We start from the raw sequence: 56,994 nt of genomic DNA, 5'->3' as shown, positions 1-56,994 counted from the left end.
TTATCCAGTCCGAGGATGATCCGTTTGTGTTCAAACACAGCATCCCCGAAGCCAGCGAACTGTCCGCCTGCACCGAACTTGAGCTGCACACCAAGGGCGGCCATGTGGGTTTCGTTGAGGGGTCGCCGAGAACGCCCAGGTACTACCTGGAACGACGCATTCCACAGTGGTTGGCCAGCCTCAAGCCTGAGTCTGCGTAATGAATGTGGAGCAAGGTGAGTCCATCCACTTTTGGCAAACGGCGCCGTTGAACGGCGTCGAATTGCTCACCGCGCGCTACATCGAACACCGCTTTGTGCCCCATGTGCATGATGGTTTTGTGATTGGCATGATCATGGACGGCGCCCAGCGTTATCGCTATCGCGGTGCAGAGCACCTGGCTAGCACCGGCACACTGGTGTTGATCAACCCGGACGAAGTGCATAACGGCCACAAAGGCCATGATGCCGGTTGGCGCTACCGTGCGTTCTACCCGGACAACGAACAGATCCAAAGCCTGCTGGAAGAATTGAACCTGCCCGGCACCCACCTGCCCACCTTCAACGACACCCTGCTGCACGACCCGGAGCTGTTCCATGGGTTGCAGCAACTGCATCATTTGCTGGAAGGCCCGGAGTCGGCGCTGCATCAGCAAACGCTCTGGCGGCAAATGATGCTTGCCCTGCTCAACCGCCATGCCCGCCTGCCGATGCCCGGCAAGCCGGGCGTGGAACACCGGGCGGTGCGCCAGGCCAAAGAGCTGCTGCAATCGCGGCTGGCCGAACCGCCCTCGCTGGAAGAACTGGCGGCAGCGGTTAACTTGTCGCCGTTCCACTTTGCCCGCGTGTTCCAGCGCGCCACCGGCATGCCGCCCCACACCTGGCTGATGCAACAACGCATCGCCCATGCCCGCGGCTTGTTGCAACAAGGCTGCTTACCGCTGCAAGTCGCTACACAACTGGGTTTTGCCGACCAAAGCCATTTGAGCCGCCAGTTCAAAAAAGTCTATGGCGTCGGTCCGGCGGCCTACCGTGCGGCCAGTGCCCAGCACGCACAAAGCCTGTAGACGGTGGTGTTGCGGCCCGCATCGCTACATCAAAACCGTGTAGGACCGAGCTTGCCCGCGAGCTTTTAAAGATCAAAAGATCGCGAGCAAGCTCGCTCCTACGGAGTGTTGGCTGCACGTTTGGCGGCGGTCTACGGCCCGCATCGCTGCATCAAAACCGTGTAGGAGCGAGCTTGTCTCGCGAGCTTTTAAAGATCAAAAGATCGCGAGGCAAGCTCGCTCCTACGGGTCAATCCCCGGTTGCGATACCTCGCGCCGGGTCGTTGATCCATTCGCTCCATGAGCCCGCGTACAACTTGCCCAGCGGGTAGCCCGCCAGTCCCAGTGCAAACAGGTTGTGACACGCCGTCACGCCCGAGCCGCAATACGCCACCAGTTCATCCGGCGAGCGGCCCGCCAGTTGTTCGGTAAATCGCTGTTTAAGTTGCTCGGCAGGCAAGAAGCGCCCGCTGCTGTCGAGGTTTTCATTAAACGCCGCACATTGCGCACCAGGGATATGCCCGGCAATCGGGTCAATCGGCTCAACCTCACCGCGAAAACGTGGCTTGGCGCGGGCGTCGATCAAGGTCAACCCCGGCTGGCCCAAGCGCGCTTGCAATTGCTCAGCGCTCAACACCAAGTGGCTATCCGGCTGACCATCAAAGGTGCCAGGCACAACATGGGGCTCGTCCGTGGTCAGTTTAAAACCCGCCGCATGCCAGGCCTTCAACCCGCCATCGAGAATAAACACGCCATCGCGCTTGCCCAGCCACGCCAGCAACCACCACGCACGGGCCGCAAACGCACCGGGGCCGTCGTCATACAGCACCACATCGCTGTCCTGATTGATGCCCCACGCCCGCAGTTGCTCAAGCAAGACCGACGGTTCTGGCAACGGATGGCGCCCCGTGACGCCTTTGATCACCGGGCCACTGAGGTGGCGCTCAAGGTCGGCATATTGCGCACCGGCAATATGGCCTTCGACATAGCTGCTGTGCCCGTAGTCCGGGTCTTCCAGGGCAAAACGGCAATCCAGAATGACCAGGCCGGGGTGCGCCTGACGTTCGTTCAGGGCTTGAGGGCTGATCAGTTGCGCAACGGGCATGGCGAACTCCTGAGGGGGATGGGAACAGCGCTACTGTACGACCAATGTCTTTTGCAATGGAACGTAATATTCCTTGAGCAGTTCATCAACCGCAGCACGGTACGGCGGCGTTACATAGCCCGATTCCAGTATCAGCAGTTGGTAGATTCCGCGGGTCAGCGCCTCTTCGGACAGGTGGGTGGCGTTCTCACGCGTGGTGCACAAAAAACCCACCCAGGACGTCAGGATGATCCAGGCATTGAGCGTCAGCGATTCGATTTGCTGGGGCGTCATGTCGAGAATGCCCGCCTGCACAAACCCCGAATAAATGGCTTGCCCCTGAGCCAAGCATTGCGTGGAAAAGCACCGGTAACGCACGGCCAGTTCAGAGTCGCTGAGCAGCAGGTGTTCAATGTCACGGTACAAAAAGCGGTAACGCCACATGGCATTGAGCAGGTGCTTCAAGTAGTCGCGTTTGTCGCTGACGTCAGGCAAACGACCCTCGGGCGGGCGCAGAAAGTCCAGCACCAGCACCTCGTACTCGCTAAACAGCACCGAGATGATCGCCTGCTTGTTGGGGAAGTGGTAATACAAATTACCCGGCGAAATCTCCATGTGAGCCGCAATGTGGTTGGTACTGACATTGCGTTCACCCAGTTGGTTAAACAACTCCAGACTGTTATTGATGATGCGCTGGCTGGTTTTTAATCGTGCGGCCATGGATTGGTCTTCGATGAATATCGAAAAACATCTTAAAGCCTAACCACCGTGGCTCAAACAGCCCGAGTGGCAGACCCCCAATTGACAACATAGAGCGCAGGCTCTAAAAACATCTTTGCGCTTACGAGCACCCCAACCATCCGCAGGGAGCGAACGATGTCTACCGACAGTGCCCACCGACACAGTTCCTCAACCTCAATGGATGATCTCCATAATATTATCGGTCTGCAACGAAAGGCCTACTCGGATCACCCTTGCCCACCAATAGCACAGCGACAGCAATGGTTGAAGAGCCTGCGAGTATTGCTGAGCCGTGAGCGTGAGGTGTTGATCGACGCCATCAGCCAGGACTTCAGCCACCGCAGCACCGACGAAACCTTGTTTGCCGAGTTGATGCCCAGCCTGCAGGGCATTGACTACACCCTCAAACACCTAAAACGCTGGATGAAACCGTCACGGCGCCACGTGGGCGTGATGTTCCAGCCCGCCAGCGCCAAGGTGGTGTATCAGCCCGTGGGCGTGGTGGGTGTAATCGTGCCGTGGAACTACCCGCTGTATTTGGCCATGGGGCCTTTGATCGGCGCCTTGGCGGCGGGCAACCGAGTGATGCTCAAACTCAGTGAGTACACGCCCGCCACCGGCCGTTTGCTCAAAGACCTGCTGGGGCGGATTTTCCCCGAAGACATGGTCGCCGTGGTGTTGGGCGACGCCGAAGTGGCGATGGGGTTTTCCGGACTGGCCTTCGATCACCTGCTGTTCACCGGCTCGACCCATGTCGGCAAGCAGGTGATGCGTGCCGCCGCCGATAACCTGACCCCGGTGACGCTGGAGTTGGGCGGCAAATCCCCTGCGATCGTTTCGGCTGGGGTGCCGCTCAAAGACGCCGCCCGGCGCATCGCCTGGGGCAAAACCCTGAACGCCGGGCAAACCTGTATCGCGCCCGACTATGTGCTGGTGCCGCACGAGCGGGTCGACGGGTTTATCGAGGCTTACCGCCAGGCCGTACTCGATTTTTATCCAACGCTGGCCGACAACCCGGACTACACCGCCATCATCAGCGAGCGCCAATTGGCGCGGCTTGAACACCTGCAAACAGACGCCTGCGAAAAAGGCGCCCGGCTGATGCCGCTCTATGCCCAAGGCCAGGGCCGGCGCATGCCCCACGCGTTGCTGCTGGATGTGAACGACCAGATGCAGGTCATGCAGGACGAGATCTTCGGCCCGCTGCTGCCTGTTGTCGCCTACAGCACGCTCGATGAAGCGCTTGCCTACATCAACTCAAGACCTCGCCCGCTCGCGCTCTATTACTTCGGATACAACAAGGCCGAACAACAGCGCGTCCTCCAAGACACTCACTCGGGCGGCGTCTGCATTAACGACACGCTGCTGCACGTGGCCATCGACGACCTGCCGTTCGGCGGCATCGGCCACAGCGGCATGGGGCGTTACCACGGCCACGAAGGTTTCCTGACGTTCAGCCACGCCAAAGGGGTGTTGAGCAAACAGCGCTGGAACAGTTCACTGGCGATTTACCCGCCGTATGGCCGGTCGCTGGTGCGCCTGATTCAAAAGCTGTTTATTCGATAGCCTCAAACGGCGAGACCAAGCCATGCCGGAATTTATGGATGAACCGACGCTCCTGTCCCGCCGTGGTGTTTTAAAAGTCGGCCTTTGTGCCTCGGCTTTTCTGGCCACTGCCGGGCTGGGCGCCAGCCTCAGCGGCTGCTCGGCCACTTTCAGCGCCCGGGGTTTTAGGGTGCTGCGCAGTACCGACCTGGTGTTTTTGCAGGCGCTGGTGCCGGTGATGCTGGCGGGCAGCATTTCGCACACATCCCTGCCGGGGGCAACAGACGCCACCTTGCACACGTTGGACAACAACCTGGCCCACCTCTCGCCAGAGCTGCTCAAGCTGACCTTGCAGTTATTTGACGTGCTGGCCATGCCGGTCACTCGCGGCCCGCTCACGGGGCTTTGGAGCAGTTGGGAGAAAACCACCCCCGATCAAATCCGCTACTTCCTGCACCGCTGGCAAAACAGCAGCTTGAGTCTGTTGCGCATGGGCCATGCCTCGCTGCTGCAACTGGTGATGATGAGCGGCTACGAAAAGCCCGAGTTGTGGCCCCATTGCGGGTACCCCGGCCCGCCGACGGTTTGACTCACACAATAATAATTTTTCATGAGACGTCCTTATGCCTGTACCCGATCTATTTCGCGAGGGCCTGGCCCGCGGATGGAAAACCCATAACGGCTCAACCCTCGACAACGACCTGACGCTGGAAGCCGACATCGCCATCATTGGCAGCGGCGCCGGGGGTGGCACGACGGCAGAAATCCTCAGCAACGCGGGCTTTAAAGTGCTGCTGATCGAAGAAGGCCCGCTCAAGACCAGCAGCGATTTCAAGCTGCTCGAAGGCGAGGCCTACACCAACCTGTATCAGGAGGGCGTCGGGCGCATGAGCAAAGACGGCGCCATCAGCATCCTGCAAGGCCGCGCGGTGGGCGGGACTACCTTGGTCAACTGGACCTCCAGTTTTCGCACCCCGGCGCCGACGCTGGAGCACTGGGCCCGCGAGCACGCGGTCAGCGGCCACAGTGAAGAGGCCATGGCGCCCTGGTTTGCGCAGATGGAGCAACGACTCGGCGTGGCCCCGTGGTTGGTCCCGCCCAACGCCAACAACGAGGTGATCCGCACCGGCTGTGAAAAGCTCGGCTACCACTGGCATGTAATCCCGCGCAATGTGCGCGGCTGCTGGAACCTGGGGTATTGCGGCATGGGCTGCCCGACCAATGCCAAGCAGTCGATGCTGGTGACGACCATCCCCGCGACCCTCGAAAACGGCGGCGAGCTGCTGTACCTGGCCCGCGCCCAGCGCTTGTTGATCACAGGCGATCACATCACCGGCCTGGAATGCCAGGCCATGGACAGGCGCAGCGTGGCGCCCACAGGCTGCACCATTACGGTCAAGGCGCGGCATTACGTGCTGGCCGGCGGCGGTATCAACAGCCCCGGCCTGCTGCTGCGCTCAGAGGCGCCCGACCCGTACAGGCGAGTGGGCAAGCGCACGTTTCTGCACCTGGTCAACTTCTCGGCTGCGCAGTTTCCGACAGCGATCAATCCGTTTTATGGCGCACCGCAGTCGATTTACACGGACCACTTTCAGTGGCAAGACGGCGCCACCGGCCCCATGGGTTACAAGCTCGAAGTCCCGCCCTTGCACCCGGCGCTGGCCGCCACCTTGTTTGGCGGCTACGGCGAAACCAACGCCGAACACATGGCGCAATTGCCCAACACCCACATGATGCTGGCCCTGATGCGCGACGGTTTTCACCCCGACAGCCCCGGCGGCAACGTTGAATTACGCAGTGACGGCAGCCCCGTGCTCGATTACAGCGTCACGCCCTATAGCTGGGACGGGCTCAGGCGGGCGTTCCACAGCATGGCCGAGATCCAGTTTGCCGCCGGGGCCAGCGCCGTGATGCCGTTGCACAGCGATGCGCGCTACCTCAAAACCCAGGGCGAAACCCGCGAGCACATCAATAACCTGAGCCTTGAACTGTACCGAACGCGCCTGGCCAGCGCCCATGTGATGGGCGGCTGCGCCATGGGGGAGAACCCGCACATGGCGGTCACCGACAGCCTTGGCCGCCATCATCAGTTACGCAATCTGTCGATCCATGATGGCTCTTTGTTCCCCACCAGCATCGGTGCCAACCCACAATTGTCGGTGTACGCACTCACCGCCAAACTCGCCACAGAGCTGGCCCAACGACTTAAAAATCCGTGAAAAAGGAGTTAACTGGCGGCGTCTATAGTGCTTTCTTCTTAAATTGGCGACTTGGCCGACCGGGAATGCTGCGATACCATCCGACTCCCCAACGGATTCCCGCCAGGACGACGCGATGAACCGAGTGTTGTACCCAGGTACATTTGACCCCATTACCAAGGGCCATGGCGATCTGGTCGAGCGTGCCTCGCGCCTGTTCGATCACGTGATCATTGCGGTCGCGGCCAGCCCCAAAAAAAACCCGCTTTTCCCTCTGGAACAGCGCGTTGAGCTGGCGCGTGAGGTCACCAAGCACCTGCCCAATGTCGAGGTAGTCGGCTTCTCGACGCTGCTTGCGCACTTCGCCAAAGAGCAGAACGCCAATGTGTTTCTGCGTGGCCTGCGTGCCGTGTCGGACTTCGAATACGAGTTTCAGCTGGCGAACATGAATCGCCAATTGGCCCCCGACGTCGAAAGCCTGTTTCTGACGCCGTCCGAGCGCTATTCGTTTATATCGTCGACGTTAGTCCGTGAAATCGCGGCTTTGGGCGGCGATATCAGCAAGTTTGTCCACCCGGCTGTGGCTGACGCCCTGACCGAGCGGTTTCGCAAGAAGTAACCGCTGAAGCGGCGCCCGCGTGCACTGCGGGCGCCAATGCGGCACAATTGCCGCATTCGATTTTAGTTGCCCGGGCAAACTGCCCCGGCCGGAGTACCCATGTCCCTGATCATCACCGACGATTGCATTAACTGCGACGTCTGCGAACCCGAGTGTCCGAACGCTGCTATTTCCCAGGGTGAAGAGATCTACGTGATCGACCCGAACCTGTGCACCCAGTGCGTAGGCCACTACGACGAGCCGCAGTGCCAGCAGGTGTGCCCGGTTGACTGCATCCCGCTGGATGAAGCCCACCCGGAAACCGAAGAACAGCTGATGGAAAAATACCGGCTGATCACGGGTAAGGCGTAAGGCTTACCTCTGTAGGAGCGAGCTTGCCTCGCGATCTTTTAAACCATCAAAAGATCGCGAGACAAGCTCGCTCCTACAGGGTTTGGGGTTACTTCTGGCAGCGCGGGCAGAACACGCTGGCTCGCTGGCCCAGTTTGACCTCGCGCAGTTCGGTGCCGCAGACCTTGCACGCCTCATAGGCACGGCCGTACACGAACAGCTCCTGCTGGAAGTAACCCGGCTGGCCGTCACCGCCGATAAAGTCGCGCAGCGTGGTGCCGCCCCGCTCTATCGCCGCCGCCAGAATCCGCTTGATCTCAATCGCCAGCTTTAAATAACGCGCCCGCGAAATGCTCCCGGCCTCGCGGCGCGGGTCAATGCCTGCGGCAAACAACGCTTCTGTCGCATAGATATTGCCCACGCCTACCACCACGGCGTTGTCCATGATGAAGGGCTTGACCGCCATCGAACGCTTGCGTGACAGCTGGAACAACCGCTCGCCATCAAACAGGTCGGTCAACGGCTCCGGCCCCAGCTTGATCAGCAGTTCGTGGTTCAGCGGGTCAAGGCTCCAGAGCATCGCGCCAAAGCGTCGCGGGTCGGTGTAGCGCAAGGCCAGCCCCGACTCCAGTTCAATGTCGACGTGCTCATGCTTGAGCGCCGGCAGGCCCGCTTCGACCAGACGCAAATTGCCCGACATGCCCAAGTGGCTGATCAACGTTCCGACTTCGGCGTTGATCAGCAAATACTTGGCGCGGCGCTCAACCTGCACGATTTTCTGCCCGGACAAACGCACATCCAGGTCTTCGGGGATCGGCCAGCGCAGACGCCGGTCACGCACAATGACCCGGCTGACCCGCTGCCCTTCAAGGTGCGGGGCAATGCCCCGGCGGGTGGTTTCGACTTCTGGTAATTCAGGCATCTAGTCAGCCCCTAACTCGCGGATACTTTCTTTAACGTTCTCGAAGTCATACTCGGACAAACCAATGTAGTCCAGCACCAGATGGCTGATGCTGTTCCATTCATGGTCTTCACGCTGGTTGCCGAGGACTTTGGACGACGCACAGATATGCTCGGCCATTTTCAGCACCGCCAGCAGGTTTTTCAGCGGGCCGTTGCGCGAGGACTCGTCGCTGAAAATAGCCAGCGCATTGTGGTGGTTGGCAATCGCCTCGGTCAGGTGCCCCGGCAAGCGCCAGGATTTGGCCGTGTAGTAGCCGACCACCGCATGGTTGGTGTTGAAGTGGCGGTTTTCCGTGTCCACCACGCGACGGCCAGGGCCTGCATTGGCGTAGCCCTGTTCCAGCACGTGCATGTAATCGGGGAAGCGCTTGAGCATCAGCGGGATGCCGCAATCGTGAAACAAGCCCAGCGCATAGGCTTCATCGGGCGCCGACATGCCGGTGCGCTTGGCCAGGCTGAGGCTGGTCATGGCAACGTCCTGGGCGGTGTCCCAGAAACGGTTGAGGGTGACGATGGTGTCGTCACCCATCTCGCCCTTGATCGACTGCGCATTGATCAGGTTGATGACTGTGCGGCTGCCCAGCAGCGTGACTGCGCGACGAATCGAAGCGATTTTGTTGGTCAGGCCGTAGTACGGCGAGTTGACGATTTTAAGCAGCGCACCCGACAAGCCAGGGTCCTGAGCGATCAAGCGCGCAATCACCTCAAGGTCCGGGTCCGGCATGTACTGCTCCATCTGCAAATCCACCATGATTTGCGGTTGAGGCGGCACGCTGATGCCTTGCAAAGCCTGACTGATCTGTTGCGATGAAAGCTCTGGGGGCATGTCTGCACACTCTGGAATAGGCGGCGATTCTAGCGGAATTTTCTGCGCGAATGGGCGCGCGATCCGACGCAATACCGCGAATCAGCCAAGCTTGCAGGCAGCGTCTAAGGCTATAATCGCGCCCTTTTCAATACCCGGAGCGACTTCATGTCCCTGCCAAGCCTGCGCCTTAAAGCCAATGCCGATCGACGCCTGCGCGCCGGCCACTTGTGGGTCTACAGCAACGAAATTGATGTAGCCACCACCCCGCTTAACGGCTTTAAAGCCGGTGACCAAGCGCTGCTCGAAACCGCAGGTGGCAAGCCGCTGGGCATCGTGGCCATGAGCCCGAACAACCTGATCTGCGCGCGCGTGCTGTCGCGTGACATCAAGCTGCCCTTGGACAAGTCGCTGCTGGTTCACCGCCTCAACATGGCCCTGTCCCTGCGTGACCGTCTGTTCGACAAGCCTTACTACCGTCTGGTGTACGGCGATTCCGACATGCTGCCAGGCCTGGTGGTTGACCGTTTCGGCGACATTCTGGTGGTGCAGCTGGCCTCTGCCACCATGGAACGCCACAAAGACGACGTGGTTGCAGCGCTGGTTCAAGTGCTCAAGCCACGCGGCATCCTGTTCAAGAACGACTCGGCAGCCCGCGATGCAGAAGGCCTTGAGCGTTACGTCGAAACCGTCTTCGGTCTGGTACCGGAGTGGGTGGCCCTGGAAGAAAACGGCGTCAAGTTCGAAGCACCGGTCATGGAAGGCCAGAAAACAGGCTGGTTCTACGACCACCGCATGAACCGCGCGCGTTTGGCCCCGTACGTCAAAGGCAAAAAAGTCCTCGACCTGTTCAGCTACATCGGTGGGTGGGGCGTACAGGCAGCGGCGTTCGGCGCCAGCGAAGTGATCTGTGTCGATGCCTCGGGGTTCGCCCTGGACGGCGTTGATCGCAATGCCGCGCTGAACGGCGTGGCCGACAAAGTCACCAGCATGGAAGGCGACGTATTCGAAGCCCTGCGCGAGCTCAAAGCCAACGAAGAGCGCTTTGACGTGATCGTGGCTGACCCGCCTGCCTTCATCAAACGCAAAAAAGACCTGAAAAACGGTGAAGCGGCTTACCGCCGTCTCAACGAGCAAGCCATGCGTTTGCTCAACAAAGACGGGATTCTGGTCAGCGCTTCGTGCTCGATGCACTTGCCGGAAGACGATCTGCAAAACATCCTGCTGACCAGCGCCCGCCATCTGGACCGCAACATCCAGATGCTCGAACGCGGCGGTCAGGGCCCGGACCACCCGGTGCACCCGGCGATTGTCGAAACGCGCTACATCAAGAGCATCACCTGCCGCTTGCTGCCTAACACCTAAACCCCCTTGTGGGAGCGGGCTTGCTCGCGATTGGCACGACACGGTTTAACTGAAAACCGCATCGCCTGCATCGCGAGCAAGCCCGCTCCCACGGGTTTAGCATCAGGGCTTATCCACCCGCGGGCTCAGCACCGCACCGCCGATCTGCAACGACTGGTAACGCGGTTTCACCACCTGGACTTCCCCTTCGCGAATCTTCTTGATCAATTCAAGCGGGTTATCGTCCATTTCATACAACCCGGCACGCAGCCACTTGCCCTGGGCATTGCGCTTGAAAAAGTACAGCGGGCCCGGCCATTCCTGCTTGGGCAACTGCAGCACTTCAAGCTGCCCGTCCTGATCCAGATCGACAGCCCACATCGCACACCCCGGATACCGGCACAGATGGCCAGCCATGCCCAGCGCATCGAACTGCTCGCTGCCTTCCACGCCAGGGCCGATCCACTCCAGTAACCGATCGTTCTGCGCCGCCCCGGCCCGGCCGATCTCGACCTCCTTGAGCCGCTTCAGCAGCACCGCCCGCGCAGGCTCGGTCAGCACCTCACCGCGCTCGACTTGCCCCAGCAACGTTTCATACGCCTGCATGCCCGGCGCGCCCAGGCGAAAGCGCAAGGTGTCGGCATCAAAGGTCTCAACCGGGGTTTTACCGTTGAGCACGCGCTGCACCTGGTTATGCGCACTGAACTTCAACGGGCTGAACCACGGCGTGTGAATGCCCAGCAACAGCACCACGCACGCCAGCGCGATCCACGGGTTGCTGACCCGCAAACTGCCCAACCAACCCGACTTCGAGGCAAACACGGCCCATACCGCCGCCACACAATGGGCGAACACCACCAGCACCAGCAACATCGCCAGCACACGGCTTGGGGTCAGGCCATATTGCTCAATACGTAACCAACTCGAATACCCGGCCAGCACCACCAGCACCGGCAAACACAGCAGGCACAGATCCACCATGCGCACGAGCCACAGCGGGTAGCCGCTGCTTTGATGACCGTCCTGGAACACGCCGTTGAGCAAGAACAGGTTGGCCGCCACCAGGCACACCATGATCGGCGTCGAATAGCCGGTGTCCCAAATGGGCGCCAGACCGCTGAACGGCAAGGTAAACGTGAACACAATGGCGATCATTGAACTGAGCGGCAGCAAAAAGCGGCACAGCGTGAGCAAGATGCCACGCAACAGACCAATCACCCGGTCGTTATCACGGCCCATTTGCAGCCCCAGGGCAAACACCACGGCCGAGCTGACACAGACAAAACCATCGGTAAAAAACAGTTTGTTCAGCGCCACGATGCCGAGCATTTTGAACAGGCTGCCCCACAACAGCAGCAACGCCCAAAACACCGCATTCAGCAGCAAGCCCAGCAGCACGATAAACACCGTGTCCCAGGCATGCCGGAACAAATCTTCATAGCGCGGCATGCGCCCTTCACGGGTCGGCCAACTCAAGATAAACGCCGTACAAATGTAGGCAATGACCACGGCAAAGCAGGACCAGCTACCGCTCATCCAATGGCTGTAAAGCCAGGTTTCGCTGTACTTCCAGAACACCCAGGCACTGATCGCCGTCATCACCCCGGTCAAGCCCAGCACCAGCCAGACGGCGCCTCGCTGGCGCACGTTGTCGCCCAGCAGCAACAGGTTGATCCCGCCCACCAGCACGGCGGTCACCAGCGCGTATTTGATGCCCGGCTCGGCAATGTCACTGGCCAGCCACAGTAAAAGCCCTTGCACCAGGCCAATGGCCAGGCTGGCCTTGACGGATCGTTTGAGGGTTAGCATTCAGAATCCCTGCTGAAAAAACAGCCATCACTCTATCGCCTGAGCATTGCACAGTCGCTTATTTGTGCTTGCACCCGACGGGTTGCCCCATTCCCTCCCACCGCCAGCCGTGTAGAATCGACGCATTCATCGCCAATCATCCCCGGCGGGTTTATGAGCTCAAGCCCAAGCGTGCGGCGATCCCGCAGCGTTCACGGCAACTAGTGGATACGTGGTCATTTTCTGTGTGATCCCCTAGCGATTAGAAGCTCACTTCCCTGTTTGTTACCTGATTAGCCGCCCGGAGTTGTTCCATGCCTGACTATCGTTCCAAGACCTCCACCCACGGCCGCAACATGGCCGGCGCCCGCGCTTTGTGGCGCGCCACGGGGATGAAAGATGCCGACTTCAAAAAGCCGATCATCGCCATTGCCAACTCCTTTACCCAGTTCGTACCCGGCCACGTCCACCTCAAGGACATGGGCCAACTGGTGGCCCGCGAGATCGAGCGGGCTGGCGGCGTTGCCAAAGAATTCAACACCATTGCCGTAGACGACGGCATCGCCATGGGCCACGACGGCATGCTGTATTCGCTGCCGAGCCGCGAGATCATCGCCGACGCCGTCGAGTACATGGTCAACGCCCACTGCGCCGACGCCATTGTGTGTATTTCCAACTGCGACAAAATCACCCCTGGCATGCTGATGGCCGCACTGCGCCTCAACATCCCGGTGATTTTCGTGTCGGGCGGGCCAATGGAAGCGGGCAAAACCAAGCTCGCCAGCCACGGCCTCGACCTGGTCGATGCCATGGTCATCGCCGCCGACTCCAGCGCTTCTGACGAGAAGGTTGCCGAGTACGAGCGCAGCGCCTGCCCAACCTGCGGTTCGTGCTCCGGCATGTTCACCGCCAACTCCATGAACTGCCTGACCGAAGCCCTGGGCCTGGCCTTGCCGGGCAACGGTTCGACCCTGGCGACCCACAGCGACCGCGAGCAACTATTCCTGCAGGCAGGTCGCACCATCGTCGACCTGTGCCGCCAGTACTACGTCGAAAACGACGAATCGGTATTGCCGCGCAACATCGCCAACTTCAAGGCGTTCGAAAACGCCATGACGCTGGACATCGCCATGGGCGGCTCGACCAACACCATCCTGCACTTGCTGGCCGCGGCCCAAGAGGCCGAGATCGACTTCGACCTCAAAGACATCGACCGCCTGTCGCGCCATGTGCCGCAGCTGTGCAAAGTGGCGCCGAACATCCAGAAGTACCACATGGAAGACGTGCACCGCGCTGGCGGCATTTTCTCCATCCTCGGCTCGCTGGCCCGTGGCGGCTTGCTGCACACCGACTTGCCGACCGTACACAGCGCGACCATGGCGGATGCCATCGCCAAGTGGGACATCACCCAGACCGACGACGAAGCCGTGCACACGTTCTTCCGTGCAGGCCCTGCCGGTATCCCGACGCAGACCGCGTTCAGCCAGTCAACCCGCTGGGACACCCTGGACGACGACCGTGAAAACGGCTGCATCCGCAGTGTCGAGCACGCCTACTCGCAAGAAGGTGGCCTGGCCGTGCTGTACGGCAACATCGCGCTGGACGGTTGCGTGGTGAAAACCGCCGGTGTTGACGAGTCGATCCACGTGTTCGAAGGCAACGCCAAGATCTTTGAAAGCCAGGACAGCGCCGTGCGCGGCATTCTGGCTGATGAAGTGAAGGCCGGTGACATCGTGATCATCCGTTACGAAGGCCCTAAAGGCGGCCCGGGCATGCAAGAGATGCTGTACCCGACGTCGTACCTGAAATCCAAAGGCCTGGGCAAAGCCTGCGCCTTGCTGACCGACGGCCGTTTCTCGGGCGGCACCTCGGGTCTGTCCATCGGCCACGCTTCGCCAGAAGCCGCCGCCGGTGGTGCGATTGGTCTGGTACAAGATGGCGACAAAGTGCTGATCGACATTCCGAACCGCTCGATCAACCTGTTGGTCAGCGACGAAGAGCTGGCGGCACGCCGTGTTGAGCAGGACAAAAAAGGCTGGAAGCCGGTTGAAGTGCGCCCACGCAAAGTCACCACCGCCCTCAAGGCCTACGCCTTGCTGGCCACAAGCGCCGACAAGGGCGCGGTGCGTGATAAGGCGCTGTTGGACAAATTGGTGCCATAAGCCAACGCGTTACACAAAAATCCCGGCCATGTGCCGGGATTTTTGTTTGATACATCTGCGTTTACTGAATTTCGTCTGGTTTGACGATCACCCAGTTTTTGTCCGCCGTCACTGGCAGGCCGGCTTTGGCCTGGGCCGCGGCGTTTTTGGCAATCATGCCTTGCAACTGCGCCATGTATTTGTCTTTGCGGTTTATCCACAGGTGGATCCCGCCTTTGTCCACGTCAACGCTGTGGAACAACATGTAACCGTCACTCGATGGCGTATCGCCGCCCACCAGCACCGGCTTTTTCCATTGGTCGATGTAGGTCAGGATCGCCGCCTGTTTGCCTGCCATCCAGGTGGCCGGGGTCCAGAGGTAAGGCGTGAGTTCCAGGCCCATGTTGGCTTCTTCGTTGTACGTGCCCGCGCTGATCTGTTTACGCGCCGTGGTCAGCTCGCCGGTGTCGCGGTTTTTCAGCAGGGTGCTGACACCAATGACGTTCTGCGGTTTGACGTTGTAGCCGTACTTGGGATCGGCCGCGACCATGCGCACCAGCTCTTCTGAAGCGGCGGTCATGACATACACGTCGATGCCGTTTTCCATCAGCTTGTTGAACAGTTCAACCTGACCGGCAAACACCTTGGGCGGCTGGATTTCAGCGGTCTTGACCGTGTCGCCTTCGTAGTAAGACACCGGGATCGGCTGGCCGGACGCCATTAACTCATCCACATAGCCTTTGAGCTGTTGCAGGGTGAAGCCCGAAAACACCTGCGCCACCCACGGGTAGCAGACCATGTCGTCGATTTCGCACAAACGGTAGTAGTAGCTGAACAGGCTTTCCTGATGCTCGGCCGTGTCTTTGAACGGGATCAGCTTGAGCGACGGGTCCAGGCTGTCACGGGTGATCAGGCCGAGGTTTTCCATGTACGGCAACAACGCTTCTTCAAGGTCGTTGCGGTAGCTGGTGTTGTCCATGTCAAAGACCGCGAAGTTTCCCTTGTTCGCGTTGGCCGCAATCATGGCGTTCAGTTGCTTCGCCTGATCGGCCGGCCAGTGTTCCAATTCAGTTGCCAACACCTGCCCGGCCAAGCCCAAACACAGGGTTGCAGCTATCAACTTCGCCGTCAGCCTCATCGACTATGCTCCTTAAGAAAGGCGACGACGCTAGCAAACCTCTGTGACAGTTTTAGCGTGGATGCGACCTCGACCGTCTTGATAACGTCATGCGCTTATTCCAAAAGTGAAGGTAGTCATTCCAGAACGATATATTTCGAGCTATATCAACCTGTTAGCATTTCCGGTTCGAAAATTTTATCGCTTGAAGACGTCACCTGCGTCGTCCCCCTCTCCCCCGGAGCCCTCATGAATGTCCCGCTGATTCTCAATCTGCTGGTGTTCCTCGCGTTGCTGTTCGGCTTGTCGCTGACCCGCCACACCGCGTGGAGCCTGGCTAAAAAAGTCCTGCTGGCGCTGGTTATCGGCGTGCTTTTTGGCTTGGGCTTGCACCTGGTCTACGGCACGGACAGCCAAACCCTGAAAACCTCCATCGGCTGGTTCGAACTGGTCGGCAGTGGCTACGTGCAACTGCTGCAGATGATCGTCATCCCGCTGGTCTTTGCCTCGATCCTGAGTGCCGTGGCGCGCCTGCATAACGCCTCGTCGCTGGGCAAGATCAGTTTCCTGACCATCGGCACGTTGCTGTTTACCACCATGATCGCGGCCCTGGTGGGCATCGGCCTGACCAACCTGTTCGGCCTCACCGCCGATGGCCTGGTCGCGGGCGCTGCCGAAATAAGCCGCCTGCACGTGATCCAGAGCGACTACGCCGGCAAGGTCTCGGACCTCAACGTGCCGCAGTTGCTGCTGTCGTTTATCCCGCAGAACCCGTTCGCTGACCTGGCCCGCGCCAAGCCGACGTCGATCATCAGCGTAGTGATCTTCGCTGCCTTCCTTGGCATTGCCGCCCTGCAACTGTTCAAGGACGAGCCGGAAAAAGGCAGCAAAGTGCTGAACGCCATCGACACCCTGCAAGCTTGGGTGATGCGTCTGGTGCGTCTGGTGATGAAACTGACCCCGTACGGCGTGTTGGCGCTGATGACCAAAGTGGTCGCCACCTCCAACCTGCAAGACATCCTCAAGCTGGGCAGCTTTGTGGTGGTGTCGTACATCGGCCTGGCGCTGATGTTCGTGATTCACGGGGTGATTTTGTCGGTGTCGGGCGTTAACCCGCTGCGCTTCTTCCGCAAAGTCTGGCCGGTGCTGACCTTCGCCTTTACCAGCCGTTCGAGCGCGGCGAGCATCCCGCTGAGCATCGAAGCGCAAACCCGCCGTTTGGGCATTCCGGCTTCGATTGCCAGCTTTGCTGCCTCGTTTGGCGCGACCATCGGGCAAAACGGCTGTGCCGGTCTGTACCCGGCCATGCTCGCGGTGATGGTTGCCCCCACGGTCGGCATCAACCCGCTGGACCCGGTATGGATCGCTTCGTTGGTGGCCATTGTGACCATCAGTTCGGTGGGCGTTGCGGGCGTGGGCGGCGGTGCAACCTTCGCGGCCCTGATCGTGCTGCCGGCCATGGGCTTGCCGGTGTCATTGGTGGCGTTGCTGATCTCGGTCGAACCGTTGATCGACATGGGCCGCACGGCACTGAACGTCAGCGGTTCGATGGTCGCAGGCACAGTCACCAGCCAGGCGTTACACCAGACCGACAAGGCCATTCTGGCCGAAGACGATCATGGTGATCTGGCGCATACGTAACGTAGGAATCTGTGTAGGAGCGAGCTTGCTCGCGATCTTTTGATCTTTAAAAGATCGCGAGCAAGCTCGCTCCTACAGGGGATGTGTCAGCCTTACAGCCTTTCCCACACCTCAAAGCTGAACGCCGGTTTGCCCTCTGCGGCGTCATGCTTGTCTTCTGACACCAACGTCCACTGCGCCTGATCGAACTCAGGAAACCACGCATCCCCTTGCGGGCTCAAATCCACACGCGTCAGGTACAACCGGTCGGCATCCGCCAGCCCCTGGGTGTACAACTGCGCGCCGCCAATCAGCATCAGTTCGCTCACGCCCTGCTCAATGGCCCAGGCTTCGGCGCGCTCGACGGCGGCCTCCAGCGAGGCAAACACTTCGGCACCTTCGAGCTGCAAACCGGTCTGACGACTCACCACCAGGTTCAAGCGCCCCGGCAGCGGGCGGCCCAACGAATCCCAGGTTTTACGACCCATGATGATCGGCTTGCCCAAGGTGGTGGCCTTGAAATATTTGAAGTCCGCCGGCAAATGCCACGGCATGCTGTTGTCGACGCCGATCACGCGGTTTTCACCGAGGGCCGCGATCAGGCTGAGGGGGAGTGATTTTTTCATGCTGCCGAGGATACCAGAGCCGCCCGCGCTGTCAGTACCCCGCCTGACTAACCGGCATTCAGCGGTTATGCTCATGACTCACTTGAATGGAATGTCGCGTGACTGAACTTTCCCCGTTGCAACGTCTTTGGCTGACCGAAACCGTGCGCCTGCGCGAAGAACACGCAGGCCCGCTGGATGATCTGGAAGCCAACCGCCGCGCCCGCAGCAGCGCCGGTGATTTGAGCACACGCCTGCAAAACCGTGCGCTGTGGCTGGCCGAACGCGATGGCCTGGTCACGGCCATGCGCCATTGGCTGCAAGGCTCGCGCCTGGCGCTGCTAGGCCTCGCCGTGCTGGCCGTCATCAGCGGCGGCGGGCTGGCCTTTGCCGCGCTGGGCAATGGGCAAACCCCGGTCAATGTGTTTTGGGCACTCGGCAGCCTGCTCGGCATCAACCTGATCCTGCTGATCAGCTGGCTGCTGGGCCTGCTCTTTGCCGGTGAACACAGCGCCAGCCTCGGGCATTTGTGGCTGTGGCTCAGCGACAAATTTGCCCGCGACGCCAAGGCCGCGCAGTTGGCCCCGGCGTTGCTGCTGGTGCTGCAACGGCAAAAACTCAATCGCTGGGCGCTGGGCACCTTGGTTAATGGTTTGTGGCTGCTGGCAATGCTCAGCGCGCTGACGCTCATGCTCTTGCTGATGGCCACGCGCCGTTACGGCTTTGTCTGGGAAACCACCATTTTGAGCGCCGATGTGTTTGTCAGCGCCACCCGCGCTTTGGGCGTGGTGCCCGGCTGGCTGGGGTTTAGCGGGCCGACCGAAGCGATGATCCGCGCCAGCACCGACACCGCCTACAGCAGCGAAGCCGTGCGTCAGGCCTGGGCCGTGTGGCTGGTGGGCGTAGTCGTGGTCTACGGCGTGTTGCCGCGCCTGTTGCTCGCGGCCTTCTGCCGCTGGCGCTGGATCCGGGGGCGCAACGCGCTGCAACTGGACCTCAACCTGCCCGGCTACAGCCAACTGCGCGAACGCCTGATGCCGAGCAGTGAGCGCCTTGGGGTCAACGACGTGGCCCCCGAGCAGTTGCATAACGTGCACGCCGGGCAGACCGACCTGGACACCGAGGGCGCGCTGATCGTCGCCATCGAGCTGGACGACCAGCACCCGTGGCCGCCCAAACTGCCGAATACGGTCAAAGACGCGGGCATCCTCGACAGCCGCGAATCCCGGCAAAAACTGCTGGAGCAAATGACCCGTTTTCCGCCTGCACGGCTGGCGATTGCCTGCGACCCACGGCGCTCGCCCGACCGGGGCAGCCTTGCGCTGATCGGTGAGCTGGCGCGCAGCGCAGCGTCCACGCGCATCTGGCTGCTGCAAGCACCGCCCGGCCAGGCGCTGGACGCCGACCGCCTGAGCGACTGGCACCACGCCCTGGAAAAACTCGGGCTGCCGTTTGCCACCAGCGCGCCCATCAACTGGCTGGAGACAGGCCATGACTAAGCCACTGACGCTGGCCGTGGTCGGCCACACCAATGTCGGCAAAACCTCGTTGCTGCGTACCCTCACCCGCGATGTCGGCTTTGGCGAAGTGTCCCATCGCCCCAGCACCACCCGGCACGTGGAAGGGGCTAGGTTGTCGGTGGACGGCGAACCGCTGTTGGAGTTGTACGACACGCCGGGGCTGGAAGACGCCATCGCCCTGCTCGACTATCTGGAACGCCTCGACCGCCCCGGCGAACGTCTTGACGGCCCGGCGCGGGTCGCACGTTTTCTCGACGGCAGCGAAGCGCGCCAGCGGTTTGAACAAGAAGCCAAAGTGCTGCGCCAGTTGCTGGCCTCGGACGCCGGACTGTATGTGATCGACGCCCGCGAGCCGGTGCTGGCCAAATACCGCGACGAACTCAGCGTGCTGGCCAGTTGCGGCAAGCCGCTGTTGCCAGTGCTCAACTTTGTCAGCAGCCCGCAGCACCGCGAGCCTGAATGGCGCGACGCCTTGGCCCGGCTCGGCCTGCATGCGTTGGTGCGTTTTGACAGCGTGGCCCCGCCGGAAGACGGCGAGCGGCGCCTGTATGAAAGCCTCGCCTTGCTGCTGGAGCATTCACGCGGCGCGCTGCAACGCTTGATCACTGATCAAGAGGCCCAACGCGAAGCACGCAAACACAGTGCCCTGCGCCTGATCGCGGAACTGTTGATTGACTGCGCCGCGTGCCGACGTAGCGTGGCGAGCGAAAAAACCGTCGAGCAACAGGCCATCAATCAACTGCGCGAAGCAGTTCGCCAACGTGAACAACGCTGCGTCGAGGCGCTGCTCAAGCTGTACGGTTTTCGCCCCCAGGACGCGGCAGCCAGCGACTTGCCGTTGCTGGACGGACGCTGGGGCGACGACTTGTTTAACCCCGAAACCCTCAAGCAATTGGGGGTGCGCGTGGGCAGCGGAATCGCCGCCGGCGCCGCTGCCGGGGCGGGTGTGGACTTGATGGTCGGCGGCCTGACCTTGGGCGCAGCAGCACTGGCCGGGGCGATCGCCGGGGGCGCGCTGCAAACGGCGCGCAGCTATGGCAGCCGCTTGCTGGGCAAACTCAAGGGCCAGCGCGAACTGACCGTGGACGACAGCGTATTGCGCTTGCTGGCCTTGCGTCAGCGCCAATTGCTGCACGCGCTGAACGCACGCGGGCATGCGGCCGTCGACAGCATCCAGGTCGCCACCCCGCAAGAAAAAACCTGGCGCGAAGGCAAACTGCCCGAGCCGCTCAACAAAGCCCGGGCGTACCCGCAATGGTCATCGCTCAACCCGCACCCCAAATTGAGCCAGGCCGAGCGCCAGGAGCAGATCGAGTGGCTGGCCGAGCAAATCTGACTACGGCACCTCTTCTGTGGGAGCGGGCTTGCTCGCGATACAGGCAACACGGTGCATCCGCTAAAACGCGGTGATTTCATCGCGAGCAAGCCCGCTCCCACAAGGGTTAAGTGTTTAACAGGTTCAAGGCTTTGGCCTTGAGCTGTTGCAAGTCGATGAGCGGGGCGTGCAGTTGCTTGGCCTGTTCGTCCCACAGACGCATGCGCAGGCTAAGCTCGCACAGCGGGTCTTGCTCAAACGTAACGGCCTCGGCTTCGCTCATCACGCCGCCCTGGTAACCCAAGGTCCTGATACTGGCTTCGCTCAACAGGTCGTAGTAGCCGGGTTGGCGCAACGTCAGGTAGCGCTTGGCCTGTACGTGGTATTCCACCAGTTTGGCCATGCGCTCACTGAACCCCGCCCGGCGCAGGTAATCGGCGCCCACCTGTTCATGGCTGACCACGCCGTATCCGCCCATGTTCGGCGCATCTTTAACGCATAAATGCCCAATGTCATGAAAGAACGCAGCCAACACCACTTCATCGTCATGCCCTTCGGCCATCGCCCGTTGCGCCGCCTGGGACATGTGTTCGATCTGTGACACGGGCTCGCCGATGTAATCGTCGGTACCGAACTGCTGATACAAGGCAAAAACCTGTTCTACCGCGAGTTGTGCCGGTGTCATCACGCCTCCCCCAGCAAACGCGCAATATTGCGCTCGGCCATCGCCGGGCCAACGCTCATGCCCACGCCGGTTTGCATCAAGGCGGCGCTCAGGCCTGGCGCAACAGGCAGCCAGGTAAACGGCTTGGCCCCGCGCGCGCCATAAACGCCTTGCCAGCGCTCCATCACCTGCACTTCACAGCCGAGCGTGTCTTCGCACAGTTGCAACATCCAGTTATCGACCTGTTCGGCGTTAAACGGTGATGGATCGCTGCCGTAATGGTGTGAATCACCGACGATCAACTCGCCGTAGGGCGTCGGGCTGATCAATAAGTGAATACCGTGCTCATCCAGGTACGGGCTGTCGCGCAGGATCTCGGCCTGCACCGTGGCCGCTTCCGGCAAATCGGCAAAAGCGCCGTAATGCACGCAGCTCAGGCCGGTGAGCAGGGCATGTTGCAGTTGCAAATCGATTGTTGGCCGCACTCGCAGCATTTGCAGGCGACAAACCTGTGGGTTGAGCGTCGCCAATGGCTCGGCCAGCAGGGTTTGATAGTCGTGCCCTGAACAGACAATCACCTGCGCGCCTTTAAAGCTGCCCGCCGTGGTGTGCACCTGCCCCGGCTCGACGTCGCGCACCAGGGTTGAGAAATGAAACTCGACGCCGAAGTCGCGCTGCAGGTACTGCACCAGCGCCGGAATGGCCTCACGCGAATACACCTGCTGATCGTCTAGCCCGTGCAGCGCGGCGCGATGGTGGTTGAACTGGCCGCCGTAGAGGGCGTCCAGTTCAGCACCGCGCAGCAGTTCGGCGCGGTAACAGTGTTCACGGGCACGGCCTTGGCAAAAGGCCTCCAGCAGGTGTTCTTCAGCCTCGGTGCGGGCAAACAGGTACGCGCCGTTGCGTTTGAGGTCAAAGCCCGCCTGCTGCGCCCACTCGCCCCAGATACCCCGGCTGGCCCGGGCCAGATCGAGCATCACCCCCGGTGGCTGGCCGGTGACCAGCGCCTGGCCGAAGTTGCGCACCGACGCGCCCAAGGGCGTGTGCGTGCGTTCGAAGACATGGACCTTAAGCCCGCGTTTGGCGGCCGCGTAGGCATGGGACAAACCCAGAATGCCAGCGCCGACGATAAGCACTGAGTTGGATGGTGACATCTTTAAATCCTTTGAAGACAGCAACCCTCACCCCAGCCCTCTCCCAGAGGGAGAGGGAGCAGATTTGAGTCGTACACACAATCGGGAAACACCTCAATAAAGCCCCCTCTCCCTCCGGGAGAGGGTTGGGGTGAGGGGCTTTTACTGCGCCACTTTCTCGGACTTGCCGTCATAGCGTTTGCGCCATTCGGTCAAAATCTGATCGCGGTTTTTTGAGGCCCAGGCGAAGTCGTTTTTGATCAGGCGTTGCTCGTAGTCAGCAGGCAATTCAGTCTGCGGCTTGGCAATGCCAGGCTGCGCGAGCACGGCGAAGTTCTCTTTATAAAGCTCCATCGCCGCCGGGCTGGCCGAGAAGTCAGCGAGCTTTTGCGCCGCCGCTTCATGGGGCGTGCCTTTGATCACGGCCGTGGCTTCGATCTCCCAGCCCAGGCCTTCTTTAGGCAGGATGATGTCCAGCGGCGCGCCCTGACGCTTGAGCTGCACGGCCGGGTATTCAAACGAAATGCCAATCGGGAACTCGCCCGAGGCGGCCAATTTGCACGGCTTGGAACCGGAGTGAACGTACTGGCCGATGTTCTGGTGCAGGCCGTCCATGTACACCCAGCCCTGCTTCTCGCCAAAGGTTTGCAGCCACGCGCTCACGTCCAGAAAGCCCGTGCCGGAAGACGCCGGGTTCGGCATCACGATCTTGCCCTTGTACTCGGGCTTGGTCAGATCTTGCCAGCTCACCGGCTTGCTCAGGCCCTGCTTTTCGGCCTCAACCGTGTTGAAGCAAATGGTCGCGGCCCACACGTCCATGCCGACCCAGGCCGGGGGATTGGCGGGGTCACGGTAGTTCGGGCCGATCTTGGCCAGGTCTTGCGGTGCGTAGGGTTGCAGCATGCCTTGCTGATCGAGGATCGCCAGGCTCGACGCGGCCAGGCCCCAGACGGCATCCGCCTGCGGGCGGTCTTTTTCAGCGAGCAGTTTGGCGGTGATGATGCCGGTGGAGTCACGCACCCACTTGATCTCAACGTCCGGGTTGGCCTTCTCGAAAGCTTGTTTGTAGCTCTTCAGTTGCTCGGCTTCGAGGGCGGTGTAGACGGTTAGCTCGGTTTTTGCGGCAAACGCGTTAACGCTCAAAGCGGTGAGGACAGCAGCGACAAGAGCAAGAGGCTTGAACATGGTGCGGCTCCTTGAGGTGGAAGGGTTATTGCGCCGGTGCGCCTTGGCGCCAGGCTTGGGAGCGGCGCAACACGCCGCGTGAAGCCCAGGCCAGGAGCAGGGACACGCCAATGGAGGTCAGCAAAATCAGGGTCGACATGGCCGCCGCGCCGCCCACATTGCCGGCGTCGTCCATGTTCAGCACCGCCACCGCCGCGAGGATGGTGTCAGGGCTGTAAAGGAAGATCGCCGCCGACACGGTGGTCATCGCCGAGACGAACAGGTAGCGCACGATATCCAGCAGCGCGGGCAGGCAAATCGGTACGGTGACGCGCCAGTAATGGCGGTACAGCGGCGCCTTGAGCGACAGCGCAGCGGCTTCGAACTCGCCATCGAGCTGGCGCAACGCGGTGCTGGCGGTCATTTGTGCGGTGGTCAAATAGTGAGCAATGGTGCACACCACCAGCAGCGCCATGGTCCCGTAGAAGACATGCAGCGGGTTGCCCGGCAGATTGAAGAAAAACACATAGCCCAGCCCCAGCACCAAACCCGGCACCGCCATGGGGATGAAGCTGAGCATGCGCAGCACCAGGTTCAGGCGCTTCTGGGTGTGGGTTTTTTCCATCAGGTAGGCGCCGGTGAAGATCACCGCGCTGCCGATCAGCGCCGTGCACAAGGCCATGGTCACGCTGTTGCGATACGCCAGCCAGCCGCCACCGGCGGTGTCGTTGAACTGGTAGTGGTTGAGGGACAGCGACAGGTTGTACGGCCAAAATTTGACCAGCGACGAGTACACCGCCATCCCGAACACCAGCAGCAAGGCGGCGCAGATCAGCAACACGATGGCCAGGTAGCAGCCATCTCGCAACCTCGAAGGCACCGGCTTGAACACCTGGGCACGGCCGCTCATGGCGTCGCCGTGCTGACGGCGCAGCCAGGCATCGACGCCGAAGCTGAACAGCGCGGGCAACAGCAAAACCATACCGATCAAGGCGCCGCGACCAAATTGTTGCTGCCCGACCACCGCTTTGTAGGCTTCCAGCGCCAGCACCTGATAGTCGCCACCCACCACCACGGGTACACCGAAGTCGGTGATGGTCAGGGTGAACACCAGGCAAAACGCCGCGAACACGGCCTGACGCGTGCCCGGCCAGGTAATGCTGCGAAAGGCTTTGAACGGCCCGGCGCCCATGCTCGACGCCGCATCAAACAATCGGGCATCGGCCAGCGACAAGGCGGACAGCAGAATCATCAAAGCATGGGGAAAGGTGTAGATCACCTCGCCGAGGACGATGCCCCAGAAGCCGTAGATGTTGTCTGCAATCAGCCCGCGCAGCAGGCCCTGATTGCCGAACAAATACACCAGCGCAATGCCCGGCAACATCGACGGCGCCATCAGTGGCAGCAGCGACAACCCGCGCCAGACGTGTTTGCCGGGGATCAAGGTGCGTTGCAGCGCGTAGGCAAACAGGTACGCCAGCGGTACGACAATCGCCGCTACGCTGAGCGACACTTTAAGGCTGTTGCCCACCAGCCAATGAAAGTTATCGCTGGTCACCAACTCCCGCGCGGCGACCCAACCACCGCCCTGGCCGTCTTGCGCACTGAAGCCACGCCAGAAGATCGCCAGCAACGGCATCAGCACGGCAATCGTCAATAACAGCAGCAACAGCAATTTGCCGCCGAGGACAAACAACGTGTCGCCCCGTTCAGCCCGCACAGCGTTGCGGGCCAGGGTGTCGGACAGGGGCAAGGTCATTGGCGCGGCCATGTCAGGCAAACACCTGAAGGCTGTTCGGCGGCAAGGCGACGAAGATGTCCTGGGCGCCGAGACGCGGCAAATCCTGGCTGCCGACTTCGGCGGTGAGCGGATGGCCCGGCAGGTGGTTGAGTTCGAAGCTCATGCGGCAGCGATTGCCGAGGAAGGTGATGTCCCGTACCCGTGCCGGGAACAGGTTTTCTTCGTGCAGCACCGGGTTGACGCTGATCGCCTCGGGACGACAAAACAGCCGCCCCGACTCGACGCGCCCGGCGTCGGCCGCCAAGCGCATGTTGACCCCGCCGACCTGCGCGTAGGTGCCGCTGTTGTGGTCAAACGGCAGCCAGTTGCCTTGCCCGACAAACTCGGCAACAAAGGGCGTGGCAGGCTTGTTATAGATCTCTTGCGGGGTGGCGTACTGCTCGACCTTGCCGTTGTTCATTACGGCGATGCGGTCGGCCATCAGCATGGCTTCGTCCTGGTTGTGGGTCACCATCAAGGTGGTAATGCCCAAGCTGCGCTGCAATTGGCGCAACTCGGTGCACAAATGCTCGCGCACCCGGGCATCCAGCGCCGACATCGGTTCGTCGAGCAACAGCAGCGACGGTGCAGGCGCCAAAGCGCGGGCCAAAGCAACACGCTGCTGCTGACCGCCGGACAGTTGGCCGGGGAATTTCTTTTCGCTGCCTGTGAGGCCCACCAGTTCGAGCATCTCGCTGACGCGCTTGCGCACCACGTCACGGTTGCTGCCGGCCAACCCGTAGGCGATGTTGGCCTCAACGGTCAGGTTGGGGAACAGTGCGTAGGACTGAAACAGGATCCCGTAGTCCCGTGCTTGCGGGGCGAGGTCTGAGACATCCCGTGAGCCGAGGTACAAAACGCCATCGTCCTGACGTTCCAGCCCGGCGATGCAGCGCAGCAAGGTGGTTTTACCGCACCCTGAGGGCCCAAGCAGACACACCAGCTCACCCGCCGCCACCTCCAGCGAGACGTTGTCCAGCGCGGTAAAAGCGCCAAAGCGCTTGCTCACGTTGCGCACCTTCATCGGCACGCCGGGTTGGGTCAAAGGGGTTGCGTTCGAGCGGTTCATGGATGCACCTCATCAAGCAGATGGGGTCATCCTAGAGACGCTATGCGTACAAGATGTGGCAATCAGGCAAAAGCGGCCGATAGAGGTATTGGTGGATTTGGGTAGATCAAAATCAAAAGCGCCCTCTCCCGGAGGAAGAGGGAACAGACCGCACACGGATTCAAGAACACCACCTATCAGCTCCTTCTCCCTCCGGGAGAGGGTTGGGGTGAGGGGCTTGTTCAGCAGCCTGCCATTTCCTGCGCCAGCCCCAGAAAAGCCGCAGGCAAGCGCGCTGACTTTCGCTCTTTCAGGCAATACAAATACTCGGCGATCATCGGCGCACCTTCGAGGGTCAGTACGCGCAGTTGCGGGTCGTGGGGGACTTCCTGGCGGGCGATGATGCTGATGCCGATACCGCGTAGCACCGCTTCACGTATCGACTCGCGGCTGCCAATTTCCAACAGCGGGCCAAAACCGACCCCGGCGCTGCCAAGCAGTTCTTCGGTCAATTTACGCGTGGTCGAGCCTTGCTCGCGCATTAGCAGGCAGTGCCCGGCCAAGGCACTCAGCGGCACGTGATCGAGCTTGGCCAGCGGGTGATTGCGGTGCACCGCCACCACCAGCGGGTCAGAGCCCAATACCCGGCGTATCAGCCGTGGGTCTTCCAGCAACTGCGACGAGGCGGCGATGTCGACGCGGTATTCGTCCAGCGCTTCGAGCACTTGCTGGGAGTTGCCAATGTCTACCGACACGACAATTTGCGGCAGGCGTTCGCGGAAGGCTTTGACCAGATCAAGGATGTAATACGGCGCGGTGGCGGCGATGCGCAACGTGCCGGTGCCGTGGCCGCTGTTGCGCAAAAAGAACTCGATATCGGCCTCTTGCTGCAACAGCGTTTTAACCATGGGCAGCAAGCGCACGCCTTCATCGCTGAGGGTCAGGCGCCGCCCGCCACGGTAGAACAGTTCTACGCCGTACTGGCTTTCGAGCTGGCGGATCTGGGTGGTCACGGTCGGCTGGCTCAACCCGAGCTTTTTCGCCGCCTGTGTGATGCTGCCCAACTGGGCCACCCGGTAAAACGCTTTCAGCTCGGCACTCAGCACTGTGGCCTCTCTTGATCTATTTGCGCACCAGGCGCAACCCGTTAAACACCACCAACAGGCTCACGCCCATGTCAGCAAAGACGGCCATCCACATGGTGGCCAAGCCCATGAAGGTTACCGCAAGAAAGATCGCTTTAATGACCAATGCCAAGGCAATGTTCTGTTTGAGGATGCTCGCGGTGTCCCGTGACAAGCGAATGAAGGCCGGGATTTTGCGCAGATCGTCGTCCATCAGGGCGACATCTGCGGTCTCAATGGCGGTATCCGTACCGGCTGCCGCCATGGCAAAACCGATCTCGGCGCGGGCCAATGCCGGGGCGTCGTTGATGCCGTCACCGACCATACCCACGTGATGGCCCTGTGCATAAAGGGCTTCGATGGCTTTGAGTTTGTCCTCTGGCAGCAAGTTGCCCTGCGCCTGGTCAATGCCCACTTGAGCCGCAATCGCGTTGGCGGTGTGCGGGTTGTCGCCGGTCAGCATCAGGGTTTTGACCCCCAGCGCGTGCAGCTCGCGGATCGCTTCGCGGCTGGTTTGCTTGACCGTGTCGGCCACGGCGAACAAGGCCATGGGACCTGCGCTGTCGATCAGCAAAATCACCGTTTTGCCTTGTTCTTCCAGCGCAAAGAGCTTCTCTTCAAGGGCGGGCGAGCACAGGCCCAGCTCTTCGATCAGGCGGTGGTTACCCAAGTGGTAAACCTTGCCGTCGATGTCGCCACGCACACCGCGCCCCGCCAGCGCCGTGAAGTTATCCACAGTGCGCAGCGCCAGGTTTTTATCCTCAGCGGCATTGGCCACGGCCATCGACACCGGGTGATCCGAGCGCGAAGCCAGGCTTGCGGCCAACAACACAGCGCTTTCGGTGTGCAGCGGGTCGAGCGGCAGATAGTCGGTTTGCACCGGCTTGCCGTGGGTGATGGTGCCGGTTTTATCCAGCGCCAAAAAGTCCAGCTTGTGGCCGCTTTCGAGGTACACACCGCCTTTGACCAGGATGCCTTTGCGCGCAGCGGCCGCCAGACCGCTGACGATGGTCACCGGGGTCGAGATCACCAGCGCGCACGGGCACGCCACCACCAGCAACACCAGCGCACGGTAGATCCAGTCGAACCACGCTTCGCCCATAAACAGCGGCGGGATAATCGCCACAGCCAAGGCCAGCAGGAACACCACCGGGGTGTAGATTTTGGAGAAGCTGTCGACAAAACGCTGGGTCGGCGCACGGGCGCCCTGGGCTTGTTCCACCGCCAGAATGATGCGCGCCAGGGTCGAGTTGTTGGCCGCTGCGGTAACGCGAAACTCCAGCGAACCGGCCTGGTTGATGGTGCCCGCAAAGACTTTATCGCCCACGGTTTTTTCCACCGGCAGGCTCTCGCCGGTAATCGGCGCCTGATCGATGCTTGAGCTGCCCGCCACCACTTCGCCGTCCAGGCCAATGCGCTCGCCCGGCTTAACCCGCACGATGACACCCAGTTCGACGTCTTTAACCTCACGTTCAAGCCATGTGCCGTCAGCTTGCTGCACGGTGGCTTTGTCCGGGGCCATTTGCATCAGGCCGCTGATGGCGTTGCGCGCACGGTCCAGAGACTTGGCCTCGATCAACTCGGCCACGGTAAACAGAAACATCACCATCGCCGCTTCGGGCCATTGGCCGATCAGCAGGGCGCCGGTCACGGCGATGCTCATCAGCGCGTTGATGTTCAGGTTGAGGTTTTTAAGGGCAATCCAGCCTTTTTTGTAGGTGGTCAGGCCGCCGCTGAAGATCGACACCAACGCCACCAGCGCAATCACCCAAGTCGGCGCTGCGCCGGTGAAGTGCAGCACTTCTGCCGCCAAAGCACCGACACCGGAGACCGCCAACGGCCACCAATGCTTTTTCGGCGCAGGCGGCAGCGGCGCGTCAGAATCGGCGCCGGTTTGCAGCGGGTCGGCCTGCATGCCCAGGGATTTAATGGCCGCGACAATCGGATCGGTCGACGGCAGGTCGTGGGTCACCACCAGCACGCGATTGATCAGGTTGAACTCCAACTGCTGCACACCGGCCAGCTTGCCCAGTTTGTTCTGGATCAGGGTTTGCTCGGTCGGGCAGTCCATGGCTTCAATGCGGAAACTGCTCAGGCGCGCGCCCACGGTGGGCGTGGCACTGAGTTTGATCACGCTCGGCCCGGCAGCGCTTGAACAGCAACTGTGCGCGTGGCTGGCGTGGTCGTGCTTTTCCTCATGGCCGTGGTCATGGTCAGCGTGTGGTGTGTGCGGGGTGTGAATGGAGTCGCTCATCGGGTGCGTCCGAAAAAAGGTGCCTGTTGCCAAGTAAAGACCCTGTAGCCACTATAGGGTCAAGCATCCTTTGGGAGATAAGCGCGATGAAGATTGGTGAACTGGCGAAATTGACCGATTGTCAGGTCGAAACCATCCGTTATTACGAGCGTGAAGGCTTGTTGCCAGAGCCTGCGCGCAGTGACGGCAACTACCGTTTGTACACCCAGGCCCATGTTGAGCGGCTGACGTTTATCCGCAATTGCCGCAGCCTGGACATGACCCTCGAAGAAATCCGCAGCCTGCTCAACCTGCGCGACAGCCCGCAGGACCAATGCGAAAGCGTGAATGCGCTGATCGACGAGCACATCCACCACGTCAAGGCGCGCATTGATGGCTTGCAAGCCTTGCAGGCGCAACTGCTCGACCTGCGCCAACGCTGTGGCGAAGGGCCGGAGATGGATCAGTGCGGGATTTTGCAGCGTCTGGAAGTCAGCGGCTCAGTGGCAGCGCCAGAAGGCGAGCCAAGCCATGTGGGCAGAAGCCACGGGCATTAGACCAACAGCCTCGCCCCGTGGGAGCGGGCTTGCTCGCGATACAAACGACGCGGTGCTCTTTTAGACCACAGCGATTCGATCGCGAGCAAGCCCGCTCCCACAAGGCGCGAGGGGAGTGGTGTTACACCGCCATCGGTGCGGTCATGGGGGCGTGGTGCTGGTAGCCTTCGAGGCTGAAGTCGCCCGGCTCGATCAGTTCCAGCCACTCCGGCTGATAAACGCCGGTCTTGGCGAATTCCGGTACGCGGTCCGAGATCACCAGTTTTGGCATCGGGAACGGCTCGCGGGTCAGTTGTTCGTTGAGCATGTCCAGGTGGTTTTCATACACGTGGGCATCGCCAATGAAGTAGGTGAACCAGCGTGGCGTGTAGCCGGTCAGGCGGCCGATCAGGCTCAGCAAGGCGGCGCCTTCGGTCAGGTTGAACGGCGTGCCCAGGCCCAGGTCGTTGGAACGGATGTAGAGGGTCAGGGAGATTTCCTTGGTCTCGACGTTCGGGTGGAACTGGTACAGCAGGTGGCACGGCGGCAGGGCCATTTCGTCGAGCTGGGCGCAGTTCCAGCCGTGGAACAAAATGCGGCGGCTGCCCGGGTCATTGATGATCGTGTCGACGCACTGGCGCACCTGGTCGATGGCCTTGTACAGCACCACGTAGGCCTCGCCGTCTTCATCGCCTTCGGCGATCTGGCGATACCCCTGGCTCAGGCACAGCTCGATGGCGGCCTGGTTGCTGCGCGCCACTTGCTTGTAGGCCGGCCACTTGCGCCATTGCACGCCGTAGATCTCGCCCAGGTCGTCTTCGCCCTGACGGAACGGGTTGGCCAGCCATTGGGCGTTTTCGTTGGCGTTCTGGTCCCAGACCTTGCAACCCAGCGCACGGAAGTCAGCAGCGCTGTTGACCGGGCGCAAAAAGCCGCACATCTCGCCAATCGCCGATTTGAACGCCATGCGGCGCGTGGTGATGGCCGGGAAGCCTTCTTTGAGGTCGTAGCGCAACATGGCGCCCGGCAGACTGATGGTCTTCACGCCGGTACGGTTGGCTTGCAAGGTGCCGTTTTTAATGACGTTGGCAACGAGGTCGAGATATTGCTTCATGGTTTTCCTAGCGTTTGAATGCAGGGCCGCGCGGGCCCTGCGATTCGAATTTAATGCGCAGCCTTTTGAGCCGCCGGATCACGGTTGTAGGCCAGCCAGATCAGGAACAGGCCGCCCGCGATCATCGGCAGGCAAAGGATTTGCCCCATCGTTACCCAGCCGAACGCCAGGTAGCCTAGCTGAGCGTCCGGCACGCGGACGAACTCGACGATGAAACGGAAGATCCCGTAAAACAGGGCGAACATCCCGGAAACCGCCATTGTAGGGCGAGGTTTGCGCGAGTACAGCCACAACACCAGGAACAGTGCCACACCTTCCAGGGCAAACTGGTAAAGCTGCGACGGATGGCGCGCCAATTGTTGTGGGTCGGTGGGGAAGATCATCGCCCACGGTACGTCGCTGGCCTTGCCCCACAACTCGCCGTTGATGAAGTTACCGATGCGCCCAGCGCCCAGACCAATCGGCACCACAGGAGCGATGAAGTCGAGGATCTGGAAGAACGATTTGCCGTTGCGCTTACCGAACCACCAGGTTGCCAGCATCACGCCGATCAAGCCGCCGTGGAACGCCATGCCGCCTTTCCATACTTCGAAAATCAGCAGCGGGTTGGCTATGTAGGCGCTCAGGTCATAGAACAGCACGTAGCCCAGGCGGCCGCCGACTATCACGCCCATGGCCACCCAGAACACCAGGTCCGAGAGTTTCTCTTTGTTCCAGGTCGGGTCGAAGCGGTTGAGACGTCGCGACAGGATCAGCCAGGCGGCGCCAATGCCGATCAGGTACATCAAGCCGTACCAATGGATTTTCAGCGGTCCGATAGCCAATGCCACCGGGTCAATCTGCGGGTAAGGCAGCATTGCGACTCCTCGTTAGATCAGGAAACTCAAACCGACACAGAACAACAGTGCGGCAAACAGCCGTTTCAGCAGGCGCGGCGAGAGTTTGTGAGCCAAACGCGCACCGAAACGGGCAAAAAACATGCTGGTCAGGGCGATCCCGACCAACGCGGGTATGTAAACAAACCCGAGACTATGCGCGGGCAAGTCAGGGTTGTGCCAGCCAATCATCATGAAACTTAACGCACCGGCAACCGCGATGGGCAGGCCGCAGGCCGACGAGGTGGCCACGGCTTGCTGCATGGTCACGCCGCGCCAAGTCAAAAACGGCACTGTCAGCGAGCCGCCGCCGATACCGAAAATCGCCGACGCCCAGCCAATTACGCTACCGGCCAAGCTCAGACCCACCTTGCCCGGCACCGTTCGGCTGGCCTTGGGTTTTAAGTCCAGGGCCATTTGCAGGGCGATGATCACGGCAAACACGCCAATGATTTTCTGCAAGTGCGGGCCGGAGATCGCTTCGGCGGTCAGCGCGCCAATCCCGGCCCCGACCAGAATGCCCAGGCTCATCCAGGCAAACAGCGGCCACAGCACCGCGCCTTTGCGGTTGTGCGCAATCACCGAGTTGATCGAGGTAAAGATAATGGTCGCCAATGACGTGCCAACGGCCAAATGGGTCAACACCTCGTTGCTGAAACCTTGCAAGGTGAAACTGAACACCAGCACCGGCACGATGATCAGCCCGCCACCGACTCCGAACAATCCGGCCAGTACGCCAGCGAAGCCCCCCAACACCAGATAGAGCAGAAATTCCATGACGCCCCCTATTTTTGATCCGCATGGTAACGGAGCAAGGGCTCGGGCTCCATCCCGCATGGCGTAACACGCAGGGGCAATCTATAAGTACAGTGATTAAAAAAACATTAAGGACTGCCCATGTGCCTGATTGTCTTCGCTTGGCGCCCCGGCCACGCACAGCCTCTGGTGGTTGCGGCCAACCGAGATGAATTTTATGCGCGCCGCACTAAACCGTTGGCCCAGTGGGTTGAAGCGCCACAGGTGTTTGCCGGGCGTGACCTGCAGGCGGGCGGCACCTGGCTCGGCATAGGGGCCAATGGCCGCTTTGCCGCGCTGACCAATATCCGTGAACCGCACCAACCGCCCGGGCGACATTCACGGGGTGAGCTGGTGTCTGATTTTTTGAGTGGCAACCAGTCCATTGCTGAGTATTTCGACGATATTGGCGGACGAAGGCTGAGTTATGCCGGTTTTAACCTGCTGTTGGGGGATCGCGATCAGCTCTGGCATTTCAACTCCCGAGAGCTGGTGCCGCAGCCCCTGAGTGCGGGGCTGTATGGCTTGTCGAATGCCGGGCTGGACACCCCGTGGCCCAAGCTGCTCCGGGCCAAGGCGGCGCTGGCCGAGGTGCTGAACGACCCGCAGCCGCAAGCCTTGCTGGCCCTGCTCAAAGACCCACAAGCAGCGCCCTTCAATAAACTGCCCGATACCGGCGTCGGGCTGGCCACAGAGAAGTTGTTGTCGAGCGTGTTTATCGCCAGCCCCACGTACGGCACCCGCGCCAGCACCGCGCTGATCGTCAATGCCGATGGTTCACGGGTGATGGTGGAGCACAGCTTCGGGCCGCTGGGCGGGCGTTTGGGTGAGGTGCGGCTGGAACACCCCTGACTCATGCCAAAACCTGTAGCCGCTGCCGAAGCATGAGGCTGCGATGGGTTGCGCAGCGACCCCATACAGCGGGCCTGCGGACCGCATCGCAGCCTCGTGCCTCGGCAGCGACTACATGGCTTTAATACGGCTTGATCGCCGCCGGGTTCATCATGCGCGTCAGGCCCATGTTTTTCAGGGCCAACTGGATGGTGCTGCGAATGACTTGCGGGTTGTCGATGGTCATCACTTCAGCCAGCAACTCTTTGGCCCGGCTCAGGCTGACCTGGCGCAACATCCACTTCACCTTGGGCAAGTTGGTGGCGTTCATCGACAGGCTGTCAAAACCCATGGCCATCAACAAAATCGCCGCCGCCGGATCACCGGCCATTTCGCCGCAAATGCTCGCAGGCTTGCCTTCGGAATGCGCATCACGCACCACCGATTGCAGGGCTTGCAGGACCGCCGGATGCAGGTAGTCGTACAAATCGGCCACCCGCGGGTTGTTGCGGTCTACTGCCAATAAGTACTGAGTCAAGTCGTTGGAACCTACCGATAAAAAGTCCACCTGACGGGCCAGCTCTTTGGTCTGGTACACCGCCGCCGGGACTTCGATCATCACGCCGATCGGCGGCATCGGCACGTCGGTGCCTTCGTCGCGCACTTCACCCCAGGCACGGTGCAGCAGGTGCAGGGCTTCTTCGAGTTCGTGGGTGCCGGAGATCATCGGCAGCAAGATGCGCAGGTTGTTAAGACCCTCACTGGCCTTGAGCATGGCCCGGGCCTGCACCAGAAAGATTTCCGGGTGGTCGAGGGTCACGCGGATCCCGCGCCAGCCCAGGAACGGGTTGTCTTCTTTGATCGGGAAGTACGACAGCGACTTGTCGCCGCCAATGTCCAGGCTGCGCATGGTCACCGGCTGCGGGTGGAAGGCCGCCAACTGCTCGCGATAAATCGCCAACTGCTCTTTTTCGCTCGGGAAGCGCTGGTTGATCATGAACGGCACTTCGGTGCGGTACAGACCTACGCCTTCTGCGCCACGCTGTTGCGCGCGCGCCACATCGGCCAGCAGGCCGGTGTTGACCCACAGCGGCATGCGGTGGCCGTCCGGGGTGATGCACGGCAGCTCGCGCAGAGCGTCGAGGCCCTGGGACAACTGGCGTTCTTCTTCCACCACGTCGGCGTATTGCTTGCGCAACACGTCGCTGGGGTTGGTGTAGACCTCACCATGGTAGCCGTCGACGATCATCTGGATGCCGTCGACCTTGGAGTACGGCAGGTCAACCAGGCCCATCACGGTCGGGATGCCCATGGCACGGGCCAGAATCGCCACGTGGGAGTTACCCGAACCCAATACCGAAACCAGGCCCACCAGCTTGCCTTCAGGCACTTCGCCGAGCATGGTCGCTGTCAGTTCTTCACTGACCAGAATGGTGTTGTCGGGGTAGACCATGGTTTGCTGGTGATCGTGTTGCAAATAGGCCAGCAAGCGGCGCCCGAGGTCACGCACGTCCGACGCCCGCTCGCGCAGGTAGTCGTCGTCCATCAATTCGAAACGGTTGACGTGATCAGTCACCACCTGACGCAGCGCGCCCTGGGCCCACTGACCGGTCTTGATCACATTTTTGACTTCGCTGCCCAACGAGGCGTCGTCGAGCATCATCAGGTACACGTCGAACAGCGCCTGCTCTTCGGGGCGCAGCTGCGTGGCGAGCTTCTTCGACACCGCGCGCATGTCGTTGCGCACGCCTTCGAGGGCGTTTTTGAACAGCGCTATTTCAGCAGGGATATCGGTGATGGTTTTGTCGGGCACCACGTCCAGATCGGCCGGTGGCAGCATGACCACCGCGGTACCCACCGCCGCACCGGGCGAACCGGGCACGCCGACGAACTTGGCTTCCTGGATACCCTTGCCCTGCCGCCCCAGGCCACGAATCGACCCCGTGGCTTCTGCGTGGGCAATAACCCCGGCCAATTGCGCGCTCATGGTCACGAGGAAGGCTTCTTCACCCTCATCGAACTGGCGGCGTTCTTTTTGCTGAATGACCAACACCCCCACCACACGGCGGTGGTGGATAATCGGCGCGCCGAGGAATGAGGCATAGCGCTCCTCACCGGTTTCGGCAAAGTAGCGGTAGCGCGGGTGATCGGCGGCGTTTTCGAGGTTCAGAGGTTCTTCGCGGGTACCCACCAGACCGACCAGGCCTTCGTTGGGTGCCATGCTGACTTTGCCGATCGAGCGCTTGTTCAAGCCCTCGGTGGCCATCAGTACAAAACGGTTGGTCTCTGGATCAAGCAAATAGACCGAGCAGACCTGGCTGCCCATGGCCTCTTTGACGCGCAACACAATAATCCCCAACGCCGCCCTGAGATCTTTGGCGGCGTTTACTTCCTGGACGATCTTGCGCAGCGTATTGAGCATGGCTCGGGGTCGAACTCCGTGTCAGGCGCGCGTTAATAGGCGCGGTGCAAGTTCTTTGAGCGCGCGACGGTAGACCTCGCGCTTGAATGTCACCACCTGGCCCAACGGATACCAATAGCTGACCCAGCGCCAGCCATCGAATTCCGGTTTACCGGTTAAATCCATCCGCACCCGCTGCTCATTCGAGACCAGGCGCAGCAAAAACCACTTTTGCTTCTGGCCGATGCACAGCGGTTGGCTGTGGGTACGGACCAGGCGTTGCGGCAAACGATAACGCAACCAGCCTCGCGTGCAGGCGAGTATTTCTACATCTTCGCGTTCCAGGCCAACTTCTTCGTTCAGCTCGCGGTACAAGGCGTCTTCCGGCGTCTCATCAGGGTTGATTCCGCCCTGTGGAAACTGCCACGCGTCTTGATTGATACGGCGAGCCCACAGTACCTGTCCGGCATCATTTGTCAGAATAATCCCGACATTAGGACGGAAACCATCGGGGTCGATCACGGCAACAACCTCGCAAACGCATGTCGCCGCATTGTTCCACAAAGGTTGTGAAAGCAGCAACGCGCCTTCCTGCCTTATGTGCACTCTTATTAAAAGACCGTATTCTGTGGGCTTTCAACCGACAGCTCAGCGGGTAATTGCAATGCGTTTGGCTTTATTCGACTTGGACAACACCCTTTTAGGCGGCGACAGCGACCACGCGTGGGGCGATTACCTGTGCGAACGCAACATTCTGGACGGTGACGCCTACAAAGCCCGTAACGACGAGTTTTACCAGGATTACCTGGCCGGCAAGCTCGACAATGCCGCCTATCTTAATTTCAGCATGGAAATTTTTGGCAAAAATGACATGGATCAACTCGATCAATGGCACCGCGAATTCATGCGCGACTGCATTGACGACCTGATGCTGCCAAAAGCCCAGGCACTGTTGGCCAAACACCGCGACGCGGGCGATACGCTGGTGATCATCACCGCGACCAACCGGTTTATCACCGCACCCATTGCGGCAAAGCTGGGCGTGGAACATTTGATCGCCACCGAATGCGAGATCGTTGATGGCCGTTACACCGGCCGCAGCACTGACGTGCCGTGCTTCCGTGAAGGCAAAGTGGCACGCCTGAACCGCTGGATGGCCGAAAACGGCCACAGCCTCGAAGACAGCTACTTCTACAGCGATTCGATGAACGACCTGCCATTGCTGGAGCAAGTGACCCACGCCGTGGCCGTCGACCCGGATGAAAACTTGCGGGCAGAAGCGGTTAAACGTGGCTGGCCGGTGATTTCGCTGCGCGACTAACCCCAATCCTGAAGGAGCGAGCTTGCCTCGCGATCTTTAAAGTCAAAAGATCGCGAGGCAAGCTCGCTCCTACAGGGGGTGGTTAAACCGGTTTTGCGCCCATCATGGCCGCAATCGCAATAAAGCAAATCGCACAAAAGGCCGCCAGCACCACGGTAAAGCCCGGGTGTTTGGCCATTCGCCCCAGCCGCAAGCGGTTGAGGCGCACCAGCAGCCACAACCAGCTTAAGCCACCCAGCAGGTACAGACTGCTTCCGCCCAGCAACCACAGCTGGCTCAGCGGCCAACCCGCCATGTGCACCAAAAACCAGCCACTCACCGGCAACGCCAGCAGGCACAGGCCCATCAGCCCCCAGAGAAACGCCCATGGGCGGCGCACCAGGCCACCCGCCAGGAAGGCGTCACCGGCACGCCGACGGCGAATCACCACAACCAGCAATACAAGCGCACTGACAAACAGCAGCAGTGTCGACATGCCATGCAGCAGTTTTAACGCGGTGAACGTTTCCATTTGATTTATCTCTTGAGCCGTTCAATCAGCGTAGCGTTTATCAGCCAAGAAACAGCTGATACGCCGGGTTATCGCTTTCATCCCAGTACGGATAGCCGATTTCAGCCAGCGCCGCAGGCACCAGGTGGCGTTCATCGGCGGGCACTTGCAGACCGGCCATCACACGGCCATCTGCCGCGCCATGGTTACGGTAATGGAACATCGAGATGTTCCAGCGCCCGCCCAGCTTGCTGAGGAAGTTGAACAGCGCCCCCGGGCGTTCCGGGAATTCAAAGCGGAACAGCAACTCATCGCTGACCTTGGCCGCGTGCCCGCCCACCATGTGGCGAATGTGCAATTTGGCCAATTCGTTTTCAGTCAGGTCGACCACCGGGAAGCCCTGCTCGGCCAAGCTGGCCAGCAACGCGCTACGCGGGTCGTTCTCGGGATGGGTCTGCACACCGACGAATATGTGGGCCTCGCTGCCGGTGTGGTAGCGGTAGTTGAATTCGGTGATCTGGCGCTTGCCGATCGCCTGGCAGAACGCCTTGAAGCTGCCCGGCACCTCGGGGATGGTCACCGCGATGATCGCCTCGCGGCCTTCACCCAATTCGGCCCGCTCGGCCACATGGCGCAAACGGTCGAAGTTAACGTTGGCGCCCGAGTCGATGGCCACCAGCGTCTGGCCGCGCACACCGCGTTGCTCGACGTATTTTTTGATCCCGGCCACGCCCAGCGCACCCGCAGGCTCGGTGATCGAGCGGGTGTCATCAAAGATGTCCTTGATGGCCGCGCAGATTTCATCGGTGCTCACGGTGATGACTTCGTCGACGTAGTCTTTGCAAATATCAAACGTGTGCTGGCCGATCTGGCCCACGGCGACGCCGTCGGCGAAGATCCCGACGCTTGGCAAGACCACGCGCTCACCGGCCGCCATTGCGGCTTGCAGGCAGTTGGAGTCATCGGGCTCGACGCCAATGACTTTAATATCTGGCCGCAGGTACTTCACATACGCCGCAATACCGGCAATCAATCCGCCACCGCCCACCGGCACGAAGATCGCATCCAGCGGCGTCGGGTGCTGACGCAGAATTTCCATCGCCACGGTGCCCTGCCCGGCGATGGTGTGCGGGTCATCGTAGGGGTGTACGTAAACGTAGCCTTTTTGTTCAACCAGTTGCAGCGAGTACGCCAGGGCTTCCGGGAAGGAGTCACCGTGCAGCACCACAATACCGCCACGCGAACGCACGCCTTCAATCTTGATCTCAGGGGTGGTTTTGGGCATCACGATGGTGGCTTTCACCCCCAGCACCTTGGCGGCCAGCGCCAGGCCTTGTGCATGGTTGCCGGCCGAGGCGGTGACGACGCCGCAGGCACGCTCGGCGTCGGTCAATTGCGTGAGCTTGTTGTAAGCGCCACGAATCTTGAACGAAAACACCGGCTGCAAATCTTCGCGTTTGAGCAAAATCTGGTTGCCCAGACGCGCAGACAACTGATTGGCAGGCTGCAAGGGGGTTTCTACCGCGACGTCATAAACGCGCGAGGTGAGTATCTTCTTAACGTACTGTTCGAGCATCGGAAAGCTTCACTGGGCGGTTAGCAGGGACCAAGGAGTCTACCCCAGCGTTTACACGGGCGACCATACGAATCCAAAGGTTTTAGTTATACTCCACGCCCTTCTGTTTACCCTTCCCGCCCCGGAGCCCGCATGACCCAGGATCAACTCAAACAAGCCGTAGCCCAGGCGGCTGTCGACTTCATCCTCCCGAAACTGGATGACAAGAGCATCGTTGGGGTCGGCACCGGCTCCACGGCCAACTGCTTCATTGACGCGCTGGCCTTGCACAAAGGCGCTTTTGACGGTGCCGTGGCCAGTTCCGAAGCCACCGCCGCACGCCTCAAGGGCCACGGGATTCCTGTGTACGAGCTGAACACCGTGAGCGATCTGGAGTTCTACGTGGACGGCGCCGATGAGAGCGACGAAAACCTCAACCTGATCAAAGGCGGCGGCGCAGCCCTGACCCGCGAAAAAATCGTCGCGGCCGTGGCCAAAACCTTTATCTGCATCGCTGACGCCAGCAAGCTGGTGCCGGTGCTGGGCGCGTTCCCGCTGCCGGTTGAAGTGATCCCGATGGCCCGCAGCCACGTGGCCCGCGAACTGGTCAAACTGGGCGGCGATCCGGTGTACCGCGAAGGTGTGCTGACGGATAACGGCAACATCATTCTTGACGTGCACAACCTGCAAATCGTCGACCCGGTGAAACTGGAAACTCAGATCAACGCCATCGTCGGTGTGGTGACCAACGGTTTGTTCGCTGCGCGCCCGGCGGACCTGTTGCTGCTGGGGACGCCTGAAGGCGTGAAAACCCTGAGCAAATAACCCGTAACCGTGTAGGAGCGAGCTTGCCTCGCGATCTTTTAAACGATCAAAAGATCGCGAGGCAAGCTCGCTCCTACACGGTGTTGATTCAGGGCTTTTTGAACACGTAAAACAGGTTCGGCTCGCTCACCAGATACAGCGTCCCTTCGTCGTCCATGGCGACGCCTTCCGCTTGCGGCACTGACTCTTGCAGACCATTGCGGCCCTTTTTCAGCGATAACGTGCTGAACGGGCGGCCACTGATGTCCAGTTCCAGCAGCAACTTCGACTCATCCGACAGCGCCAGCAAATGGCCGCTGCGCTCATCAAACTGCAAGCTCGATAAATCACGCACAAACAGTCGCGCATCACGTCGCGGGTTGGTAATCACGTGGGTGGCATAGGGTTGTTGCGGGTTGTCATGGGGAAAGCCGCGCACTTCGTAAATCAGCATCGGGTCGCGCTCCTTGGCCACAAACAGGCGCTTGCCTGCCGAGTCGTACGCCAGCCCCTCGAAGCCTTTGTTGCCCGACGGGCTGATGCCCAAGGTCAGTTGCTCGGCATCTGCGGCATTGAGCTCGCGGGTGGCCTCGTCGATTTTCACTTTGATCAGGCGCTGGGTGTATTCATCGGTGATCACGTAGGTGTTCTCATCAATGAACTCTATGGCCTCGGCATCACCAAACCCGGTCAGTTTTATCCGCCGCACTATCCGCCCATCCAGCGATAACTCCACCAGTTCCGGGTTTTTATTGGTCACGGTAAACAGGCTTTTGCGCACCGGGTCGTAGGTCAGGGCCGAGACATTGTCTTCAAGCCCCTCAATCACCCGGCCTTGCAGCACCGCACGGTAATCGCCCAGGTTGATGGCATTCGGGTTGGCAGGCTGCCACAGCAGGCTGAGGTTGAACCAGGTTCGGTCGAACAGGCGGTAATGCTGGGCCGCGAAGCCCGCGGCCAACAGCGCCACGAGCAACACGCCCAGAAAAAGCGGGGTAGAACGGCTGACACGCGACATAAGGACAAGCTCTTGAAAAATCAGTCGGATGAAATATCACGGCTGCATGAATTCAAGCTTAATCCGTCATGGCTATTTGGCTTTCTTTTCGAAACGGTAGAAAAGGTTGGGCTCACTGACCATGTACAAGGTGCCGTCGTTATCAATCGCCACGCCTTCGGCCCGAGGGATGGTGCTCTTGAGGCCATTGAAGCCACGCAGCAGGGTCATGAAGCTGACCTGCTCGCCCAGTTCATCCAGCTCCAGCAGCAGGTGCGAATCGGCGGAAAGCACCAGCGTGTGGCCCGTGCGCGGGTCAATGCTCAGACCCGACAAGTTGCGCAGGTCGAGCTCATCGCTCGGTACTTTCTGCTTGTTGCCCAAGAGGGTCTGGCTGCCGTCGCTTTTCCACACATACATCGCCGGTGGGCGCTCTTCACCCAGCAGCAACTGCTGACGGCGCGGGTCCCAGGCAATGGCCTCGAAGGCTTTGTTCTGATCTTTGGAAGGGCCAAGGTCGTACTTGGGGAAGTCCTTGATGTTCAGGGTTTTGGTATCGGCGTCGACTTTGACGATGGTCAATAAATGATCACGCTCATCGACGATACCCAGCAGGCCGTTCTCCATCACGGTCAAGCCTTCAGGGTTGCTCCAGCCCTCCAGGGGGATTTTGCGCAGCACATCGCCCTCAAGGCTGAGCTCAACCAGAAACGGGTTTTTGCCCATGACTGAAAACAGCGTGTTGGTCTTGGGGTTATACGACAGGTCCGAGGCTTCGTCCTTCTCCAGCCCTGTCATCGGCTTGCCATCAATGACCACGCGGTAGTTTGGCAACCAGACACTCTCATTTTGATCGCTCTGGCTCTCGAACTGCTCCAGCACCCACAAAGCACCCCGGTCGTCCCAATGCAGGATTGACGCTATCCCATAGAACAGCGCTGCCAGCAGAAAAAGCCAGGAATACCAACGCAAGCGAAAGCGCGAAGGTCGCGGATCAGACGAGGTCTGCAGAGGGTCTGTGGCCATTAACGTTATCATCCAAGAAATTTTGCTACGTCTAAATAACACAAAGCGGGCAAAACCGATTGCCCCTCACGCGGGTATTATGCAGAGAGTGTGTGAAATTATTGCTAAGAAGCACCGCCCTCGGTTCCCCTTCGATAGAGCGCTGCCTCAACTCAGCCCTTGAACTTACCTGCCCGAATACATCAGCACATCCGTAGGAGTTGTCTTTAATTATTTGAAGCAACTAGCGCCCATTCATCCAACCCCTTTTAAAAATCCACATTTGGTTTAAATGACGTACGACTTGTACCCACGTCTTTAACACATTCTATCGCCTGCTAATTATTCACAAACCCCCTAGACTGCCGCTGCTCACGTCACATTAAACGTCTTGCCAGTAGGAACTTTCTGAATATGACTCAGAGATTAATAATTGCAAGATCGCACCTTGACACTCTTGCACCAAGACTCTTATCTAATAAACAACCAGACTCAACCGCACCCAACCTCACTATTGAACACGCTGTAACGGTGCACACGGATTGTTAAACCGACTACCCCGGTAACACAGCACCCGCTTTCCTTGGACGCCACCGTCCGGACTCTCTCAATTGCCGTGCTCTGTGCCGCCTTAAAGTTAGACAGGAGTTTACGTTTATGCCCTTTACCTCACACGCCCAAAAGTTGGCAGCACCGACACTTGCACCCTCGAACAAGTTCACTATTTGTGCACGTGCCGCCGAACAACTGTTTGTCAGCATCGCGCCCTATATAAATATGGAAGAAGGCGACTTGATTGAATTGTTCTGGGACGGCTGTTATGTATCTTCACGACAACTTTACCGGGCCGATATAGGGCAACCGGTATCACTGCGAGTGCCTGAAAGTTTTATTCAAAACGGCACCGCCCGTCTTTATTATCGCGTGATGCACATTGGCAGCAGCCCTGCTCTTTCCGCGCAACTTAAAGTTCTGGTCAAACTTGACTGCCCTGGCGGAGTGGCCATCGGAGAAGAGAACCAGGGCCTCGCGCCCTTGATGATCCCGGAGCAAATCCAACGCTACGGGGTCAATCCCAGCCAGATGAAACGCGGGGTGCCGCTGACCATCGAGCCTTATCGCAACATGGCCGGCGAAGATGAAATCACCTTGCTGTGGGGGGACGTGCGCCTCGACCTGCCCAAGTTGCGCCACATCGACATCAACAAGCCCGTCAGTGTATTCGTGCCCCCTGAAATCATCCAGGAAGCCGGTGAAGACCCGAAACTTGAAATCACCTACTGCGTGATTGATCGCGTGGGCAACAACTCACGCTGGGCACCGACCCGCACGCTGAAGGTGGGTGCCAACAAGCGTTATATCAACTCTGCCCCCCGCGAAATCCTGCGGGCTGCCGAAACACGGCCCAACTGGCGCGACTGACCCTGGCGGGCAGCACGAATCATCTATCCATATTCCGAAAAGTTAGTTCTTTTAATTTTTATACTCAATTAGGGTATATGCACCGGACCACCGGACTCTCTTGCTTTACATCGCGCCGCTCAAGCGGCGCTCCAAAGATGAGGTAGGTATGGTCAGCAACACAATTACCCTTTACGGGGCATTGCGTGCAGCCAAGGAGCGGAACTAATGACTCTCTTGGCAACTGCACAACTGCAAAGCGACCTGGATGTCGCGCCCCTGTTGTTAGCAGCGCACGTCCTGCGCACCGACAACGAAGCCCTTCAAGCCGCCCACGACCTGGCTGACGCCGCACGTGAGCACGCCGCAAAACGCGATCAGCAACGCAAGCTGCCGTGGTCACTCATAGAAACCTTCACCCGCAGCGGTTTGGGCGGTATTTCGATAGCACGTGAATTTGGCGGGGCACAGGTGTCGTTTGTGACCTTGGCTGAAGTCTTCGCGATCATCTCGGCGGCCGACCCGGCGCTGGGGCAGATCCCGCAGAACCAGGTCGGGCTGCTTAACCTGATTGCCAGCGTCGCGAGCCCTTCGCAAAAAGAACAGTTGTTCACCAGCGTGCTGCAAGGCTGGCGCATAGGTAATGCGGGCCCTGAGCGCGGCACCAAAAACACCCTCGAATTGAAGGCCCGGATCATCGCTGACGGCGATGATTTTGTGATCAATGGCCAGAAGTTCTACTCCACCGGCGCGCTGTTTGCGCACTGGATCGCCGTCAAGGCACTGAACCACGATGGCAAACAGGTCATGGCCTTTGTCCGCCGTGGCACCCCCGGCTTGCGCGTGGTCGATGACTGGTCCGGTTTCGGCCAGCGCACCACCGCCAGCGGTACCGTCCTGCTGAACAACGTACCCGTTGAAGCAGAGCTGGTGATCGACAACTGGCGCCTGGCTGAAGTGCCGAATATTCAAGGCGCGATTTCGCAGTTGATTCAGGCCGCTATCGACTTGGGCATTGCGCGCGGTGCCATTGCCGACACTATCAGCTTTGTCCGCGAGCGGTCGCGCCCCTGGGTGGATGCCAAGGTCGAGCGCAACAGCGATGACCCTTACGTGATCGCCGACATCGGCAAATTGCACATCGAGTTACACGCCGCCGAAGCGCTGTTGCGCAAGGCCGGTCGGGTGCTCGACGAGGTCAGCGCGGCACCGATTGATGCAGCGGCTGCGGCCCGCGCCTCGATTGCCGTGGCCGAAGCCAAGGCGCTGAGCACTGAGCTGTCGTTACTGGCCAGTGAAAAGCTGTTCGAACTGGCGGGCAGCCGCGCCACCCTTGCCGAGTTCAACCTGGACCGCCATTGGCGCAACGCACGGGTGCACACCCTGCACGACCCGGTGCGCTGGAAATACCACGCCATCGGCGCCTATCGCCTCAACGGCACTTTGCCTGCACGGCATTCCTGGATCTAACGGAGACACCCATGTCACTGATATCCAAACAGGTCCCGGTCATCCAGAGCGATGCCGAGGCCCTGAGCGTAGCGCGTGAGCTGGCCGCCCATTTCAAACGTGAAAGCACCGTGCGAGATCGCGAGCGGCGCCTGCCTTTTGATGAGCTGGAATTGTTTTCCCACACCGGTCTGTGGGGCATCACCGTGCCCAAGGCCTATGGCGGCGCGGGCGTGTCCAACGTCACCCTCGCCGATGTGGTCAGCCTTATTTCAGCGGCCGACAGCTCGCTGGGGCAAATCCCGCAGAACCATTTCTATGCCCTCGAAGTGCTCCGGGTAAACGGCAGCGAGGCGCAAAAACAACGGCTTTATACCGAGGTGTTGAACGGCCAGCGCTTTGGCAATGCCCTGGCCGAACTGGGCACCAAAACCGCCCACGATCGCACCACGCATTTAGCCAAGGCCGAACACGGCTATCGCATCAATGGCCGCAAGTTCTACGCCACCGGCGCGCTGTATGCGCAGCGTATCCCGACCTCGGTTGTAGATGACCACGGCGTGCAGCACTTGGCGTTTGTGCGCAGCGACAGCGACGGACTGAACGTGATCGACGACTGGAGCGGCTTTGGCCAGCGCACCACGGGCAGCGGCTCGGTGGTGTTCGACAACGTGTTTGTCGCCAGCGATGACGTGATCCCGTTTCAAAGCGCGTTTGAACGCCCTACCCCGGTCGGCCCGCTGGCGCAGATTCTGCACGCAGCCATCGACACCGGCATCGCCCGCGCCGCCTTTGAAGACGCGCTGAACTTTGTGCGGCACAAAACCCGGCCCTGGATCGACGCCACCACCGACATTGCCAGCGAAGACCCGCTCACCCTTAAAAGCTTCGGCCAGTTGAGCGTGCGCCTGCATGCGGCTGAAGCCTTGCTGGAGCGCAGCGGCGAGTTCCTCGACATCGCCCAGACCAACACCACCGCCAGCACCGTCGCAGCCGCCTCGATTGCCGTGGCCGAAGCCCGCGCCATCAGCACCGAAGTGGCTCTGAGCGCGGCCAGCACTTTGTTTGAACTGGCCGGCAGCCAGGCCACCCTGGCCGAGTACGGCCTTGACCGCCACTGGCGCAACGCCCGCGTGCACACCCTGCACGACCCGGTGCGCTGGAAGTACCACGCTGTCGGTAACTACTACCTCAACAGTGAAAACCCACCGCTGCGGGGGACCATCTGATGAGCAAAAAGAAAATCCTGCTCAATGCGTTCAACATGAACTGCATCGGGCATATCAACCACGGGTTGTGGACGCACCCGCGCGACACCTCCACGCGCTACAACACCCTGGAATACTGGACCGAGCTGGCGCAACTGCTGGAACGCGGGCTGTTTGACGGGCTGTTTATCGCGGATATCGTCGGCGTTTACGACGTTTATCAACAATCGGTTGATGTTCCGCTTAAAGAATCCATCCAGTTGCCAGTCAACGACCCATTGCTGTTGGTTTCAGCCATGGCCGCCGTCACCAAAAACCTCGGTTTCGGTTTGACCGCCAACCTCACCTACGAGCCGCCGTACCTGTTCGCGCGGCGCATGTCGACCCTCGACCACCTGACCCGTGGCCGCGTGGGCTGGAACATCGTCACCGGCTACCTGGACAGCGCCGCCAAGGCCATGGGCCTGACCGAACAAGTGGAACACGACCGCCGTTACGACCAGGCCGACGAATACCTGGAGGTGCTCTACAAACTCTGGGAAGGCAGTTGGGAAAACGACGCCGTGCTCAACGATCCGGCGCAGCGCATCTACGCCCAGCCCGACAAAGTGCACAAGGTCAAACACGCGGGCGAGTTCTATCAGGTCGAGGGTTATCACCTCTGCGAGCCGTCGCCACAGCGCACCCCCGTGCTGTTTCAGGCGGGCAGCTCGGACCGTGGGCTGGCCTTTGCCGGGCGCCATGCCGAGTGCGTGTTCATCAGCGGGCAGACCAAGGCCGCGACCAAACTCCAGGTCGACCGGGTGCGCGCCAGCGCGGCTGCATCGGGCCGCAACCCGGATGACATCAAAGTGTTTATGGGCCTGAACGTGATCGTCGCGCCGACCGAAGCCCAGGCGCAGGCCAAGCGTGAGGAATACCTGGCCTACGCCAGCGCCGAAGCCGGGGTCGCGCATTTTTCCAGCTCCACCGGCATCGACTTTGCCGATTACGAGCTGGACGAGCCGATCCAGTACGTGAAGAGCAACGCCATCCAGTCCGCGACCAAAGTGCTGCAAAACAACGACTGGACGCGCCGCAAGTTGCTGGAACAACACGCACTGGGCGGGCGCTACATCACCGTGGTCGGCTCACCCGAACAGGTCGCCGATGAACTGGAATCGTGGATCGAGCAAACCGGTCTCGACGGCTTCAACCTGACCCGCATCGTCACACCCGAAAGCTACGCCGATTTCATCGATTTAGTGATCCCCGAGCTGCAACGCCGGGGCTCTTACAAAACCGCCTATGACAGCGGCAGCCTGCGGCAAAAACTGTTTGTCGAAGGCGACGCGCACCTGCCTGAACGGCATACCGGCGCTTCTTTTAGACACAACGCCTGACTCCCTTGTGGGAGCGGGCTTGCTCGCGATGCAAACGATGCGGTCTGTCTGGCGCAGCGCGCCGATGCCATCGCGAGCAAGCCCGCTCCCACAAAAACAGAACTCTTATTTGACCGGATGAATTTCATGAACAAAAAACACGCTCTGGTTCTCGCGCTCGGCCTGTTCAGCAGCCTTGCCTTCGCCGCCGAAAAACCGCTCAAGGTCGGCACCACCGCCGCCTTCGCCATTCCGCTGGAAGCCGCTGTGGCTGAAGCGGATAAACAAGGCCTGAAAGTTGAACTGGTGGAATTCACCGACTGGATCGCCCCCAACGTCAGCCTCGCCAGCGGCGACATTGACGTGAACTACTTCCAGCACATCCCGTTCCTGGAAAACGCCAAGGCCGCCAGCGGCTTTGATCTGGTGCCGTACGCACCGGGGGTGATCAACAACGTGGGCCTGTATTCGAAAAAGTACAAAAGCTTTGATGAGCTGCCCACCGGCGCCACCGTGGCCATCGCCAACGACCCGATCAACAGTGGCCGTGGCCTGCAATTGCTGGCCAAGGCCGGGCTGATCACGCTCAAGCCCGGCGTGGGTTACAAAGCCACCGAAGACGACATCACCGACAACCCGAAAAAACTGAAGATTTTGCAGGTCGAAGCTGTGCAACTGGTACGCGCCTACGACGATGCCGACCTGGTGCTGGGCTACCCGGCTTACATCCGCCTGGCCAAAACCTTCGATGCCACCTCCGCCATCCTGTTCGACGGCATCGACCACCCGGAATACGTGATTCAGTTCGTCATCCAGCCCAAGAGCAAAGACGACCCGCGCCTGGCCAAATTCATCGACATTTACCAGCACTCACCGGTGGTCAAAGCCTCGCTGGATAAAACCTACGGCACCCTGTACCAACCTGGCTGGAAGAACTGACGATGAACCTGGCCCTTGATCGCGCCCGGCTCGACGAGCCGCAGCCCGATGCCGTTCGCACCGAACTGCACCCGGAGCTGACCAACGCCCACGTGCGCTTTATTGGCGTGGGCAAAACTTATGACGGCCGCCAAGGCCCGGTAGACGCCCTCAAAGGCATAGATCTGGCGATTCAACGCGGTGAAATCTTCGGCATTATTGGCCGCAGCGGCGCCGGTAAATCGTCGTTGATTCGCACCATCAACCGCCTTGAGCAGCCCAGCAGCGGGCGGGTGTTGATTGATCAAATCGACATCGGCGGGTTTGACGAAGACAAGCTGGTGGCGTTGCGCCGCCAGATCGGCATGATCTTTCAGCACTTCAATCTGATGTCGGCCAAGACGGTGTGGCAGAACGTTGAGCTGCCGCTCAAGGTAGCGGGTGTGCCCAAGCCGCAACGCGAACAAAAGGTCCGCGAGCTGCTGGAACTCGTGGGCCTGCAAGGCAAGCACACGGCTTACCCGGCGCAACTGTCCGGCGGGCAAAAACAGCGCGTGGGCATTGCCCGCGCACTGGTTCACGACCCGCAGATTTTGCTCTGCGACGAGGCCACCTCGGCCCTCGACCCGGAGACCACCCAGTCGATCCTCGGCTTGCTGCGCGAGATCAACCAGCGCCTGGGCCTGACCATCATCCTCATCACCCACGAAATGGCGGTGATCCGCGATATTTGCCACCGCGTAGTGGTGCTGGAGCAAGGCCGTGTCGTGGAGCAAGGCCCGGTGTGGCAAGTGTTTGGCGACCCGCAACACGAGGTCAGCAAAACCTTGCTCGCACCCTTGCAAGACAACCTGCCCGAGGCGCTGCAACATCGCATCAGCGCGACGCCACAGTCATCGCAATCGAGCGTGATTCTGCGCCTGCGCTTCACCGGCGGTCAGGCCCAGGAGCCTGATCTGGGCGCGTTATTCAGCGCCTTGGGCGGCCAGGTGCGATTGCTCCACGGCGGCGTCGAGCAGATCCAGGGGCATGCCTTGGGGCAACTGCTGCTCAGCGTGACCAGCGCCTCACTGGGGGCAGAAGAACTGCGCAAGCGCGCTGAACAATGGGCACAACAAGTCGAGGTGCTGGGCTATGGGGTTTGATCGTTTATGGCAGGGCGTGATCGACACCTTTTTGATGGTCGGCGTGTCGTCACTTATTGCGTTGATTCTGGGCATTCCGCTGGCGGTGATTCTGGTCACCAGCGGCAAGGGCGGCATCTATGAAGCCCCGACGCTGAACAAAGCCCTGGGCGCGTTTGTAAACCTGTTCCGTTCCATCCCGTTTCTGATTTTGATGGTGGCGCTCATTCCGTTTACCCGGCTGATTGTCGGCACCACTTACGGTGTGTGGGCGGCCGTCGTGCCGCTGACCATCGCCGCCACGCCGTTTTTTGCGCGCATTGCCGAAGTGAGCCTGCGCGAGGTGGATCACGGATTGATCGAAGCTGCCCAGGCGATGGGCTGCAAACGGCATCACATCATCTGGCACGTGCTGCTGCCAGAAGCGTTACCGGGCATTGTCGGGGGTTTTACCATCACCATCGTCACCATGATCAACTCTTCGGCCATGGCCGGGGCGATTGGTGCGGGGGGCTTGGGCGACATTGCCTACCGCTACGGTTACCAGCGCTTTGACACCCAGGTCATGCTCACCGTGATTGTTTTGTTGGTGGTGCTGGTGGCGGTGATTCAGCTCGGCGGCGATCGTTTGGCGCGTGTGCTGAACAAACGCTGAGGTATAGTCGGCGGCAACACCGCCGCCGACCGAGCCTGCAATGACCCTGGACCCCACCACCCTCGAACAGATTGCTGCCACCACCCTGGCGCATTACCAGCAGAGTGCCGAAGGCTTTCGCGAAGGCACTCGCGACCACGACGTCAGCCAGAACATCGACGCCTTGCTGCGCCACCTTCAGGGCGCGGCGCCGTTCACGATTCTGGATTTCGGCTGCGGCCCCGGCCGCGACCTGCAAGCCTTCACCCGCTTGGGACATGTCGCCATCGGCCTGGACGGCACCGAGCGCTTCACCCAAATGGCCCGCGAAGACAGCGGCTGTGAAGTGTGGCACCAGGACTTTCTCAAGCTAGATCTGCCGGCTGAGCGCTTTGACGGCATCTTCGCCAACGCCTCGTTGTTTCATGTCCCAACCCAAGCGCTTGAGCGCGTGCTGAGTGAACTGCACGCCAGCCTCAAACCGGGCGGTGTGCTGCTCAGCTCCAACCCGCGCGGCGACAACCGCGAAGGCTGGAATGGCCAGCGCTACGGCGCGTACCACGACCTCGAACACTGGCGTGCGCTGCTCACAGCAGCGGGTTTTACCGAGCTGGAACACTACTACCGCCCCACCGGCCTGCCCCGCGACCAACAGCCATGGCTGGTGAGTGTTTGGCGTAAGTAACCCCAAGATCAAAAGATCGCGAGCAAGCTCGCTCCTACAGAGGGCTTGGACATATTCAGATTCACAGCCATACAGGTCGTTTGCGTGCCCCCGCCTACTCTTTGTTTTTAGTCTTGATGAAAGGGCAAAGGGATGTCTGGGGCTGCACAGGCCTGTCGATTGCGAAAAGGTAGGTATGGAGAACTGGGCCGCATCTACGCACTTACCGCGGTTGTCAAAAACAGAAAGCCGATCTTCAACGATTTTGGTTTAAGCCGTTTGTTGATAAACGAGCTCAGACGCTCTCACGCAGAAGGGTTGGTGAATTCCCTTGCGTGGGTCGTGATGCCGGATCACTTTCATTGGCTGATCGAGCTTCAACAGAGCCCGCTTTCAATCGTCATGCAGCGCACAAAATCACGTAGTGCACGAGCCATTAATGCTGCGTGTGGACGCTTTGCTCAATGCTGGCAAGCGGGCTATCACGACCGGGCTATTCGATTTACCAATCCCTTGCGAGCAGGCCTGGTCAAGCGTTTGGGTGACTACCCTCACTGGGATGCCATCTGGTTGTAAACGCACTACCAAATTGTAGGAGCGAGCTTGCTCGCGATCTTTTGATCTTTAAAAAAGAAAACCCCGAAGGGCTCGCGCCTTTCGGGGTTGTGGGTCTTGGCATGGGTTACAACTTGGCGATGGACACTTCGGTGGATTTTACGAAGGCGATCACTTCGCTGCCGACCACCAGTTCCAGCTCTTTGACCGAGCGGGTGGTGATGACGGAGGTGACGATGCCGGAGGCGGTTTGTACGTCGATTTCGGACAGTACGTCGCCCAAGACGATTTCTTTGATGTGGCCTTTGAATTGGTTACGAACGTTGATGGCTTTGATGGTCATGGTGTCGATTCCTGTCTTGAGAAAAGTAGGTTTAAAGCGCCCAACGCAGTTGCGTCGGCAGCGGTGCAACAGGGTCTGGCTCAGGTGGCGAGCCAGGTAAAGCGAGCACTCGGTGAAGCACTTCGGTTTCCAGTGCCGCCAGTCGATGTGAACCACGCACCCGAGGGCGCGGCAGTTCGACGGTGAGGTCGAGCCCCACTTCACCGTCTTCGATCAGGATGACCCGGTCAGCAATCGCAACCGATTCGCTGACGTCGTGGGTCACCAGTAATACGGTGAAGCCATGCTGGCGCCACAGGCGTTCGATCAGTTGTTGCATCTCGATGCGGGTCAGCGCATCCAGTGCACCCAAGGGCTCGTCCAGCAAGAGCAAACGCGGTTGGTGGATCAAGGCGCGGGCCAGCGCTACACGCTGCTTTTGCCCGCCCGACAAGGCCGCCGGCCATTCATTGGCGCGCTCGGCCAGGCCGACTTCTTCCAGCGCCTTGAGGGCTTTTGGCCGCCAGTCGCCTTTGAGGCCAAGGCCCACGTTGTCGATGACTTTTTTCCAGGGCAGCAAGCGCGCTTCCTGAAACATTAAGCGGGTGTCTTCACGGGCTTCTTGCAGCGGCGCGCTGCCGGCCAGCAGTTCGCCGCCCGTGGGCTGGTCAAGCCCGGCCAGCAGGCGCATCAAGGTGCTTTTGCCGCAACCGCTGCGGCCCACAATGGCGACAAACTGGCCTGCCGGAATGTGCAGGTTAATGCCACGCAGCACCAGACGATCGCCAAAGGCTTTTTGCAGGCCCTTGACCACCAGCGGGATGCCCTGACGCAAATGCGGAGGTTGTTGAGCTGTCATGCGGCACCGCCTTTTGGCACTTGATAAGCCGGGTGCCAGCGCAACCAGACACGTTCCAGACCTCGGGCGGCAGTGTCTGCCAGCTTGCCGAGGATCGCGTACATCACAATGGCCAATACCACCACGTCGGTCTGCAGGAACTCCCGGGCGTTCATCGCCAGGTAGCCAATGCCGGAGCTGGCGGAGATGGTTTCAGCCACGATCAGCGTCAGCCACATAAAGCCCAGGGCGAAGCGCACGCCGACCAGAATCGACGGCAACGCGCCCGGCAGGATCACTTGCCAAAACAGGCTGAAACCCGACAAGCCGTAGCTACGCGCCATTTCTACCAGCGCCGGGTCGACGTTGCGGATGCCGTGATACGTGTTGAGGTAGATCGGGAACAAGGTGCCCAACGCCACCAGAAAAATCTTCGCTGACTCGTCGATGCCGAACCACAAAATCACCAGCGGGATCAGCGCCAGGTGCGGCACGTTACGGATCATTTGCACCGAGCTGTCGAGCAGGCGCTCGCCCCACTTCGACAGGCCGGTGATAAAGCCCAGCGCCAGGCCGATGCTGCCACCGATCGCGAAGCCCACACCGGCACGCCAGCCGCTGATGGCCAGGTGTTTCCAGATCTCGCCACTGCGCACCAACTCCACGCCCGCTTCAATCACTGCAATCGGTGAAGGCAGGATCCGCGTCGACAACCAGCCCGCCGACACCGACAACTGCCACACCGCCAACAGCAACACGGGCAATGCCCAGGGGGCAAACGTGTGGGCGATTTTATGAAGGCTTGTAGCCTTTGCCGTACTCATGCTCGCCTCAGCTCTGCGACGCAGCTTTAGGGAGGATGTCGTTGGCGACCATTTCGCCAAACGGGCTCACGTAGCCTGCGCTTTTCGGCAATTCCGGGCGCTCGATGTCCAGGTGCGGAAACAGCAGTTCAGCCACGCGGTACGACTCTTCCAAGTGGGGATAACCCGAGAAAATAAAGGTGTCTATGCCCAGGTCTGCGTATTCCTTGACCCGCGCTGCAACCGTTGGGCCGTCGCCGACCAGTGCCGTGCCCGCGCCGCCGCGAACCAGGCCCACGCCCGCCCACAGGTTAGGGCTGACTTCGAGGTTATCGCGGCTGCCGCCGTGCAGCGCAGCCATGCGCTGCTGGCCTACCGAGTCAAAGCGCGACAGTGACGCCTGGGCACGGGCGATGGTGTCGTCGTCCAGGTGCGAGATCAGTTTGTCGGCGGCTTTCCATGCCTCTTCGTTGGTTTCACGCACGATCACGTGCAGGCGAATACCAAAGCGCACGGTGCGGCCGAGCTTGGCGGCCTTGTCGCGCACTTGCTGGATTTTTTCTGCGACCGCAGCCGGCGGCTCGCCCCAGGTCAGGACCATTTCAACCTGTTCGGCGGCCAGGTCTTGCGCCGCTTCTGACGAGCCACCGAAGTACAGTGGCGGACGCGGTTGCTGGATCGGCGGGTAGAGCAGCTTGGCGCCTTTGACCTGGATGTGCTGGCCGTCGTAATCCACGGTTTCGCCTTCCAGTACGCGGCGCCAGATACGGGTGAATTCCACCGAGGCCTGATAGCGCTCTTCGTGGCTCAGGAACAGGCCGTCACCGGCCAGTTCGTCCGGGTCACCACCGGTGACGAGGTTGAACAGGGCACGGCCACCGGACAGTCGGTCCAGGGTCGCCGCCTGGCGCGCCGCCACGGTGGGCGAAATAATGCCGGGGCGCAGGGCCACCAAAAATTTCAGGCGCTGGGTCACCGGGATCAGCGAGGCGGCCACCAGCCAGGAGTCTTCGCATGAGCGCCCAGTCGGGATCAGTACCCCGCCAAAACCCAGGCGGTCTGCGGCTTGCGCCACTTGTTGCAGGTAACCGTGATCAACAGCGCGAGCACCTTCGGAGGTGCCAAGGTAATGGCCATCTCCGTGGGTAGGCAGGAACCAGAAAATGTTGAGGCTCATGGAGTGGTCTCCTAAAGGGGTACGGCAAGCATTAAGGGGCTGTGGCCGCGGTGGCGGGCGGCGTCCAGATCACGTCTTTAATCGTCAACGGCTTGGGGATGAGCTTGAGCTGGTAAAAACTGTCGGCAATTTTTTGCTGCGCATTGACCACTTCCGGGGTCAGGAACTGCGCGCCGTAACCCTGACGCTTCACCGAGGTTTCGGTGATATCGACCGGCAAGCCGAGCAACGGAGCAACCTGCTGGGTCACTTCGTCAGGGTGCGCCTTGGCCCACTCACCGACATTGCGCACTTCTTCGATCAGGGTTTCGATGACTTTGGGGTGCTTTTCAGCAAACGGTTTAGTCGCCAGGTAGAACTGGTGGTTGTCAGCAATGCCGGTCGCGTCACGCAGCGTACGGGCGTGCAGTTGTTGCTCGGCGGCGGCCTGGTACGGGTCCCAGATGACCCAGGCATCGACACTGCCACGCTCGAAGGCGGCACGGGCGTCCGCTGGCGGCAGGAAGACGGTCTGGATGTCGGTGTATTTCAGGCCGGCGTCTTCAAGAGCGCGCACCAGCAGGTAGTGCACGTTGGAGCCTTTGTTGAGGACAACCTTTTTGCCTTTGAGGTCTTTGACCGAGGTGATAGGCGAGTCTTTGGGCACCAGAATCGCTTCACTGGTCGGCGCTGGCGGCTCGTATGCGACGTACAGCAGGTCGGCACCGGCGGCCTGGGCAAACACGGGCGGGGTTTCGCCGGTCACGCCGAAGTCGATGGAGCCTACGTTGAGGCCTTCCAGCAGCTGCGGGCCGCCCGGGAATTCAGTCCATTGCACGTCGACGCCCTGATCGGCCAGACGCTTTTCCAGCGTGCCTTTGGCCTTGAGCAGCACCAGCGTGCCGTACTTCTGGTAGCCAATACGCACGGTATCGGCCTGGGCTTGAAGTGCCACGCCTAATGACACGGCTGCAGCCAGCAGTGTGGCCAAACCACGACGCAAAATGACAGGGCGCATGGCGCTCTCCTTTATTTTTTTGTTCTGTAAGAGCGAGCTTGCCTCGCGATCTTTTAAAAGATCCAAAGATCGCGAGGCAAGCTCGCTCCTACCGTTGTGTGTTAGTTCAGATACTCCAGCGAGCCGTACGCAGGCGCTCGTTGAGGATGTCGGGGTCCAGCGGTTTTGGGCGACGGGCCAGGGCGCTGTAAAAGTGCTCCAGTGACTCGCTCAAACGTTGTTCCAGCACCGGCACCAGCTGCGCCTGAGCGCTGCCTTCGCCGTAAGCAATCTGGTTGTCTTCGGCAAAGATGCCGTGCAGCATTTCCTGGGCCTTGAGCGCCGACAGCACGGGCTTGAGGGCGTAGTCCACGGCCAGCATGTGGGCGATGCTGCCGCCGGTCGCAATGGGCAGCACCACTTTGTGGCTCAAGGCACGTTCAGGCAGCAGGTCGAGGATGGTTTTCAGAGCACCGCTGAAAGAAGCCTTGTACACCGGAGTCGCAATCACCAGGCCGTCGGCCCGCTCAATCTGCTCCAGCAGGTCGATAATTTTTGGACTGTCGAAACGCGCATGCAGCAGGTCTTCAGCCGGAAAGTCACGTACCTGGTAACTCACCACTTCGACGCCATTCTGGTTGAGCCAGTGTTTGGCGCGGTCCAGCAACACTCCGGAACGGGAGCGTTGACTTGGGCTACCTCCGATTGTCACAACCAGCATTTACGGTTTCCTTGAATGAAATTTTTCAATTTTCTGTCAGCGTTTTCGCTTAGATGGAACTGACCTTAACAGGTGTTTTTTATATCCATAAATCATATTTGTTCATTTGTTTATTCCTTAAACGCATATGAATTAACAGGATCGAGTAGGGTGAGGGATTTTTTTTTCCCTCAGCCCTCTCACACCACCGTACGTGCGGTTCCGCATACGGCGG

At 60.3% G+C, this 56,994-nt stretch carries 54 protein-coding genes (1 of these 54 only partly in view); 25 read left to right on the top strand and 29 right to left on the bottom strand.

Annotated features, from left to right (window positions below; genetic code table 11):
- Positions 1–200, top strand: the end of a protein-coding gene (locus GHO32_RS16595) for a hydrolase (RefSeq protein WP_153335332.1). Its footprint begins 796 nt before the window's first position; only the last 200 of its 996 coding nucleotides appear in the window; its start codon lies beyond the left edge, outside the window; the stop codon is at positions 198–200.
- A complete protein-coding gene (locus tag GHO32_RS16590; protein ID WP_153335321.1) occupies positions 200–1,045 on the top strand; it encodes an AraC family transcriptional regulator in 846 nt (281 codons plus the stop codon). The genes GHO32_RS16595 and GHO32_RS16590 overlap by 1 nt, the downstream gene beginning before the upstream one ends.
- A 229-nt stretch (positions 1,046–1,274) precedes the next feature.
- Here GHO32_RS16590 and GHO32_RS16585 read toward each other — a convergent pair whose 3' ends face one another.
- Together GHO32_RS16585 and GHO32_RS16580 are read right to left on the bottom strand one after the other, a co-directional pair.
- Entirely contained in the window at positions 1,275–2,129 is an 855-nt protein-coding gene (locus GHO32_RS16585) for a sulfurtransferase (RefSeq protein WP_153335322.1), read from the bottom strand.
- A gap of 30 nt (positions 2,130–2,159) precedes the next feature.
- Complete coding sequence (locus tag GHO32_RS16580; RefSeq protein WP_153335323.1) at positions 2,160–2,828, bottom strand: TetR/AcrR family transcriptional regulator; 669 nt, start codon at positions 2,826–2,828, stop codon at positions 2,160–2,162.
- A gap of 156 nt (positions 2,829–2,984) precedes the next feature.
- Here GHO32_RS16580 and GHO32_RS16575 point away from each other — a divergent pair, with 156 nt between their 5' ends.
- From GHO32_RS16575 to GHO32_RS16555, 5 genes are all read left to right on the top strand, one after another.
- The gene (locus GHO32_RS16575; RefSeq protein WP_153335324.1) at positions 2,985–4,415 is read left to right on the top strand and encodes a coniferyl aldehyde dehydrogenase; all 1,431 of its coding nucleotides are present in this window, start codon (positions 2,985–2,987) and stop codon (positions 4,413–4,415) included.
- 22 nt (positions 4,416–4,437) lie between these two features.
- Entirely contained in the window at positions 4,438–4,983 is a 546-nt protein-coding gene (locus tag GHO32_RS16570) for a twin-arginine translocation pathway signal protein (protein ID WP_123750788.1), read from the top strand.
- Between the two features lie 34 nt (positions 4,984–5,017).
- Positions 5,018–6,613, top strand: a complete 1,596-nt coding sequence (locus GHO32_RS16565; protein ID WP_153335325.1) for a GMC family oxidoreductase — start codon at positions 5,018–5,020, stop codon at positions 6,611–6,613.
- Positions 6,614–6,728: 115 nt separating this feature from the next.
- Positions 6,729–7,211 (top strand): pantetheine-phosphate adenylyltransferase, encoded by a 483-nt coding sequence (coaD, locus tag GHO32_RS16560; protein WP_047278434.1) that lies wholly within the window; start codon positions 6,729–6,731, stop codon positions 7,209–7,211.
- Between the two features lie 99 nt (positions 7,212–7,310).
- Positions 7,311–7,562 (top strand): YfhL family 4Fe-4S dicluster ferredoxin, encoded by a 252-nt coding sequence (locus GHO32_RS16555; protein ID WP_003213796.1) that lies wholly within the window; start codon positions 7,311–7,313, stop codon positions 7,560–7,562.
- An 88-nt stretch (positions 7,563–7,650) separates the two neighbouring features.
- On the opposite strand, the gene mutM is transcribed toward GHO32_RS16555, so the two are convergent.
- A complete protein-coding gene (mutM, locus tag GHO32_RS16550) occupies positions 7,651–8,463 on the bottom strand; it encodes a bifunctional DNA-formamidopyrimidine glycosylase/DNA-(apurinic or apyrimidinic site) lyase (protein WP_048385129.1) in 813 nt (270 codons plus the stop codon).
- The gene (locus tag GHO32_RS16545; protein ID WP_262125094.1) at positions 8,464–9,276 is read right to left on the bottom strand and encodes an HDOD domain-containing protein; all 813 of its coding nucleotides are present in this window, start codon (positions 9,274–9,276) and stop codon (positions 8,464–8,466) included.
- 201 nt (positions 9,277–9,477) lie between these two features.
- Here GHO32_RS16545 and GHO32_RS16540 point away from each other — a divergent pair, with 201 nt between their 5' ends.
- Entirely contained in the window at positions 9,478–10,674 is a 1,197-nt protein-coding gene (locus tag GHO32_RS16540) for a class I SAM-dependent rRNA methyltransferase (RefSeq protein WP_153335327.1), read from the top strand.
- Between the two features lie 102 nt (positions 10,675–10,776).
- On the opposite strand, the gene GHO32_RS16535 is transcribed toward GHO32_RS16540, so the two are convergent.
- The gene (locus GHO32_RS16535; RefSeq protein WP_153335328.1) at positions 10,777–12,462 is read right to left on the bottom strand and encodes a DUF4153 domain-containing protein; all 1,686 of its coding nucleotides are present in this window, start codon (positions 12,460–12,462) and stop codon (positions 10,777–10,779) included.
- Positions 12,463–12,755: 293 nt separating this feature from the next.
- Between GHO32_RS16535 and ilvD the strand changes: the two genes are divergently transcribed.
- Positions 12,756–14,603, top strand: coding sequence for a dihydroxy-acid dehydratase (gene ilvD, locus GHO32_RS16530; protein ID WP_153335329.1), 1,848 nt, complete (start codon positions 12,756–12,758; stop codon positions 14,601–14,603).
- 61 nt (positions 14,604–14,664) lie between these two features.
- Here ilvD and GHO32_RS16525 read toward each other — a convergent pair whose 3' ends face one another.
- Positions 14,665–15,720 (bottom strand): phosphorylcholine phosphatase, encoded by a 1,056-nt coding sequence (locus GHO32_RS16525; RefSeq protein WP_048385137.1) that lies wholly within the window; start codon positions 15,718–15,720, stop codon positions 14,665–14,667.
- A gap of 228 nt (positions 15,721–15,948) precedes the next feature.
- Here GHO32_RS16525 and GHO32_RS16520 point away from each other — a divergent pair, with 228 nt between their 5' ends.
- A complete protein-coding gene (locus tag GHO32_RS16520) occupies positions 15,949–17,340 on the top strand; it encodes an L-cystine transporter (protein ID WP_123750781.1) in 1,392 nt (463 codons plus the stop codon).
- Between the two features lie 92 nt (positions 17,341–17,432).
- On the opposite strand, the gene GHO32_RS16515 is transcribed toward GHO32_RS16520, so the two are convergent.
- Positions 17,433–17,945, bottom strand: coding sequence for a dihydrofolate reductase (locus GHO32_RS16515; protein ID WP_153335330.1), 513 nt, complete (start codon positions 17,943–17,945; stop codon positions 17,433–17,435).
- Positions 17,946–18,043: 98 nt separating this feature from the next.
- On the opposite strand from GHO32_RS16515, the gene GHO32_RS16510 reads away from it, so the two are divergent.
- Both GHO32_RS16510 and GHO32_RS16505 read left to right on the top strand, forming a co-directional pair.
- Positions 18,044–19,423 carry a DUF2868 domain-containing protein gene (locus tag GHO32_RS16510; protein ID WP_368668323.1) on the top strand — a complete coding sequence of 460 codons (1,380 nt, stop codon included), beginning with the start codon at positions 18,044–18,046 and terminating at the stop codon, positions 19,421–19,423.
- Positions 19,416–20,780, top strand: coding sequence for a GTPase/DUF3482 domain-containing protein (locus tag GHO32_RS16505; RefSeq protein WP_153337876.1), 1,365 nt, complete (start codon positions 19,416–19,418; stop codon positions 20,778–20,780). The genes GHO32_RS16510 and GHO32_RS16505 overlap by 8 nt, the downstream gene beginning before the upstream one ends.
- Positions 20,781–20,886: 106 nt before the next feature.
- On the opposite strand, the gene GHO32_RS16500 is transcribed toward GHO32_RS16505, so the two are convergent.
- From GHO32_RS16500 to GHO32_RS16470, 7 genes are all read right to left on the bottom strand, one after another.
- Positions 20,887–21,444, bottom strand: coding sequence for an HD domain-containing protein (locus GHO32_RS16500; protein WP_153335928.1), 558 nt, complete (start codon positions 21,442–21,444; stop codon positions 20,887–20,889).
- Positions 21,444–22,577 (bottom strand): TIGR03364 family FAD-dependent oxidoreductase, encoded by a 1,134-nt coding sequence (locus tag GHO32_RS16495; RefSeq protein WP_153335929.1) that lies wholly within the window; start codon positions 22,575–22,577, stop codon positions 21,444–21,446. The genes GHO32_RS16500 and GHO32_RS16495 overlap by 1 nt, the downstream gene beginning before the upstream one ends.
- Positions 22,578–22,718: 141 nt before the next feature.
- Positions 22,719–23,741: a putative 2-aminoethylphosphonate ABC transporter substrate-binding protein gene (locus GHO32_RS16490; RefSeq protein ID WP_153335930.1), complete on the bottom strand. Its 1,023-nt coding sequence runs from the start codon at positions 23,739–23,741 to the stop codon at positions 22,719–22,721.
- Positions 23,742–23,766: 25 nt separating this feature from the next.
- Positions 23,767–25,491, bottom strand: a complete 1,725-nt coding sequence (locus GHO32_RS16485; RefSeq protein WP_153335931.1) for a putative 2-aminoethylphosphonate ABC transporter permease subunit — start codon at positions 25,489–25,491, stop codon at positions 23,767–23,769.
- Between the two features lies 1 nt (position 25,492).
- Positions 25,493–26,569: a putative 2-aminoethylphosphonate ABC transporter ATP-binding protein gene (locus GHO32_RS16480; RefSeq protein WP_153335932.1), complete on the bottom strand. Its 1,077-nt coding sequence runs from the start codon at positions 26,567–26,569 to the stop codon at positions 25,493–25,495.
- A gap of 221 nt (positions 26,570–26,790) precedes the next feature.
- Entirely contained in the window at positions 26,791–27,654 is an 864-nt protein-coding gene (locus tag GHO32_RS16475; RefSeq protein WP_368668322.1) for a LysR family transcriptional regulator, read from the bottom strand.
- Positions 27,655–27,670: 16 nt separating this feature from the next.
- Positions 27,671–29,926 (bottom strand): heavy metal translocating P-type ATPase, encoded by a 2,256-nt coding sequence (locus GHO32_RS16470; RefSeq protein ID WP_153335933.1) that lies wholly within the window; start codon positions 29,924–29,926, stop codon positions 27,671–27,673.
- 86 nt (positions 29,927–30,012) lie between these two features.
- Here GHO32_RS16470 and cadR point away from each other — a divergent pair, with 86 nt between their 5' ends.
- Positions 30,013–30,462, top strand: coding sequence for a Cd(II)/Pb(II)-responsive transcriptional regulator (gene cadR / locus GHO32_RS16465; RefSeq protein WP_153335934.1), 450 nt, complete (start codon positions 30,013–30,015; stop codon positions 30,460–30,462).
- Positions 30,463–30,583: 121 nt separating this feature from the next.
- Here the strand turns inward: cadR and GHO32_RS16460 are convergent, their stop codons facing one another.
- Genes GHO32_RS16460 through GHO32_RS16450 form a run of 3 tightly spaced genes read right to left on the bottom strand, consistent with a single transcriptional unit; the run spans position 30,584 to position 33,207 of the window.
- Positions 30,584–31,555: a thymidylate synthase gene (locus GHO32_RS16460; RefSeq protein WP_153335935.1), complete on the bottom strand. Its 972-nt coding sequence runs from the start codon at positions 31,553–31,555 to the stop codon at positions 30,584–30,586.
- Between the two features lie 50 nt (positions 31,556–31,605).
- The gene (lgt, locus tag GHO32_RS16455) at positions 31,606–32,412 is read right to left on the bottom strand and encodes a prolipoprotein diacylglyceryl transferase (RefSeq protein WP_048390936.1); all 807 of its coding nucleotides are present in this window, start codon (positions 32,410–32,412) and stop codon (positions 31,606–31,608) included.
- Positions 32,413–32,424: 12 nt separating this feature from the next.
- Positions 32,425–33,207: a sulfite exporter TauE/SafE family protein gene (locus tag GHO32_RS16450; RefSeq protein ID WP_048371054.1), complete on the bottom strand. Its 783-nt coding sequence runs from the start codon at positions 33,205–33,207 to the stop codon at positions 32,425–32,427.
- A 120-nt stretch (positions 33,208–33,327) separates the two neighbouring features.
- Here GHO32_RS16450 and GHO32_RS16445 point away from each other — a divergent pair, with 120 nt between their 5' ends.
- Positions 33,328–34,077: an NRDE family protein gene (locus GHO32_RS16445; RefSeq protein WP_153335936.1), complete on the top strand. Its 750-nt coding sequence runs from the start codon at positions 33,328–33,330 to the stop codon at positions 34,075–34,077.
- A 121-nt stretch (positions 34,078–34,198) separates the two neighbouring features.
- Here GHO32_RS16445 and ptsP read toward each other — a convergent pair whose 3' ends face one another.
- Positions 34,199–36,478: a phosphoenolpyruvate--protein phosphotransferase gene (ptsP, locus tag GHO32_RS16440; protein ID WP_153335937.1), complete on the bottom strand. Its 2,280-nt coding sequence runs from the start codon at positions 36,476–36,478 to the stop codon at positions 34,199–34,201.
- Between the two features lie 21 nt (positions 36,479–36,499).
- Positions 36,500–36,979, bottom strand: coding sequence for an RNA pyrophosphohydrolase (locus GHO32_RS16435; RefSeq protein ID WP_019828104.1), 480 nt, complete (start codon positions 36,977–36,979; stop codon positions 36,500–36,502).
- A 142-nt stretch (positions 36,980–37,121) separates the two neighbouring features.
- Here GHO32_RS16435 and GHO32_RS16430 point away from each other — a divergent pair, with 142 nt between their 5' ends.
- Complete coding sequence (locus GHO32_RS16430) at positions 37,122–37,778, top strand: HAD family phosphatase (RefSeq protein WP_153335938.1); 657 nt, start codon at positions 37,122–37,124, stop codon at positions 37,776–37,778.
- Positions 37,779–37,860: 82 nt separating this feature from the next.
- Here the strand turns inward: GHO32_RS16430 and GHO32_RS16425 are convergent, their stop codons facing one another.
- Positions 37,861–38,289, bottom strand: coding sequence for a DUF2269 family protein (locus GHO32_RS16425; protein ID WP_153335939.1), 429 nt, complete (start codon positions 38,287–38,289; stop codon positions 37,861–37,863).
- Positions 38,290–38,329: 40 nt separating this feature from the next.
- Complete coding sequence (gene ilvA / locus GHO32_RS16420; protein ID WP_153335940.1) at positions 38,330–39,844, bottom strand: threonine ammonia-lyase, biosynthetic; 1,515 nt, start codon at positions 39,842–39,844, stop codon at positions 38,330–38,332.
- Between the two features lie 132 nt (positions 39,845–39,976).
- Here ilvA and rpiA point away from each other — a divergent pair, with 132 nt between their 5' ends.
- Complete coding sequence (rpiA, locus tag GHO32_RS16415; RefSeq protein WP_048390926.1) at positions 39,977–40,648, top strand: ribose-5-phosphate isomerase RpiA; 672 nt, start codon at positions 39,977–39,979, stop codon at positions 40,646–40,648.
- A gap of 88 nt (positions 40,649–40,736) precedes the next feature.
- Here the strand turns inward: rpiA and GHO32_RS16410 are convergent, their stop codons facing one another.
- Both GHO32_RS16410 and GHO32_RS16405 read right to left on the bottom strand, forming a co-directional pair.
- Positions 40,737–41,645: an SdiA-regulated domain-containing protein gene (locus GHO32_RS16410; protein WP_048390924.1), complete on the bottom strand. Its 909-nt coding sequence runs from the start codon at positions 41,643–41,645 to the stop codon at positions 40,737–40,739.
- 72 nt (positions 41,646–41,717) lie between these two features.
- Positions 41,718–42,650, bottom strand: coding sequence for an SdiA-regulated domain-containing protein (locus tag GHO32_RS16405; RefSeq protein ID WP_153335941.1), 933 nt, complete (start codon positions 42,648–42,650; stop codon positions 41,718–41,720).
- 636 nt (positions 42,651–43,286) lie between these two features.
- On the opposite strand from GHO32_RS16405, the gene GHO32_RS16400 reads away from it, so the two are divergent.
- The 9 genes from GHO32_RS16400 to GHO32_RS16360 all read left to right on the top strand — a co-directional run bounded on the left by GHO32_RS16400 (position 43,287) and on the right by GHO32_RS16360 (position 51,964).
- Positions 43,287–44,051, top strand: coding sequence for a hypothetical protein (locus GHO32_RS16400; protein WP_153335942.1), 765 nt, complete (start codon positions 43,287–43,289; stop codon positions 44,049–44,051).
- 207 nt (positions 44,052–44,258) lie between these two features.
- A complete protein-coding gene (locus GHO32_RS16395; protein ID WP_153335943.1) occupies positions 44,259–45,500 on the top strand; it encodes an SfnB family sulfur acquisition oxidoreductase in 1,242 nt (413 codons plus the stop codon).
- An 11-nt stretch (positions 45,501–45,511) separates the two neighbouring features.
- Positions 45,512–46,708 (top strand): SfnB family sulfur acquisition oxidoreductase, encoded by a 1,197-nt coding sequence (locus GHO32_RS16390; protein WP_153335944.1) that lies wholly within the window; start codon positions 45,512–45,514, stop codon positions 46,706–46,708.
- Positions 46,708–48,069 (top strand): LLM class flavin-dependent oxidoreductase, encoded by a 1,362-nt coding sequence (locus GHO32_RS16385; protein WP_153335945.1) that lies wholly within the window; start codon positions 46,708–46,710, stop codon positions 48,067–48,069. The genes GHO32_RS16390 and GHO32_RS16385 overlap by 1 nt, the downstream gene beginning before the upstream one ends.
- 126 nt (positions 48,070–48,195) lie before the next feature.
- Positions 48,196–48,987, top strand: a complete 792-nt coding sequence (locus tag GHO32_RS16380) for a MetQ/NlpA family ABC transporter substrate-binding protein (RefSeq protein WP_178113901.1) — start codon at positions 48,196–48,198, stop codon at positions 48,985–48,987.
- 2 nt (positions 48,988–48,989) lie between these two features.
- Entirely contained in the window at positions 48,990–50,111 is a 1,122-nt protein-coding gene (locus GHO32_RS16375) for a methionine ABC transporter ATP-binding protein (protein WP_153332196.1), read from the top strand.
- Positions 50,101–50,745 carry a methionine ABC transporter permease gene (locus GHO32_RS16370; RefSeq protein ID WP_153335947.1) on the top strand — a complete coding sequence of 215 codons (645 nt, stop codon included), beginning with the start codon at positions 50,101–50,103 and terminating at the stop codon, positions 50,743–50,745. The genes GHO32_RS16375 and GHO32_RS16370 overlap by 11 nt, the downstream gene beginning before the upstream one ends.
- Positions 50,746–50,785: 40 nt before the next feature.
- Entirely contained in the window at positions 50,786–51,409 is a 624-nt protein-coding gene (locus tag GHO32_RS16365; protein WP_153335948.1) for a class I SAM-dependent methyltransferase, read from the top strand.
- Positions 51,410–51,541: 132 nt separating this feature from the next.
- Entirely contained in the window at positions 51,542–51,964 is a 423-nt protein-coding gene (locus GHO32_RS16360; protein ID WP_153335949.1) for a transposase, read from the top strand.
- 106 nt (positions 51,965–52,070) lie between these two features.
- Here GHO32_RS16360 and GHO32_RS16355 read toward each other — a convergent pair whose 3' ends face one another.
- From GHO32_RS16355 to ssuE, 6 genes are all read right to left on the bottom strand, one after another.
- Positions 52,071–52,286, bottom strand: a complete 216-nt coding sequence (locus GHO32_RS16355; protein WP_003444581.1) for a molybdopterin-binding protein — start codon at positions 52,284–52,286, stop codon at positions 52,071–52,073.
- Between the two features lie 31 nt (positions 52,287–52,317).
- On the bottom strand, positions 52,318–53,124 hold the full coding sequence (gene ssuB / locus GHO32_RS16350; RefSeq protein WP_048371090.1) for an aliphatic sulfonates ABC transporter ATP-binding protein: 807 nt from the start codon (positions 53,122–53,124) through the stop codon (positions 52,318–52,320).
- Entirely contained in the window at positions 53,121–53,927 is an 807-nt protein-coding gene (ssuC, locus tag GHO32_RS16345; RefSeq protein WP_048390911.1) for an aliphatic sulfonate ABC transporter permease SsuC, read from the bottom strand. Before ssuC ends, ssuB begins: the two co-directional genes overlap by 4 nt.
- A 7-nt stretch (positions 53,928–53,934) precedes the next feature.
- Complete coding sequence (gene ssuD / locus GHO32_RS16340) at positions 53,935–55,083, bottom strand: FMNH2-dependent alkanesulfonate monooxygenase (RefSeq protein ID WP_048371092.1); 1,149 nt, start codon at positions 55,081–55,083, stop codon at positions 53,935–53,937.
- Positions 55,084–55,114: 31 nt separating this feature from the next.
- Positions 55,115–56,080 (bottom strand): sulfonate ABC transporter substrate-binding protein, encoded by a 966-nt coding sequence (locus GHO32_RS16335; protein WP_048371094.1) that lies wholly within the window; start codon positions 56,078–56,080, stop codon positions 55,115–55,117.
- A 106-nt stretch (positions 56,081–56,186) separates the two neighbouring features.
- Entirely contained in the window at positions 56,187–56,780 is a 594-nt protein-coding gene (gene ssuE / locus GHO32_RS16330; RefSeq protein ID WP_153336164.1) for an NADPH-dependent FMN reductase, read from the bottom strand.
- Positions 56,781–56,994 lie beyond the last annotated feature (214 nt).

Origin of the sequence: Pseudomonas sp. FSL R10-2189 (genome assembly GCF_009600325.1) — a bacterium.
Lineage (GTDB): Bacteria > Pseudomonadota > Gammaproteobacteria > Pseudomonadales > Pseudomonadaceae > Aquipseudomonas > Aquipseudomonas helleri.
Note: the sequence above shows the minus strand (reverse complement) of the source record. Positions and strands in the feature narration are given on the sequence as shown.

Bases quoted from the DNA above. Each gene is read 5' to 3' on its own strand.
- mutM (WP_048385129.1), bottom strand. From the start codon at position 8,463: ATGCCTGAATTACCAGAAGTCGAAACCACCCGCCGGGGCATTGCCCCG.
- GHO32_RS16355 (WP_003444581.1), bottom strand. From the start codon at position 52,286: ATGACCATCAAAGCCATCAACGTTCGTAACCAATTCAAAGGCCACATC.
- GHO32_RS16485 (WP_153335931.1), bottom strand. From the start codon at position 25,491: ATGGCCGCGCCAATGACCTTGCCCCTGTCCGACACCCTGGCCCGCAAC.
- GHO32_RS16380 (WP_178113901.1), top strand. From the start codon at position 48,196: ATGAACAAAAAACACGCTCTGGTTCTCGCGCTCGGCCTGTTCAGCAGC.
- GHO32_RS16580 (WP_153335323.1), bottom strand. From the start codon at position 2,828: ATGGCCGCACGATTAAAAACCAGCCAGCGCATCATCAATAACAGTCTG.
- cadR (WP_153335934.1), top strand. From the start codon at position 30,013: ATGAAGATTGGTGAACTGGCGAAATTGACCGATTGTCAGGTCGAAACC.
- GHO32_RS16570 (WP_123750788.1), top strand. From the start codon at position 4,438: ATGCCGGAATTTATGGATGAACCGACGCTCCTGTCCCGCCGTGGTGTT.
- GHO32_RS16445 (WP_153335936.1), top strand. From the start codon at position 33,328: ATGTGCCTGATTGTCTTCGCTTGGCGCCCCGGCCACGCACAGCCTCTG.
- GHO32_RS16410 (WP_048390924.1), bottom strand. From the start codon at position 41,645: ATGTCGCGTGTCAGCCGTTCTACCCCGCTTTTTCTGGGCGTGTTGCTC.
- GHO32_RS16525 (WP_048385137.1), bottom strand. From the start codon at position 15,720: ATGAGGCTGACGGCGAAGTTGATAGCTGCAACCCTGTGTTTGGGCTTG.
- lgt (WP_048390936.1), bottom strand. From the start codon at position 32,412: ATGCTGCCTTACCCGCAGATTGACCCGGTGGCATTGGCTATCGGACCG.
- ssuE (WP_153336164.1), bottom strand. From the start codon at position 56,780: ATGCTGGTTGTGACAATCGGAGGTAGCCCAAGTCAACGCTCCCGTTCC.
- GHO32_RS16515 (WP_153335330.1), bottom strand. From the start codon at position 17,945: ATGAAAAAATCACTCCCCCTCAGCCTGATCGCGGCCCTCGGTGAAAAC.
- GHO32_RS16335 (WP_048371094.1), bottom strand. From the start codon at position 56,080: ATGCGCCCTGTCATTTTGCGTCGTGGTTTGGCCACACTGCTGGCTGCA.
- GHO32_RS16385 (WP_153335945.1), top strand. From the start codon at position 46,708: ATGAGCAAAAAGAAAATCCTGCTCAATGCGTTCAACATGAACTGCATC.
- ilvA (WP_153335940.1), bottom strand. From the start codon at position 39,844: ATGCTCGAACAGTACGTTAAGAAGATACTCACCTCGCGCGTTTATGAC.
- GHO32_RS16375 (WP_153332196.1), top strand. From the start codon at position 48,990: ATGAACCTGGCCCTTGATCGCGCCCGGCTCGACGAGCCGCAGCCCGAT.
- GHO32_RS16480 (WP_153335932.1), bottom strand. From the start codon at position 26,569: ATGAACCGCTCGAACGCAACCCCTTTGACCCAACCCGGCGTGCCGATG.
- GHO32_RS16460 (WP_153335935.1), bottom strand. From the start codon at position 31,555: ATGAAGCAATATCTCGACCTCGTTGCCAACGTCATTAAAAACGGCACC.
- GHO32_RS16470 (WP_153335933.1), bottom strand. From the start codon at position 29,926: ATGAGCGACTCCATTCACACCCCGCACACACCACACGCTGACCATGAC.
- GHO32_RS16395 (WP_153335943.1), top strand. From the start codon at position 44,259: ATGACTCTCTTGGCAACTGCACAACTGCAAAGCGACCTGGATGTCGCG.
- rpiA (WP_048390926.1), top strand. From the start codon at position 39,977: ATGACCCAGGATCAACTCAAACAAGCCGTAGCCCAGGCGGCTGTCGAC.
- GHO32_RS16405 (WP_153335941.1), bottom strand. From the start codon at position 42,650: ATGGCCACAGACCCTCTGCAGACCTCGTCTGATCCGCGACCTTCGCGC.
- ilvD (WP_153335329.1), top strand. From the start codon at position 12,756: ATGCCTGACTATCGTTCCAAGACCTCCACCCACGGCCGCAACATGGCC.
- GHO32_RS16430 (WP_153335938.1), top strand. From the start codon at position 37,122: ATGCGTTTGGCTTTATTCGACTTGGACAACACCCTTTTAGGCGGCGAC.
- GHO32_RS16450 (WP_048371054.1), bottom strand. From the start codon at position 33,207: ATGGAATTTCTGCTCTATCTGGTGTTGGGGGGCTTCGCTGGCGTACTG.
- GHO32_RS16575 (WP_153335324.1), top strand. From the start codon at position 2,985: ATGTCTACCGACAGTGCCCACCGACACAGTTCCTCAACCTCAATGGAT.
- GHO32_RS16425 (WP_153335939.1), bottom strand. From the start codon at position 38,289: ATGGAAACGTTCACCGCGTTAAAACTGCTGCATGGCATGTCGACACTG.
- GHO32_RS16365 (WP_153335948.1), top strand. From the start codon at position 50,786: ATGACCCTGGACCCCACCACCCTCGAACAGATTGCTGCCACCACCCTG.
- GHO32_RS16585 (WP_153335322.1), bottom strand. From the start codon at position 2,129: ATGCCCGTTGCGCAACTGATCAGCCCTCAAGCCCTGAACGAACGTCAG.
- GHO32_RS16520 (WP_123750781.1), top strand. From the start codon at position 15,949: ATGAATGTCCCGCTGATTCTCAATCTGCTGGTGTTCCTCGCGTTGCTG.
- GHO32_RS16505 (WP_153337876.1), top strand. From the start codon at position 19,416: ATGACTAAGCCACTGACGCTGGCCGTGGTCGGCCACACCAATGTCGGC.
- coaD (WP_047278434.1), top strand. From the start codon at position 6,729: ATGAACCGAGTGTTGTACCCAGGTACATTTGACCCCATTACCAAGGGC.
- ssuC (WP_048390911.1), bottom strand. From the start codon at position 53,927: ATGAGTACGGCAAAGGCTACAAGCCTTCATAAAATCGCCCACACGTTT.
- GHO32_RS16565 (WP_153335325.1), top strand. From the start codon at position 5,018: ATGCCTGTACCCGATCTATTTCGCGAGGGCCTGGCCCGCGGATGGAAA.
- GHO32_RS16390 (WP_153335944.1), top strand. From the start codon at position 45,512: ATGTCACTGATATCCAAACAGGTCCCGGTCATCCAGAGCGATGCCGAG.
- GHO32_RS16555 (WP_003213796.1), top strand. From the start codon at position 7,311: ATGTCCCTGATCATCACCGACGATTGCATTAACTGCGACGTCTGCGAA.
- GHO32_RS16400 (WP_153335942.1), top strand. From the start codon at position 43,287: ATGCCCTTTACCTCACACGCCCAAAAGTTGGCAGCACCGACACTTGCA.
- ssuD (WP_048371092.1), bottom strand. From the start codon at position 55,083: ATGAGCCTCAACATTTTCTGGTTCCTGCCTACCCACGGAGATGGCCAT.
- GHO32_RS16500 (WP_153335928.1), bottom strand. From the start codon at position 21,444: ATGACACCGGCACAACTCGCGGTAGAACAGGTTTTTGCCTTGTATCAG.
- GHO32_RS16495 (WP_153335929.1), bottom strand. From the start codon at position 22,577: ATGTCACCATCCAACTCAGTGCTTATCGTCGGCGCTGGCATTCTGGGT.
- GHO32_RS16535 (WP_153335328.1), bottom strand. From the start codon at position 12,462: ATGCTAACCCTCAAACGATCCGTCAAGGCCAGCCTGGCCATTGGCCTG.
- GHO32_RS16490 (WP_153335930.1), bottom strand. From the start codon at position 23,741: ATGTTCAAGCCTCTTGCTCTTGTCGCTGCTGTCCTCACCGCTTTGAGC.
- ptsP (WP_153335937.1), bottom strand. From the start codon at position 36,478: ATGCTCAATACGCTGCGCAAGATCGTCCAGGAAGTAAACGCCGCCAAA.
- GHO32_RS16540 (WP_153335327.1), top strand. From the start codon at position 9,478: ATGTCCCTGCCAAGCCTGCGCCTTAAAGCCAATGCCGATCGACGCCTG.
- ssuB (WP_048371090.1), bottom strand. From the start codon at position 53,124: ATGACAGCTCAACAACCTCCGCATTTGCGTCAGGGCATCCCGCTGGTG.
- GHO32_RS16370 (WP_153335947.1), top strand. From the start codon at position 50,101: ATGGGGTTTGATCGTTTATGGCAGGGCGTGATCGACACCTTTTTGATG.
- GHO32_RS16590 (WP_153335321.1), top strand. From the start codon at position 200: ATGAATGTGGAGCAAGGTGAGTCCATCCACTTTTGGCAAACGGCGCCG.
- GHO32_RS16360 (WP_153335949.1), top strand. From the start codon at position 51,542: ATGTCTGGGGCTGCACAGGCCTGTCGATTGCGAAAAGGTAGGTATGGA.